The organism is Enterococcus sp. DIV0240d, from assembly GCF_051711245.1.
GTDB classification, from domain to species: domain Bacteria; phylum Bacillota; class Bacilli; order Lactobacillales; family Enterococcaceae; genus Enterococcus_D; species Enterococcus_D casseliflavus.
This window is the reverse complement of sequence record NZ_JBIOMG010000001.1, coordinates 1,971,531-2,029,201: the sequence shown is the minus strand read 5'-3', so window position 1 is coordinate 2,029,201 and position 57,671 is coordinate 1,971,531. Positions and strand designations below refer to the sequence as shown.

At 43.2% G+C, this 57,671-nt stretch carries 56 protein-coding genes, 1 other RNA gene and 1 pseudogene (1 of these 58 only partly in view); 51 read left to right on the top strand and 7 right to left on the bottom strand.

The annotated features are described in order from the left end of the window. The first annotated feature begins 124 nt into the window (after positions 1–124). The 7 genes from obgE to IGJ25_RS09510 all read left to right on the top strand — a co-directional run bounded on the left by obgE (position 125) and on the right by IGJ25_RS09510 (position 7,416). Entirely contained in the window at positions 125–1,438 is a 1,314-nt protein-coding gene (gene obgE, locus IGJ25_RS09540) for a GTPase ObgE (RefSeq protein ID WP_438779264.1), read from the top strand. Positions 1,439–1,618: 180 nt separating this feature from the next. Further along, the gene (locus IGJ25_RS09535; protein WP_438779263.1) at positions 1,619–2,173 is read left to right on the top strand and encodes a DUF1269 domain-containing protein; all 555 of its coding nucleotides are present in this window, start codon (positions 1,619–1,621) and stop codon (positions 2,171–2,173) included. A gap of 93 nt (positions 2,174–2,266) precedes the next feature. Next, positions 2,267–3,223 (top strand): ribonuclease Z, encoded by a 957-nt coding sequence (gene rnz, locus IGJ25_RS09530; protein ID WP_438779262.1) that lies wholly within the window; start codon positions 2,267–2,269, stop codon positions 3,221–3,223. Then, positions 3,207–3,995, top strand: a complete 789-nt coding sequence (locus IGJ25_RS09525; RefSeq protein WP_010748407.1) for an SDR family NAD(P)-dependent oxidoreductase — start codon at positions 3,207–3,209, stop codon at positions 3,993–3,995. Before rnz ends, IGJ25_RS09525 begins: the two co-directional genes overlap by 17 nt. Positions 3,996–4,007: 12 nt before the next feature. After that, the gene (locus tag IGJ25_RS09520; protein ID WP_005226169.1) at positions 4,008–4,445 is read left to right on the top strand and encodes a lipopolysaccharide assembly protein LapA domain-containing protein; all 438 of its coding nucleotides are present in this window, start codon (positions 4,008–4,010) and stop codon (positions 4,443–4,445) included. Positions 4,446–4,591: 146 nt separating this feature from the next. Beyond that, complete coding sequence (recJ, locus tag IGJ25_RS09515) at positions 4,592–6,892, top strand: single-stranded-DNA-specific exonuclease RecJ (RefSeq protein WP_167827405.1); 2,301 nt, start codon at positions 4,592–4,594, stop codon at positions 6,890–6,892. A gap of 11 nt (positions 6,893–6,903) precedes the next feature. Continuing rightward, positions 6,904–7,416 (top strand): adenine phosphoribosyltransferase, encoded by a 513-nt coding sequence (locus tag IGJ25_RS09510; RefSeq protein WP_005226167.1) that lies wholly within the window; start codon positions 6,904–6,906, stop codon positions 7,414–7,416. A gap of 76 nt (positions 7,417–7,492) precedes the next feature. On the opposite strand, the gene IGJ25_RS09505 is transcribed toward IGJ25_RS09510, so the two are convergent. Continuing rightward, a complete protein-coding gene (locus IGJ25_RS09505; protein ID WP_005236082.1) occupies positions 7,493–7,705 on the bottom strand; it encodes a hypothetical protein in 213 nt (70 codons plus the stop codon). A 129-nt stretch (positions 7,706–7,834) separates the two neighbouring features. Then, positions 7,835–8,455, bottom strand: a complete 621-nt coding sequence (gene lexA / locus IGJ25_RS09500; protein WP_005226165.1) for a transcriptional repressor LexA — start codon at positions 8,453–8,455, stop codon at positions 7,835–7,837. A 136-nt stretch (positions 8,456–8,591) separates the two neighbouring features. Here lexA and IGJ25_RS09495 point away from each other — a divergent pair, with 136 nt between their 5' ends. The 16 genes and pseudogenes from IGJ25_RS09495 (at position 8,592) to IGJ25_RS09420 (ending at position 22,687) form a co-directional block, all read left to right on the top strand. Next, positions 8,592–8,831, top strand: coding sequence for a DUF896 family protein (locus IGJ25_RS09495; protein ID WP_005226164.1), 240 nt, complete (start codon positions 8,592–8,594; stop codon positions 8,829–8,831). Between the two features lie 100 nt (positions 8,832–8,931). Then, complete coding sequence (gene tkt, locus IGJ25_RS09490) at positions 8,932–10,929, top strand: transketolase (RefSeq protein ID WP_016609281.1); 1,998 nt, start codon at positions 8,932–8,934, stop codon at positions 10,927–10,929. A gap of 374 nt (positions 10,930–11,303) precedes the next feature. Beyond that, positions 11,304–12,182: a glucosaminidase domain-containing protein gene (locus IGJ25_RS09485; protein ID WP_016609285.1), complete on the top strand. Its 879-nt coding sequence runs from the start codon at positions 11,304–11,306 to the stop codon at positions 12,180–12,182. Positions 12,183–12,380: 198 nt separating this feature from the next. Beyond that, entirely contained in the window at positions 12,381–13,310 is a 930-nt protein-coding gene (cysK, locus tag IGJ25_RS09480) for a cysteine synthase A (RefSeq protein WP_438779261.1), read from the top strand. 169 nt (positions 13,311–13,479) lie between these two features. Beyond that, complete coding sequence (locus tag IGJ25_RS09475) at positions 13,480–13,920, top strand: Fur family transcriptional regulator (protein WP_005226158.1); 441 nt, start codon at positions 13,480–13,482, stop codon at positions 13,918–13,920. After that, positions 13,917–14,303: a RidA family protein gene (locus tag IGJ25_RS09470; RefSeq protein WP_015509753.1), complete on the top strand. Its 387-nt coding sequence runs from the start codon at positions 13,917–13,919 to the stop codon at positions 14,301–14,303. Before IGJ25_RS09475 ends, IGJ25_RS09470 begins: the two co-directional genes overlap by 4 nt. A 111-nt stretch (positions 14,304–14,414) precedes the next feature. Continuing rightward, entirely contained in the window at positions 14,415–15,116 is a 702-nt protein-coding gene (locus tag IGJ25_RS09465; protein WP_010748401.1) for a DnaD domain protein, read from the top strand. Positions 15,117–15,140: 24 nt separating this feature from the next. After that, positions 15,141–15,797, top strand: coding sequence for an endonuclease III (gene nth / locus IGJ25_RS09460; RefSeq protein ID WP_005226155.1), 657 nt, complete (start codon positions 15,141–15,143; stop codon positions 15,795–15,797). A gap of 597 nt (positions 15,798–16,394) precedes the next feature. Further along, positions 16,395–16,769, top strand: a complete 375-nt coding sequence (locus IGJ25_RS09455) for an LPXTG cell wall anchor domain-containing protein (RefSeq protein WP_010748400.1) — start codon at positions 16,395–16,397, stop codon at positions 16,767–16,769. A gap of 14 nt (positions 16,770–16,783) precedes the next feature. Beyond that, a complete protein-coding gene (locus tag IGJ25_RS09450; protein ID WP_010748399.1) occupies positions 16,784–17,587 on the top strand; it encodes a WxL domain-containing protein in 804 nt (267 codons plus the stop codon). A 40-nt stretch (positions 17,588–17,627) separates the two neighbouring features. Then, positions 17,628–18,440 carry a WxL domain-containing protein gene (locus IGJ25_RS09445; RefSeq protein ID WP_010748398.1) on the top strand — a complete coding sequence of 271 codons (813 nt, stop codon included), beginning with the start codon at positions 17,628–17,630 and terminating at the stop codon, positions 18,438–18,440. 13 nt (positions 18,441–18,453) lie between these two features. After that, positions 18,454–19,581, top strand: coding sequence for a DUF916 and DUF3324 domain-containing protein (locus IGJ25_RS09440; protein WP_438779260.1), 1,128 nt, complete (start codon positions 18,454–18,456; stop codon positions 19,579–19,581). Further along, entirely contained in the window at positions 19,556–21,148 is a 1,593-nt protein-coding gene (locus IGJ25_RS09435) for a pectate lyase-like adhesive domain-containing protein (protein WP_438779259.1), read from the top strand. Before IGJ25_RS09440 ends, IGJ25_RS09435 begins: the two co-directional genes overlap by 26 nt. After that, positions 21,142–21,690, top strand: a pseudogene (locus IGJ25_RS09430) (CHAP domain-containing protein); the annotation flags it as partial. The gene IGJ25_RS09435 and the pseudogene IGJ25_RS09430, both read left to right, overlap by 7 nt. A gap of 18 nt (positions 21,691–21,708) precedes the next feature. Then, positions 21,709–22,146 (top strand): signal peptidase I, encoded by a 438-nt coding sequence (lepB, locus tag IGJ25_RS09425; protein WP_010748394.1) that lies wholly within the window; start codon positions 21,709–21,711, stop codon positions 22,144–22,146. Then, positions 22,082–22,687 (top strand): hypothetical protein, encoded by a 606-nt coding sequence (locus IGJ25_RS09420; RefSeq protein WP_225000867.1) that lies wholly within the window; start codon positions 22,082–22,084, stop codon positions 22,685–22,687. The genes lepB and IGJ25_RS09420 overlap by 65 nt, the downstream gene beginning before the upstream one ends. A gap of 78 nt (positions 22,688–22,765) precedes the next feature. On the opposite strand, the gene IGJ25_RS09415 is transcribed toward IGJ25_RS09420, so the two are convergent. Then, positions 22,766–25,087, bottom strand: a complete 2,322-nt coding sequence (locus IGJ25_RS09415; protein WP_438779258.1) for a PBP1A family penicillin-binding protein — start codon at positions 25,085–25,087, stop codon at positions 22,766–22,768. Position 25,088: 1 nt separating this feature from the next. Continuing rightward, positions 25,089–25,715 carry a Holliday junction resolvase RecU gene (gene recU / locus IGJ25_RS09410; protein WP_010748391.1) on the bottom strand — a complete coding sequence of 209 codons (627 nt, stop codon included), beginning with the start codon at positions 25,713–25,715 and terminating at the stop codon, positions 25,089–25,091. A 70-nt stretch (positions 25,716–25,785) separates the two neighbouring features. Between recU and IGJ25_RS09405 the strand changes: the two genes are divergently transcribed. The 8 genes from IGJ25_RS09405 (at position 25,786) to IGJ25_RS09370 (ending at position 31,444) form a co-directional block, all read left to right on the top strand. Next, entirely contained in the window at positions 25,786–26,331 is a 546-nt protein-coding gene (locus IGJ25_RS09405) for a DUF1273 domain-containing protein (RefSeq protein WP_010748390.1), read from the top strand. Between the two features lie 71 nt (positions 26,332–26,402). After that, positions 26,403–26,813 carry a cell division regulator GpsB gene (gpsB, locus tag IGJ25_RS09400; RefSeq protein WP_005226142.1) on the top strand — a complete coding sequence of 137 codons (411 nt, stop codon included), beginning with the start codon at positions 26,403–26,405 and terminating at the stop codon, positions 26,811–26,813. A 24-nt stretch (positions 26,814–26,837) separates the two neighbouring features. Continuing rightward, positions 26,838–27,203, top strand: an RNA gene (rnpB, locus tag IGJ25_RS09395) — RNase P RNA component class B. A gap of 66 nt (positions 27,204–27,269) precedes the next feature. After that, positions 27,270–28,433: a THUMP domain-containing class I SAM-dependent RNA methyltransferase gene (locus IGJ25_RS09390; RefSeq protein WP_010748389.1), complete on the top strand. Its 1,164-nt coding sequence runs from the start codon at positions 27,270–27,272 to the stop codon at positions 28,431–28,433. After that, positions 28,430–29,944, top strand: coding sequence for a carboxypeptidase M32 (locus IGJ25_RS09385; RefSeq protein ID WP_438779257.1), 1,515 nt, complete (start codon positions 28,430–28,432; stop codon positions 29,942–29,944). The genes IGJ25_RS09390 and IGJ25_RS09385 overlap by 4 nt, the downstream gene beginning before the upstream one ends. Before the next feature lie 146 nt (positions 29,945–30,090). After that, positions 30,091–30,750 carry an HD domain-containing protein gene (locus tag IGJ25_RS09380; protein WP_010748387.1) on the top strand — a complete coding sequence of 220 codons (660 nt, stop codon included), beginning with the start codon at positions 30,091–30,093 and terminating at the stop codon, positions 30,748–30,750. An 83-nt stretch (positions 30,751–30,833) separates the two neighbouring features. Then, positions 30,834–31,214 (top strand): hypothetical protein, encoded by a 381-nt coding sequence (locus IGJ25_RS09375; RefSeq protein ID WP_005226138.1) that lies wholly within the window; start codon positions 30,834–30,836, stop codon positions 31,212–31,214. Then, a complete protein-coding gene (locus IGJ25_RS09370) occupies positions 31,211–31,444 on the top strand; it encodes a hypothetical protein (protein ID WP_010748385.1) in 234 nt (77 codons plus the stop codon). The genes IGJ25_RS09375 and IGJ25_RS09370 overlap by 4 nt, the downstream gene beginning before the upstream one ends. Positions 31,445–31,600: 156 nt before the next feature. Here the strand turns inward: IGJ25_RS09370 and IGJ25_RS09365 are convergent, their stop codons facing one another. Beyond that, a complete protein-coding gene (locus tag IGJ25_RS09365) occupies positions 31,601–31,927 on the bottom strand; it encodes a hypothetical protein (RefSeq protein WP_010748384.1) in 327 nt (108 codons plus the stop codon). Between the two features lie 93 nt (positions 31,928–32,020). Between IGJ25_RS09365 and IGJ25_RS09360 the strand changes: the two genes are divergently transcribed. Together IGJ25_RS09360 and IGJ25_RS09355 are read left to right on the top strand one after the other, a co-directional pair. Continuing rightward, entirely contained in the window at positions 32,021–33,184 is a 1,164-nt protein-coding gene (locus IGJ25_RS09360) for a VanZ family protein (RefSeq protein ID WP_225000864.1), read from the top strand. Positions 33,185–33,242: 58 nt separating this feature from the next. Next, positions 33,243–34,589 (top strand): DEAD/DEAH box helicase, encoded by a 1,347-nt coding sequence (locus IGJ25_RS09355; RefSeq protein WP_005226134.1) that lies wholly within the window; start codon positions 33,243–33,245, stop codon positions 34,587–34,589. A 31-nt stretch (positions 34,590–34,620) separates the two neighbouring features. On the opposite strand, the gene IGJ25_RS09350 is transcribed toward IGJ25_RS09355, so the two are convergent. After that, complete coding sequence (locus IGJ25_RS09350) at positions 34,621–35,064, bottom strand: GNAT family N-acetyltransferase (protein ID WP_010748382.1); 444 nt, start codon at positions 35,062–35,064, stop codon at positions 34,621–34,623. A 70-nt stretch (positions 35,065–35,134) separates the two neighbouring features. On the opposite strand from IGJ25_RS09350, the gene IGJ25_RS09345 reads away from it, so the two are divergent. The 4 genes from IGJ25_RS09345 (at position 35,135) to cls (ending at position 42,091) form a co-directional block, all read left to right on the top strand. Then, positions 35,135–36,187, top strand: coding sequence for a DUF7278 family profilin-like fold-containing protein (locus tag IGJ25_RS09345; RefSeq protein WP_005226132.1), 1,053 nt, complete (start codon positions 35,135–35,137; stop codon positions 36,185–36,187). 351 nt (positions 36,188–36,538) lie between these two features. Next, a complete protein-coding gene (gene alaS, locus IGJ25_RS09340; protein WP_010748381.1) occupies positions 36,539–39,181 on the top strand; it encodes an alanine--tRNA ligase in 2,643 nt (880 codons plus the stop codon). Between the two features lie 276 nt (positions 39,182–39,457). Next, complete coding sequence (locus tag IGJ25_RS09335) at positions 39,458–40,600, top strand: cation diffusion facilitator family transporter (RefSeq protein ID WP_081116312.1); 1,143 nt, start codon at positions 39,458–39,460, stop codon at positions 40,598–40,600. A gap of 24 nt (positions 40,601–40,624) precedes the next feature. Further along, positions 40,625–42,091, top strand: coding sequence for a cardiolipin synthase (gene cls, locus IGJ25_RS09330; protein ID WP_015509734.1), 1,467 nt, complete (start codon positions 40,625–40,627; stop codon positions 42,089–42,091). Here cls and IGJ25_RS09325 read toward each other — a convergent pair. Then, entirely contained in the window at positions 42,071–42,487 is a 417-nt protein-coding gene (locus IGJ25_RS09325; RefSeq protein WP_438779256.1) for a ribonuclease HI family protein, read from the bottom strand. The genes cls and IGJ25_RS09325 overlap by 21 nt on opposite strands. Before the next feature lie 65 nt (positions 42,488–42,552). Here IGJ25_RS09325 and IGJ25_RS09320 point away from each other — a divergent pair, with 65 nt between their 5' ends. From IGJ25_RS09320 to IGJ25_RS09255, 14 genes are all read left to right on the top strand, one after another. Beyond that, positions 42,553–42,963 (top strand): EbsA family protein, encoded by a 411-nt coding sequence (locus IGJ25_RS09320; RefSeq protein WP_010748378.1) that lies wholly within the window; start codon positions 42,553–42,555, stop codon positions 42,961–42,963. 209 nt (positions 42,964–43,172) lie between these two features. Further along, complete coding sequence (locus tag IGJ25_RS09315; protein WP_010748377.1) at positions 43,173–44,843, top strand: formate--tetrahydrofolate ligase; 1,671 nt, start codon at positions 43,173–43,175, stop codon at positions 44,841–44,843. 228 nt (positions 44,844–45,071) lie between these two features. Beyond that, positions 45,072–45,479, top strand: a complete 408-nt coding sequence (locus tag IGJ25_RS09310) for a hypothetical protein (protein WP_010748376.1) — start codon at positions 45,072–45,074, stop codon at positions 45,477–45,479. After that, the gene (locus tag IGJ25_RS09305; RefSeq protein ID WP_010748375.1) at positions 45,472–46,179 is read left to right on the top strand and encodes a CBS domain-containing protein; all 708 of its coding nucleotides are present in this window, start codon (positions 45,472–45,474) and stop codon (positions 46,177–46,179) included. Before IGJ25_RS09310 ends, IGJ25_RS09305 begins: the two co-directional genes overlap by 8 nt. Then, on the top strand, positions 46,176–46,661 hold the full coding sequence (lspA, locus tag IGJ25_RS09300) for a signal peptidase II (protein ID WP_005226122.1): 486 nt from the start codon (positions 46,176–46,178) through the stop codon (positions 46,659–46,661). The genes IGJ25_RS09305 and lspA overlap by 4 nt, the downstream gene beginning before the upstream one ends. After that, positions 46,645–47,553 (top strand): RluA family pseudouridine synthase, encoded by a 909-nt coding sequence (locus IGJ25_RS09295; RefSeq protein ID WP_005226121.1) that lies wholly within the window; start codon positions 46,645–46,647, stop codon positions 47,551–47,553. Before lspA ends, IGJ25_RS09295 begins: the two co-directional genes overlap by 17 nt. 243 nt (positions 47,554–47,796) lie before the next feature. After that, entirely contained in the window at positions 47,797–48,333 is a 537-nt protein-coding gene (gene pyrR, locus IGJ25_RS09290; RefSeq protein WP_005231374.1) for a bifunctional pyr operon transcriptional regulator/uracil phosphoribosyltransferase PyrR, read from the top strand. A 19-nt stretch (positions 48,334–48,352) separates the two neighbouring features. After that, on the top strand, positions 48,353–49,633 hold the full coding sequence (locus IGJ25_RS09285) for a solute carrier family 23 protein (protein ID WP_225000862.1): 1,281 nt from the start codon (positions 48,353–48,355) through the stop codon (positions 49,631–49,633). Between the two features lie 47 nt (positions 49,634–49,680). Continuing rightward, the gene (locus IGJ25_RS09280; RefSeq protein ID WP_005226118.1) at positions 49,681–50,607 is read left to right on the top strand and encodes an aspartate carbamoyltransferase catalytic subunit; all 927 of its coding nucleotides are present in this window, start codon (positions 49,681–49,683) and stop codon (positions 50,605–50,607) included. Positions 50,608–50,643: 36 nt separating this feature from the next. Beyond that, on the top strand, positions 50,644–51,927 hold the full coding sequence (locus IGJ25_RS09275; RefSeq protein WP_010748373.1) for a dihydroorotase: 1,284 nt from the start codon (positions 50,644–50,646) through the stop codon (positions 51,925–51,927). 1 nt (position 51,928) lies between these two features. Further along, positions 51,929–53,008: a carbamoyl phosphate synthase small subunit gene (locus IGJ25_RS09270; protein ID WP_010748372.1), complete on the top strand. Its 1,080-nt coding sequence runs from the start codon at positions 51,929–51,931 to the stop codon at positions 53,006–53,008. A gap of 1 nt (position 53,009) precedes the next feature. After that, positions 53,010–56,195: a carbamoyl-phosphate synthase large subunit gene (carB, locus tag IGJ25_RS09265; protein WP_225000861.1), complete on the top strand. Its 3,186-nt coding sequence runs from the start codon at positions 53,010–53,012 to the stop codon at positions 56,193–56,195. Between the two features lie 21 nt (positions 56,196–56,216). Continuing rightward, positions 56,217–56,993, top strand: a complete 777-nt coding sequence (locus IGJ25_RS09260) for a dihydroorotate dehydrogenase electron transfer subunit (RefSeq protein WP_225000860.1) — start codon at positions 56,217–56,219, stop codon at positions 56,991–56,993. Beyond that, positions 56,993–57,671 carry the 5' portion of a dihydroorotate dehydrogenase gene (locus IGJ25_RS09255; RefSeq protein WP_005226113.1) on the top strand. The gene runs 245 nt beyond the window's last position, so 679 of the gene's 924 nt are visible here — the first part of the coding sequence; it begins with the start codon at positions 56,993–56,995; its stop codon lies beyond the right edge, outside the window. Before IGJ25_RS09260 ends, IGJ25_RS09255 begins: the two co-directional genes overlap by 1 nt.

The following is a 57,671-nucleotide window of genomic DNA, read 5'->3' as shown; positions in this document are numbered from 1 at the left end:
AAAAGACGTTTCGGTCGTTACAATAAAATAGACTTTCTTATTAGAGAAATAGTAACCACTTAAGGTGAGATAACTGATAATCAAAAAGTATAGAAGGTAGTAAAAAAAGAATGGAGGACAAATAATGTCCATGTTTTTAGATCAAGTGACAATCGATGTCAAAGCAGGAAAAGGCGGCGACGGAATGGTTGCTTTTCGCCGAGAGAAATATGTCCCAGACGGCGGACCCGCAGGTGGTGACGGTGGACGTGGTGGTGATGTCATTTTAGTCGTAGACGAGGGTCTGCGTACATTAATGGATTTCCGTTTTAATCGTCATTTTAAAGCGCAACCCGGGGAAAACGGCATGAGTAAAGGAATGCACGGTCGTGGCTCAGATGATACCTACATCAAAGTACCACAGGGAACGACCGTTCGTGACGCTGAAACAGGTGCCTTATTAGGTGATTTGATTGAGCAAGGCCAAACATTAGTGATTGCTAAAGGTGGCCGTGGCGGCCGTGGCAACATTCGGTTTGCCTCTCCGAAAAACCCAGCCCCAGAATTAGCTGAGAATGGAGAACCTGGTCAAGAAAGAAAAATCGAGCTCGAATTAAAAGTTTTAGCAGATGTTGGTCTAGTTGGTTTCCCTTCAGTTGGGAAGTCTACATTACTCTCTGTGATTTCCTCTGCTCGACCAAAAATTGGTGCATATCATTTTACCACGCTGGTACCAAATTTAGGTATGGTAACAACTACTGATGGCCGTAGTTTTGCGGTCGCTGATCTGCCTGGTCTGATCGAAGGAGCCTCACAAGGGGTTGGTTTAGGGACTCAGTTTTTACGCCATATCGAACGGACCCGCGTCATTTTACATGTGATCGATATGAGTGGCATGGAAGGACGCGATCCATACGAGGACTATTTGTCCATCAACAATGAATTGTCGACCCATAACTTGCGCTTACTAGAGCGACCACAAATCATCGTTGCCAATAAGATGGATATGCCGGATGCTGAAGAAAACCTAGCCTTTTTCAAAGAGCAGCTGGCAAAAGAAAAAACGGATGAGTTCGCGGATGAACCATTGATTTTCCCAATCTCTGGTGTCACTCGTAAGGGAATCGATGCCTTGTTGAATGCGACAGCGGATCTATTGGAAGTCACCCCTGAGTTTCTTTTATACGATGAAGAAATGGAAGAAGATGTAGTTTATTATGGCTTCCAATCGGATGAACCAGAGTTCTCAATTGATCGCGATCCTGATGCAACTTGGATCTTGAGCGGTGAAAAAATCGAGAAACTATTCCAGATGACGAATTTTGATCATGATGAGACCGTGATGCGTTTTGCTCGTCAGCTGCGTGGTTTAGGTGTCGATGAAGCGTTACGGACGCGCGGTGCCAAAGACGGCGATATCGTTCGGATCGGCAACTTCGAGTTCGAGTTTGTCGAATAATCGTTTAAAAGAACATCATTTGCCTAAAAAATACCTTTTTAGCTGCAGTGTATTTGACTACTGATCATTGATTTTCACTAAGAAATCAATGATTGGTAGTCTTTTTGGTTTCTTTTTTCATTTAAATGATTTACTGTTAAAATAAAGAAGAGAACAAATAAACCAAAGGGAGCGATTTTTATGTCAAAACGTGTCATTGTAATGAATTTTGATGCCAGTGCCAAAGCGTACCAAGCCTTTTCGGAAGTGAAACGGATGCATATGGAACGGAAGATCAAAGGGGAACAAATGGCAGTTCTTACCCACACCAATGAAGGCGTGCATCAATTTAAAGTCGAGGACTTTCTCGATTTTACTGGGAACAATAAGACATCAACTGGTGGATTGATTGGGATGCTCGTTGGTGTGCTAGGCGGACCTTTAGGAATCATGCTGGGCTGGTTTGGTGGCAGTATGATCGGTGCTACTCGTGATGCAAAAGAGATCCAAAATGCGCAAATGCTTTTTGAACATGTCGGAAACCAAATTGGTGTTGGTGATACGGGGTTATTATTGATCGCAGATGAAGAAGACAATCGTCCTTTGAATCAATTGATCATGAATGAATTAGGCGGTGACATCACGCGCTTTGACTACGATGAAGTGGAAGCAGAGATTGAAACGGCTAAGAAAGTCGAAGAATCCACCAAAGCACGCGTTCAAGAAGACTGGAAAAACTCTCATAACGACGCATAAGATCGCCAATCTGAGAAATAAAATCCACAAGCTTCAATTGCAACTTGATTTCTTTTCCGCTAAAATTGGAAAGAGATGAAAGGAAAGAAGCTTATGGAATTAGAATTTTTAGGAACAGGCGCGGGTGTGCCTGCGAAACATCGAAACGTGACCAGCATTGCGTTACGACTTTTAGATGAACGGAATGCCGTTTGGCTTTTTGATTGTGGCGAAGGGACGCAAATGCAGATTTTGCATTCTACGATTCGTCCACGAAAGATTGAAAAAATCTTTATCACTCATCTTCATGGTGACCATATCTATGGGTTGCCAGGATTGATCAGCAGCCGCTCCTTTCAAGGAGGCGACACGCCTCTAGAGATTTATGGACCCAAGGGGATCAAAGCATACGTTCAAACCGTTTTGCGGATTTCTCAGACCAAAGTCAGCTACCCCTTACATTTTTTCGAGATTGAAGAAGAAGGGATTCTTTTTAAAGATCAGCAATTTGAAGTATCGTGTCTGCGTCTTGATCATGGCATTGACAGTTTTGGTTATCGGATTGTTGAAGCAAGCCATCAAGGGGAATTGCAAGTGCAGGCTTTACTGGAACTTGGGTTGAAACCTGGGCCGCTCTTCGGTCGTTTGAAAAAAGGTGAAGTAGTTACCCTTGACGATGGACGTCAAATCAATGGGGCTGATTTCTTGGGCCAAGCGAAAAAAGGTCGGATCGTGGCGATATTAGGTGATACGCGTAAATGTCAAAACGCCGTACTGCTAGCAGAAGATGCGGATATATTGGTGCATGAAAGTACCTTTAACAAAGAAGAAGCCAAGTTGGCTCGCGCTTATTTTCACTCGACGACGCGGCAAGCTGCCGAAGTGGCACAAGAAGCTCAAGCTAAGCGTTTGCTGTTGACCCATATCAGTGCGCGTTACGTTGGCAAAGATATTACAAATTTAGTAAATGAAGCAAAAGAAGTATTTCCGAATACGTTGATCGTCAAAGATTTTGATATTGTCGAGATCCCTTTTGCCGGAGAGGAAGAAACAGATGAATTTAGAGAATAAAGTTGTCGTTGTAACAGGTGGCTCTGCTGGACTTGGCGAACAAATCTGTTATGAAGCCGCAAAACGTGGTGCGATCGTCGTGACTTGTGCCCGAAGAACGAATCTGATTGGAAAAGTCAAAGAACAATGTATGGAATTAAGCGGCAAAGAAGCGTATGCGTTTCAATTGGATGTAGCAAATCCTGAAAGTGTGGAGCGCTTACTAGAAAAAATCAATGAAAAAGTTGGTAAGATCGATGTCTTCGTCAATAATGCTGGCTACGGGATCTTTCAAGAATTTACAGAGATGGACCCGGCGGTCATCCGCAATATGTTCGAAGTCAATGTGCTTGGCATGATGGTTTTGACCCAGCAAGTAGCGATCCAAATGGCTGAACAAAAGCATGGTCATATCATAAATGTTGCTTCGATCGCAGGTAAGATCGCTACGCCAAAAACGGCCGTCTACTCTGCAACAAAATTTGCTGTGCTCGGTTTTTCTAACGCATTACGTTTAGAACTAAAACCATTAGGGATCAACGTAACAACGGTCAATCTTGGACCGATCGAAACGGCATTCTTTGACCAAGCAGACCCAAGCGGTAGTTACTTATCGTCGGTGGGCAGCCTAGTGCTCGAACCGAACAAATTAGCGCAAACGATCGTCAAAGCGATGATCCATCCAAAACGAGAAATCAATCGCCCACATATTTTAGGCGCTGCTGCGAAACTATATACCCTGTTTCCTTCAATCGGCGATTATATGGCGGGAACGATGTTCAACAAAAAATAGGAGTTGAAGCCCATGAAAAATCAATGGCGTGTTATCGTTGGTATTTTACTGATTTTAGTGATCGTTTTATTTGCCGTTGCAAACAATATGACTGTCCCGATCAACTTTGGCTTCACAACGATTCAATCGCCACTGATCTTAGTCATTATTGGTTCTGCTTTGTTAGGCGCATTGATTTTGCTGCTGGTTTCCACAAGCGCAATGTTCCGCCAAAAAAAAGAACTAAAGCAATTGAGAAAAGAGCTCTCAGATTATCGTTCGAATAACGAGAAGGTTCTCCAAGAACAACGAGAAGCTTTGGAACGGGAATACACGAACAAGCAGGCGGAGTTAGCGGCAAGACAGCAGCAGCTCGATGATCAAGAAGCCCAGCTTTCCTCACGTGCTGCGGGCGCATCCACGCCGCCAACGATCGATGAGGAAATGAAGTCTTTTGAATCGCAAGCCTAAAAGAGCGACATTTCACAAAAAAAGAGTTTGCTAGTGCAAGATTTGCTGCAAGCTCTTTTTTTGTGTTGTAAAACGAGTGCTGTTTCTCTCGTTGTTTTTCTTTTTTGCATAAACTTTGCTATAATATCCTAGTTAGGAGTGATTTGGTGAAACGTGCAAATTTTCATTGGGTGCGTCCGCAAGAAAGCGAAACGACCCCAGTATTTAAAGAGCTGATCCAAGAAAGAAAGATCCCTGAGCGGATCGGCGCTTTGCTATGGCAGCGAAATATTCGAACAGCAGAGGCGCTCGATGCTTTTTTATCAACGGACCTGCAATATCTTCATGATCCGTTTTTATTTCATGATATGGCTAAAGCCGTGGAACGAATCCATGAAGCGATTTTAAATGGCGAACGAATCTTGATTTATGGTGATTACGATGCGGATGGGATTACGAGCACTACCGTGTTAAAGGAAACGTTGGAATTGCTAGGGGCGGAAGCTGAGTATTATTTGCCTAATCGTTTTACAGATGGATATGGGCCCAATCTAACTGTCTATCAAGATAAAATTGCAGCAGGGACGCAATTGATCATCACCGTCGACAATGGGGTGTCTGGTCATGAGGCGATTGCTTATGCTCAAGGACAAGGAGTTGACGTGATCGTCACAGATCACCATGAACTACCTGCAGAACTACCGGAGGCGTTTGCTATTGTCCATCCCCGTCACCCTCAAGGAAACTATCCTTTTGGTGATTTGGCTGGAGTCGGCGTCGCATTTAAAGTGGCTTGCGCTTTGTTAGAAGAAGTGCCAGTGGAATTGCTTGATCTTGTTGCGATTGGGACGATCGCTGATATGGTTTCTTTAACCGATGAGAATCGGCTATTAGTCAGCAACGGGTTGAAAATGATTCAGCAATCGGATCGCATCGGACTGAATGAGTTGCTGTCAGTCAGCGGTTTAAAAAAACAAACAGTCAACGAAACAGACATTGGCTTCGCCGTTGGACCACGGTTAAATGCGATCGGTCGTTTGGAGGACCCCAATCCGGCTGTTCGCTTGTTGACTACCTTCGATGAAGAAGAGGCAGTCAGCTTAGCCAAAACCTTAGATACAATCAATCAGCAGCGAAAAACCTTTGTTGAAGAAATCATGAAAGAAGCACAAGAAAAAATCGATCCTGCGAACCATGTTCATTTGGTGGTGGGAGATCATTGGCACGAAGGCGTTTTAGGGATCGTGGCAGGGCGAATCATGCAAAGTACAGGACAACCAGTGATCGTTTTGACCAAAAAAGAAAATGGCTTAGCCAAAGGGTCGGGAAGAAGCATTGCTGCGTTGAATCTGTTTGAAATGCTGTCGACGATGAAAGACATGTTTACTAGCTTTGGCGGCCATCATGCAGCAGTTGGATTAAGTATCCCCATCGATCATTTAGATATGCTGCAAGCCCAAATGAATCGTTACGTTGAAGAAAATGCCATTGACCTCAGTCAGGGCATCCCATTAGCGATCGATGAGGAGCTACCGTTAACAGAAGTTTCGATCAGTTTTATTGAATCATTAAAAGTCTTAGCGCCTTTTGGAACGGACAACCCCTTACCGAAATTTTTATTTTCTAATCTGATGACTCAAAATGCTCGCCAGATTGGTTCAGAAAATCAGCATTTGAAGTTAGTGATGAGCGATGAGTCTAACACGCAGCTGGATGTCATTGGGTTTGGTTTTGGAAAAGATTTAGTAGCGTTTGAAAACGACCGCTTATCGATCGTTGGTCAGCTTTCCATCAATGAATGGAATGGCAACAAAAAACCGCAGCTCATGTTGGATGATTTTGCAGTGGAAGGGATTCAGCTATTTGATTATCGTTCGAAAAGAAGCCGTCAAGGTGTCTCTCTGGGCAGTCAAACACTAGGCGTTCTTTTCAAGCAGAAACTTCCTCGGGAATTGCAAGGCTTTTGTGGGCAAACCACCATATTTGACTCAGTTACAGCCTTGGAAGATACTTTTCGTGCTGGTCAGTTCCAAGAGATTGCATTTTTAGATTGTCCTGCTGACCCTGCATTGATCAAAGAGATCGTTCAAGCGCTCCAGGCGTCAAGAGTTGCTTTTGTTTTCTACTCGACAGAAGATGCTTATTTAGATGGGGTAGGGACAAGAGAGCAATACAGTCGTCTCTTTCAACTGATCAAACAGCAGCCTCGTTTGGACATTCGTTACAAACTAAAGATGGTCGCTGACTATCTAAAAATTCCACAAAAATTACTTATTTTCATGATTCAGGTGTTTTCTGAGCTGGAATTTGTTACAATACAAGATGGTGTTTTGAATAAAACTGCTGATCCTGTTTCCCGTCCATTGACGGAGAGTCATTTGTATCAGCAACGACAAAAACTGATCAAAACAGAAGAATTTTTATTAATGAGTGATTTATCAACCCTTCGTCAGTGGTTGACAGTCTAGGAGGAAAGAAAATGGATTTAAAAGAGTATATTGCTAGTATTCCTGATTATCCCCAAGAGGGAATTATTTTTCGGGACATCTCGCCATTGATGGCAGATGGAGAAGCGTATCGGTATGCGACACAACAAATCGTTGAGTATGCACAAGAAAAAGGCATCGATATGGTGGTAGGACCTGAAGCCCGCGGCTTTATCGTTGGTTGTCCAGTTGCCTATCAATTAGGTGTCGGCTTTGCCCCAGTGCGTAAAAAAGGCAAATTGCCACGGGAAACGATTGAAGCAGAATATGAAAAAGAGTACGGTGTGGATGTCTTGACGCTGCACGCCGATGCCATCAAACCAGGTCAACGTGTCTTGATCTGTGATGATCTACTAGCAACTGGCGGAACGATCAAAGCAACGATCGAACTCGTAGAAAAACTAGGTGGCATCGTTGTTGGCTGTGCCTTCTTGATCGAACTGATGGATCTACATGGAAGAGACAAGATCCAAGGTGTCGAAATCAAGACGTTAATGGAATACTAAAAAAGCAGAAACAAAAAAGGACTCGCTGGAGTCCTTTTTTGTTTCTGCTGCCTTATGGGCGTATGTAGGGGAAGGATCATGGTTCATAACGATAAAAATCATGATCGTGATAATAATGGCGGTTACGTTTGCGCTCTGCTTGGCGGAATTTCTTTTCATCCCAAAGCATGAACCAAAGCATCATTAGAGGGCAAAAAATCAGAACAGCACTTAAAACGCCAAAATAGCCAATAACAATTCCCATCAATAATACCCACAACATAAAACCAAATCGACGAACTGCTTTCATCTCATTCACTCCTTAAATAATACGAACTTATGTTTGTATACTTATTATACGAATGCTTGTTCGCTTTGTAAAGAGGAAAGAAAAAAAATCTTCGTAAAAACGAAGATTTCCTAGTCAGCTCGTTGAGCATCAAAGCAGATGGCGATACAATCCAACAACCAATCCTAAAATCGTTACGTCAGGCAAAATGATTGGTTCTAAATAATCATTTTCTGGTTGTAAACGAATGTAATTCTTTTCTTTATAGAATCGTTTGCACGTAGCTTCGTCTTCATCTGTCATAGCAATCACGATATCGCCATTTTGAGCACTTTGTTGTTTACGAACGATTACTTGATCACCGTCGAGAATGCCAGCATTGATCATACTTTCTCCTCGGATCGTCAACATGAATAAACTTCCTGTGCTATTCGCTAAATCTGGCGGAATCGGAAAGAAATCGGATGCATCTTCCACGGCTAAAATCGGTTCTCCAGCAGTTACGACACCAAGCATCGGAATGGATGCTGGTTGAACATCGATTTTTTCAAGACCGGAAGCAGTTAATTCAATGGCTCTGGGTTTTGTAGGATCTCGTAAGATCAGCCCTTTTTTTTCAAGTCGGGACAAATGGCCATGAACAGTTGAGGTAGAAGATAACTGAACGGCTTCGCCAATTTCGCGAACAGTCGGCGGATAGCCTTTTTCAGTGACACGTGTATGAATGAACTTAAGAATTTCGATTTGTCGATTTTCTGTTCGTTTTGCCAAAACTGACACCTTCTTTCATTTGATAACCTTAGTGTACCATAGCTATATCGATTATTCAAACAAATGTTCGCTTTTTGTGCTATTGTTTTTGCTCGCTAGTTTGTAGTAAAATCAAGAGGGAAAAGGAGGAACAACTATGCTATCTCAAGAAAAATTAGCTCGAATCAATGAACTTGCCAACAAGAAAAAAACAGAAGGATTGACTGAGGCTGAGACCCACGAACAAAAAGTTCTGCGTGAAGAGTATTTAACCGCCTTTCGTGGAGGGATGCGACACCATATCGAAGGAATGAAAATCGTTGACCCTGAAGGTGCTGATGTAACACCAGAGAAGTTAAAAGAGATTCAAAAGAAAAAAGGTCTCCACGGCAGATAATTGTGAATTCCTTTTCATTGCTATTGAAATAAGCTTCTGAATCACGTATAATGAAAGATGTAATAAAGGTAAAAAAAACCTAAATTAGGAGGAACTACCATTGTTTGATAAAATCGATCAATTAGGAGTGAACACCCTTCGTACATTAAGTATCGAAGCCGTACAAAAAGCCAATTCAGGACATCCAGGATTACCGATGGGGGCAGCACCCATGGCCTATGCCTTGTGGACGAAACACTTGAAAGTCAATCCAACGACTTCTCGCAACTGGGTGGATCGTGACCGCTTTGTTTTGTCTGCTGGGCACGGTTCGGCGTTATTGTACAGCTTGTTGCACGTGTCTGGTTACGATGTGACCATTGAGGATCTAAAAAACTTCCGTCAATGGGATAGCCGCACGCCAGGACATCCAGAAGTCGATCACACAGACGGCGTGGAAGCAACCACTGGACCTTTAGGACAAGGGATCGCCATGGCAGTCGGTATGGCGATGGCCGAAGCCCACTTGGCTGCAACCTACAATCGCGACAAGTATCAAGTAATTGATCACTATACCTACGCTTTATGTGGCGATGGCGACTTGATGGAAGGTGTTTCGCAAGAAGCTGCATCCATGGCTGGTCACATGAAATTAGACAAACTGATCGTCTTGTACGATTCAAATGACATCTCCCTAGATGGCCCAACTTCAAAAGCCTTTACAGAAAATGTCGGTGCGCGTTTTGAAGCGTATGGCTGGCAACACATTCTCGTTGAAGACGGCAATGATTTAGAAGCGATCTCGAAAGCGATCGACGAAGCAAAAGCTGAAAGCGACAAACCAACTTTGATCGAAATCAAGACTGTGATCGGATACGGTGCGCCAAATCAAGGCACCTCTGCCGTTCATGGTGCGCCGATCGGTGCCGAAGGCATTTCTGCAGCCAAAGCGATTTATGGTTGGGAATACCCAGAATTTACAGTACCTGAAGAAGTTGCCGCGCGCTTCAAAGAAACCATGATCGATGAAGGGCAAAAAGCTGAAGCAGCTTGGAACGAAACCTTCCGTGCCTATGAAGCAGCCTACCCAGAACTTGCTGCGCAATTCAAACAAGCCTTTGCGGGTGAATTGCCAGCAGATTGGGATGCAGCATTACCAAGCTACGAAGTTGGCAGCTCACAAGCTAGTCGAGTATCCAGCAAAGAGATGATCCAAGCCTTATCCCAAGCCGTCCCTAGTCTCTGGGGTGGATCGGCTGACCTTTCTGGATCCAACAATACGATGGTGGCAGCAGAAAAAGACTTTGAACCTGGCCAATACGAAGGCCGCAACATTTGGTTTGGCGTCCGAGAATTTGCGATGGCGGCAGCGATGAACGGAATCCAATTGCATGGCGGTACGCGAATCTATGGCGGAACCTTCTTCGTCTTCGTTGATTACTTGCGTCCAGCGGTGCGTTTGTCTGCAATCCAGCATGCACCTGTAATCTATGTCTTGACGCATGACTCCGTGGCGGTGGGAGAAGATGGACCGACGCATGAGCCAATCGAGCAATTAGCTAGCGTCCGTTGCATGCCAAATGTCCAAGTGATTCGTCCAGCAGACGGCAATGAAACCCGTGCTGCCTGGAAATTGGCTATGACAACAACGGATAAACCAACGGTCTTAGTCTTAAGCCGACAAAATCTACCAGTGATCGAAGGCACGCAAACCGGTGCGGATGAAAATGTCGCAAAAGGTGGCTACGTGATTTCAAAACAAGCTGGTGAAACACCAGCGGGGATTTTGATCGCCACAGGTTCTGAAGTGAATCTTGCGGTTCAAGCACAAGCTAAATTGGCAGAAGAAGGCATCGATGTATCGGTGGTCTCCTTACCAAGCTTTGATTTGTTTGAAGCACAAAGCTCAGAATACAAAGAAAGCGTCTTGCCAAAAGCAGTGAAGAAACGGGTAGCGATCGAAGCGGCTTCCCCATTTGGTTGGGAACGTTACACCGGTTGCCATGGAAAAGTGATCGCGATCGATCATTTCGGTGCATCGGCACCTGGTGACAAAGTCTTAGCGGAATTCGGCTTTAGTGTTGAGAATGTCGTGAATACTTTCAAATCAATCGATTAATTGATCGACAATCAATCAAAAATAGCACGTTCGAGAATCTTTTCGATTTTCGAGCGTGTTTTTTGTCTGGATTCTTGCCACTTTAAACGTGTTAGAGTGACTTATTTAAAGTAATAGTGGCTAAGATTTCCCAAAAATGGTTGTACCGCAAGGCACAAGCACTTGTGAATAGTAAGAGGGAATCGATAAAATAGCAATCTAACAGTTTTTAAAAAAACTTATCAGTAGTTAGCAAACCAAGCGGGATACCCATACAGTTTTTTAAAAGTCTTTTGTTGTTTGCGAAGTGATCATTGTTTGCACTGTTAGATGTTTTTCCGTATAATAGCTGTATTGATTTATTTGAAAAAACGTACAGTTACTGGAGGAAAAAAATGGGAAGTTATCAAACAAGAAGTGAAAGACATCATCAACCAAAGAAGACGATAAAAAGACCTACTAAAAAGGCGGTGGTCTCTTTGATGGGGGCAGGAATGATGTTAGCGCCAATGACGGTCACTTTCGTTCCTCAACAGGTACAAGCTGCTGAGAATCAATATGCGACGCAGGACATTTCAGGTTTTATCGAGCAAATTGGCTGGTCAGCACAAGATGTTGCTGCCAACAATGATCTCTATGCTTCTGTGATGATTGCTCAAGCGATTTTGGAAAGCGGCTATGGTTCTTCCGCGTTATCCAATGCACCCTATTACAATTTGTTTGGGGTCAAAGGCAGTTACAACGGACAAAGTGTCTATATGCCTACACAAGAGTATTTGAATGGTCAGTGGGTAGAGATGAATGAACCGTTTCGTCAATATAACTCTTACTGGGAATCGTTTCAGGATCATGCGAATGTCTTGCGCAGCACGAGTTTCGCGACAGGAACTGCTCATTACAGTGGTGTTTGGAAAAGCCAAACAACCTCATTTTATGATGCAACGAATTACTTGACGGGGCGCTATGCTACCGATCCAGGGTATGCACAAAAACTGAACTGGTTAATTGAAACGTATCAGCTCACACGCTTTGATACTGGGACAACGCAAAGTACCGCATGGACAAGTACAACGAGCACGACTAGCACGAGTACTACGCAAACTACAACGACGACTCAGGTAAACAGCGGATCTACAGCGCAGAGCTATCACGTTGCTTCAGGCGATACACTTTGGGATATCGCCAATAAATTTGGCACAACGGTCGACGCTCTAATGGCAACAAATGGCTTATCTAGTGAGGTCATTGTTGTTGGCCAAGAATTAATCGTTTAATTATCTGATACCGCCTTAAGAATGATTGCTCTAAATGGCATCATTCTTAAGGTTTTTTTGTAATGGAAAAACAAAATCAAGAAAGTGAATACAAACAAATATAAAAAAATAAGAAAAAAATTGAAATTGCTTACTTTTTATTCGCAACTCGGGGTTATTTTAGGTAGAATGGAAGAATAAGAACGGGAGGGATTTTCAATGACAAAAATCTATCAATCGGTCAATGAGTTAGTTGGGCATACGCCAATCGTCAAATTAAATCACATCGTAGAAGAAGGTTCTGCGGATGTGTATCTGAAATTAGAGTTCTTCAATCCTGGGGGAAGTGTCAAGGACAGAATTGCTTTAGCCATGATTGAAAAAGCAGAAAAAAATGGCTTGTTAAAAGCTGGTGATACCATCATCGAACCAACTTCTGGGAATACTGGGATCGGCTTAGCCATGATCGGTACGGCAAAAGGCTATCGTGTCGTGCTGGTTATGCCAGAAACCATGAGTATTGAAAGACGTAAAATTGTTCAAGCTTATGGCGCAGAGTTGATTTTGACCCCTGGGTCTGAAGGAATCACTGGTTCTATCAATAAAGCAAAAGAATTAGCAGAACAAGACGGCTATTATATGCCATTACAATTTGAAAACCCAGCCAATCCAGAAGTCCATGAAAAAACGACAGGGAAAGAAATTGAGGATGCGTTTGAATCTAAAGGGTTAGACGCTTTTGTTGTTGGGATCGGCACAGGTGGCACGATCACTGGTGCGGGGAAGGAGTTGAAACGCGTCTATCCTAATTTGAAGATCGTGGGCGTTGAGCCTGCAGAATCAGCTATTTTAGGAGGTGGCAAACCTGGTCCCCATAAGATCCAAGGGATCGGCACGGGATTTGTTCCTAAAGTACTAGACACTGAGATTTATGATCAGGTGATTGCCATCGCTAGTGAAGATGCCATGGAAACTGCGCGTCAAGTTGGGATGAAAGAAGGAATCTTAGTAGGGATTTCTTCTGGTGCAGCGATCAAAGCGGCATTAGAGGTTGCTAAGGACTTAGGAAAAGGCAAAAAAGTCTTAGCGATCGTACCAGATAATGGTGAACGCTATTTGTCTACGGCACTGTATCAGTTTGAAGACTAGCAAAGAGGGAGAAAGCAGGCATTCGTTTGTCTGCTTTTCTTTCTCGAAAAACTGAGGGAAGACGGGCTGGGAAAATGCGCTATTCCTTTGAAAAAAACAAGGAAAGCTGTTTGAATTTTTAGGTTTTACATAGTATGATAGGTAAGATAAGAGAAATGGAGGAACTCCTGTGAGTACGATCTACGATGAAGCGATCAAACGATTAAAACATGAAAATATTCGTATTACACCGCAGCGAGTAGCGATATTAGAATTTTTAGCCAGTCATGATGCCCATCCGACCGCTGAAGAGATTTATCGGGCGATCGAAGTTCATTTTCCTGGTATAAGTGTCGCAACGGTATACAATAACTTACGTTTGTTCACAGAAATTGGCTTTGTAAAAGAAATGAATTATGGAGATGCCTCCAGTCGTTTTGATTTTACAACGGAGCCTCATTATCATGCTATCTGCCAAAAGTGTGGAAAGATCGCTGATTTTTACTATCCAGGATTGGAAGATGTCGAAATGGCGGCTTCGAAATTAACTGGGTATCAAATAAATAACCATCGACTAGAAGTTTATGGTCTATGTCCTGAATGCCAAGTGAAAGAGGAGGAAACAAAATGAAGATAATTTCTACAGATCAAGCACCACAAGCAATCGGTCCTTATGTTCAAGCAAAAATCGCAAACGGCTTTTTGTTTGCTTCTGGTCAAGTGCCATTAGATCCTGTTTCGGGGGAAGTTGTCGGTACGACGATTGAAGTACAGACTCAGCAAGTATTGAAAAATATCAACGCGATTCTTGAAGCGGCGGAACTTACGCCAGATGACATCGTTAAGACGACATGTTTTTTAAAAAATATGAATGATTTCGTTCCTTTCAATAATACGTATAGCACATTGTTCAATGAAGCGTTACCTGCACGTTCTGCTGTCGAAGTTGCTCGCTTACCAAAAGATGTTTTGGTTGAAGTTGAGATCATCGCAGCAGTCAAAGAAAAAGCGTAACCAACAAAGAATCGTGGGACGTCCGCATTTGCGTCGTCCCCTTTTTATTGATTCGATCCTGATAGGAAGAATCTTAATGTTTCAAGTGAGCCAAGGAGAAGAGGATGTAGTATGGTTTCGTTAAAGGAATATTTGGCAAAAGGGCAAACGACGATTTCAAATTTGCTTTTAGAGAATTACCATCATCTTGGTTTGACGAATGATGAATTTTTGTTATGGCTGCAACTGTATCGCAGCCATGAGCAAGGCAATGATTTTCCAGATTTACGTGAGATCGCCTCGGTGATGGGCAGCGACCAAAAAGAGATCTATCATTGGTTGAATCAATTGCTGAAAAAAGATGTGCTGCGAATGGGTTCTAAAAAAGACGACGCAGGAAAAATGGTTGATTATTATGATTTCACTGGCATTTATGAACGGCTCGAGTTTCTTTTGCAGCAGCAATCCAAAAAAGAAGTCGCTGAAACAAATGAAGAGAAGATACGCGAGTTGTATCGCTTATTTGAAGGAGAATTTGGTCGCCCCTTATCGGCGATCGAATACCAACGGATCGGGCAGTGGTTGGATGAGGACCACTATGATCCCGAGCTGGTCCAGTTTGCTTTGCGAGAAGCGGTCTTGAATCAAGCGTATAGTTTAAACTATATCGATCGTATTTTGCTTTCGTGGGAACGCAAGAATATTACCTCAAAAGCGCAAGTAGAAGAAGAGCAAAAAAGAAGAAAAAAACAGTTTCTTCAAAATGAAACCACGCCACAAGAAGATGGCCCAATGCCCAAAATCCCTATGCATAATTGGTTAGAAGGAGAGTAAGATACAAGGAGTTTAATTCGTCCAATGATCAGTAAAGAAAAAACAATGACTGCGATAGAAATAATGTATGAGATGTTTCCTGAAGCACATGGAGAACTAGTGTCAAAAAATGCCTTTGAATTGCTGATTGCTGTCATTCTAAGCGCACAGGCAACAGACGTGTCAGTTAATAAAGTGACACCGGCACTTTTTGAAGCATATCCAACGCCGCAGGCTCTCAGCGAGGCGCCGTTAGAAGACATTATTGAAAAAATCAAATCGATTGGCCTCTATCGAAACAAAGCGAAAAATATCAAAGCTTGTGCCTCTGAATTGTTGCTGCGTTTTGGAGGCGAAGTGCCTCAAACCAGAGAAGACTTAATTTCTTTGCCAGGTGTCGGCAGAAAAACAGCGAACGTCGTTCTTGGAGATGCATTTGGCATTCCAGCAATCGCTGTCGATACGCATGTCGAACGGGTATCAAAAAGGCTGCGCATCTGTAAACTAGACGCCAACGTATTAGAAGTCGAACAAACATTGATGAAAAAGATTCCAGATACGTTGTGGGTCAAAACGCATCACACGTTAATTTTCTTTGGTCGTTATCATTGCACAGCACGGGCACCTAAGTGTGAGGTTTGTCCATTGTTGACAATGTGCCAAGAAGGAAAACTTCGGATGAAGGGGAAGAAAACCATTTAATGGTGAACATAAACCAAAAGTAACTAGGATCAAGACGCTAAGCGAAATCGCTTAGCGTTTTTTTTTGCACAAATTGATAAAAAAAACAGGTAATTAACTTAATACCCTTTATTAAAGCCCTTTCAAGCAACTGGAAAAACAGAAGCTTACCGAATTTTTTTGATTACACCACTCAAAATCAGGTGTTTTTTCACAAAGAGATCGTGTGAGGGGTGATGCTCGATGCGAAATGAACCTTCCGATACGCCTTTTTTTTGAAACTATTTGTAAGCTTAGTATGATGGGTTTTTTTCGCACAATTTTCATCCTTTCTTTTTATAAAACTGCTTATATTTAGTCAATAAAACGTAAAATTTATAAGAAAATTCACCTATTGGTGAAAAATAGTATTTCAAATCTGTGAAAATCATCAGTATAGTGAACTTTGTCAAAGGTTATAAGTCTTTCTCTGCTATTTTACGAATGACAGAAAAAGCGTTGCACAGTTCAAATGATTCTGTAACGATCTCAAAATCATTTTTTGTTAACGGGTCTTAGACAAACGCAGTTTTGAAAAGATCACTTATAAGATGTGGCAAGTATAGAGGAGGAGGGAGAATGAAAGGAGAAAAGGTATGGAAATTAGTTCGTATGGTTCTGTTTTGCACTCTTTTTTATGGGATAACTATTTCTACGGCAGCGGTGAATGCTCAGGAAGTGCAGTCGGTTGAAACAGAAAGCTCTGTGCTTTTTACCGGTGTTTATGAGCCTATTGGGCAACCCGAACCAGCACCGCCAGCAGGCCCTACAGAGAATATCTCGCCACCAAACGAGGTAGCAAAACCAGGTGGTATTTTACCAAAGACCAACGAGACAAGAACTTACGGCGTAATCTTACTTGGATTACTGCTCGTACTGGTTGTATTGTATGTGCAATATACCAAACATCGATCAAAATTTATGATGGTTAAAAAGAAAAGACAAATAATTTGAAAGCAGGGATGAATTTGAAATTCGTAAAATTTGCATCGGCAGCTGTTTTAGCTGCAACTTTATTTACTATTAGCGCGCAAGCCTTGGCTACTGAAAGTGTAACAAACCATGATACAGAAGGGAAAGTTCTCTTTGTACCAAACGATAGCGAAGCGACAGTGGTTCAACCACCAAATCCTGGTCCTAATGGTCCAGATGTAGAGATCGATCCAGTCGGCCCGGAAGGACAAACGGGACCATTGACGATTGCTTACGCACCTACGCTTAATTTCGGTGAGCAAGTGATTTCTAATACCGATCAAGAATATAAGCTAGTGGCTGAATTACACAAGCTAAAAGATGCGGAAGATAGTGAAGAAAGAGTTCCTTATGTTTCTTTTGCCCAAGTCCAAGATACGCGTGGGACAAATGCTGGGTGGGATTTAAAAGTTTCCTTAAGTGCTTTTGAATCAGGAACACAAAATAATGAACTGACTGGAGCAAGAATTCGTTTTAATTCGCCAAAATTGGAATATAACGGAAGCAACCAAGAAAATGAACCACAAATTCATGCGGATGGATTGATTTTAGATGCTACAAATAGTGAGCGTTCGGTTCTGACCGCTGCTCAAACAAAAGGTGCTGGTGTATCGTCAGTCGTTTGGGGCGATCAGGAAGAAATCAATCGACAAGTGGAAGCAGGCGCAGAGGTTGTTGAAAATGCTGGAATCGAGTTACTTGTTCCTGGATCAACAGCGAAAGACGCTGCTCTTTATGAAGCAACCCTTACTTGGACATTGGCTGCAACAGCTGGACCGGACGGAGAAACGGTTCAATAACTTGGTTTTGTACTGAATAAAAAGAAAGAAGGAACTAGAAATGAAAAAGATTCGTTTAGCTACGGTCGCTGTATTATCCACCACTTTACTAGCAGGAGGCGTTCAAGCCTTTGCCCAATCTTCATTAGAAACGACTACCGATAACGTTGTAGGGTTTACCTCAGACGGAAGCGATCTAACAGTGGTACAACCGCCAGTCGTGCACCCAGAAGTAGAAACGATCGAACCAACACCGCCAGGACAAACGGGTCCATTTACCATTGCTTATGCACCACAAACATTCGATTTTGGTCAGAATGCTATTTCTACCAGTGATCGTTGGTATTCAATCGTTGCTGATGAGCGTAATTTGGCTGATCAATCAGGTACGACACCGTATGTATCGTTTGCCCAAGTGCAAGATACCCGAGGAACGCATGCTGGTTGGACATTAAATGTTAGTCTAACTGATTTTACTTCTGAATCAGGGGATGTCTTGACTGGGGCAAAAATCAAGTTGGCAAACCCTGAGATCGTGTTCAACAAAGGCGAGGGTGATCCAGACTTACAGCCAAGTGCCGTTATCAATAATGAAGAACAAAATGCGTTGATCCTAGATGTCAACGATCAAGACATTCCTGTCATGCGTGCTTCGGTCGGTCAAGGCGCGGGCGCTTCATCGATTTACTGGGGAGATCAAGAAAAATTGACGGAACAAAATCTTAATAAACAAGAAGGCGAAATTATCAGAAATGATGATATTCAACTATTTGTACCAGGTTCTACCACGCAGCTAGCAACTAACTATACTGCGGAAATGACATGGACGCTAACTGCTTCTGTTGATAGTGGCGGCGAAACAGTAAATCCGTAAGAAGGATCATAGCTTGCAACAAGAAACAACTGGCGGGAATAGTAAATTATTCCTGCCTTTTTTGGAAGGAGAACCACTTTTGACTGAACAACGTATGAGAATGAAATGGATAAAAACGGTTACCTGTGCGGTCATCCTATTATCATTCTTTTTTTCACCAAGATTGAGCTATGCTCAGACAGAATCAGAATTAAACTTCTATGTGACGCCTATCTTACCGGAAAGTCAGCTGGAAGGAGGGGCATTGGGGTATTTCGATTTAAATCTTGGGGCAGGAGAACGTGATGAATTGGCTTTAGAGATCGGAAATGGTTCTGATCAAGCGATCGAAATAGAAATTTCTGCCCATACGGCATTTACGAATGTGAATGGTGTTGTGGAATATGGTAGGGATGCAGAATCCCCTGATCCGACTTTACCTGCATCAATTGATGAACTGGTAGAGGTGCCTGAAACCGTATCGTTCGATCCATTAGAAAAACGAATCATTTCTTTACCGATTACGATGCCAGAAGAGGAATTTAAAGGGGTTTTGGCAGGTGACATTCGAATCAAAGAGGTTATTTCGGAAGAGGAGCAAACACAATCTGCTGAACAAGGATTAGGTATTCGGAATGCATTTTCCTATGTCATTGGTGTGGTAGTAAGCAACAATCGGTCCGCAACGGATCCGGGATTGGAACTGCTTGATGTTTTTGCCGATCAAGTAAACTACCGAAACGTATTTAGTGCTGTTATCCAAAATTATACTTCAACATTTGTCAATCAATTGGAAGTAACAGCTGAAATTCGATCTGTTGGCAGTGAGACAATTTTATATGAAACAAGTCAATCAGCGATGCAAATGGCTCCTAATTCACATATGCATTTCCCAATTCCCTTGAATGGCGATCGTTTTCGTAATGGGGAGTATGTATTGAATCTTACTGCGCGGTCAGGAGAGGAAGAGTGGTCTTGGGAACAGACATTTAACGTAGAGGCAGAAGATGCTCGCCGCTTAAATGAACTCGATGTCACTGTAGATACGTCACTCAATTGGTGGATGATCGCCACGGCTGGTCTAATCAGCTTGTTTCTATTGCTTGCGATCATCCTAATTGTTCGTCAGAAAAAAAATGCAAAGGAAGGTGGGAAAAGTTGAAATGAAGAATACCCCACACAAGGTAATAATTGCGATCATTATTGGATTGCTAAGTGTGCAAACTTTTTTTCCAAGTCTGAGCAGTTTACTATTGCCAGAAATCCACGCCATCGATCACACGATTGAACCATTGGACGAAACGCATAACATGTCCTTGCTTGATAAAGCAACACAACCGATCCAAACAAAAGAATTTGACATCCATACCCCTTTTTTTCAGTTTCCAGTTAGTATGATTGAAGGTGTCGTGGATCAACCGATCGATGTTTTCGTCGTATCAAGCCAACCGTTAGATGAGATTACGCTGGTTGTAGCGAAAGAAGCAGCGATCGCGGAAGAAGAATTTGCTGCAGAAGTGAAGAGTAAAAAGCTGTCTGAAGAAGAACAGGAATGGACGCTTACCTTTGATGAAGAGCTAATGGAGTTCGAGATTCCTATCGTCTTTAATAAAATAGGCGATTATCAACTGGTTATAGGTGAAGCGGAACTAACGATCGAAGTACAGGCAGAAGATGACGAGGAAGAGGACTCGGATGATGATGCAGATAATGAAACGATCGAGACAGAAGTCTCACCATCAGAGACGCCGCAGGAAGGGGAACGAACCACGCAACCTTCCAATGACGCGAACCTAAACGAGAATCAGCAAGACACAGAAGCTGATCAAGCAGAAGCGATTGCCCAATTGACAGAACCGGTCACACCGTTAAACGAAATCAGTCACCGGGATGTTTCCAACTGGCAAGAATTTATGGCGGCAATCGTGAACAAAGATGTAAATTATATCAATATCGTAAATGACTTTGAATCTTCGGATAATCCTACTCAAGGAGTTTCTGGAGTGGCTGCGGGAAGTGCAACTTCCAACCCTACAAATGGATTAGCCTATATTTGGACCAATGCTTCTGGAATTTCAAGAACGCTTGTGATCGAAGGCAATGGGTATCAAATCGACTTTAGAGCTGTTGCTGTCGGATTTTATGATAGTACCGTCAATAGTGCAACGCCGTGGGACATCACGTACCAAAATATCGATATCGTTCATGGCAACTATTATGGCTTCATGAATTTTACGAATATGAGCATTCCACAACAGAATCTATCCAGAATGCGCTACCATAATTTGACCAATGCGGGAAATCAATTGATTCACTCGCACGCAACACCTGTCGTTATGTCTGGCGAGGTAACATCGCATCAATCACCGACGTATACGTCCCGATCAGGACGAGTACAAACGATCAACGCAACGAATCAGGTAAATATGGAAATAACCCAATTAGAAGTTCTCGATAACGCAGTAGTTGACATGTCAACGATTAATGCGGGAAATATTTATTTGTACTATGCAACGGGTCGAATGATTATTGGCGATGATGTGAAAATGACCTTGCGAACAGCTGGCACAGGAGGAGAAGCCTATGGGGCAAATATTTACATTCAAAATGGTCGGATCGATATCGGTAATCGATCAGAGCTTCATTTGAATGCTCGAGCCAACTCCCCCGCAATCAGTATGTACGCTAGCGGCGCCCACTTTGAAATGTCTGAGGATAGCATGCTTTGACGGGCACTTATGCGACCGATGTTAATTATAGTAAAAAAATCAATTCACTGATTGCGGTCTATGGATTGACGCAATATGACCAAGTGATCGCAACAGAAACAGGCTTGTTTATCCAAGGAAAAGAACAAATTCCAGAAGAGTATCGCTCCCTCATGACATTTCCAGAATACAACGGTCGTGACTACAATCTTTCTGGTTCGTATCCTGTTGGACAATGTACTTGGTATGTGTTCAATCGCGTGAGTCAATTAGGCGGTCAAGTAGATGACTACATGGGAAATGGTGGTCAATGGGGCAATACTGGACGACGTTTAGGTTACAACGTCAGTCAAACGCCTAAAGCAGGTAGTATGATCTCTTTTGCACCTGGAACAGCTGGATCTGATCCTCGTTATGGTCATGTCGCTTTTGTTGAAGCCGTTGGTCCAAATGGTATTTTGGTTTCAGAAGGAAATGTCTATGGTGGAACCACAATCTCTTATCGCGTGATCAGCAATGAATTGGCGCACTCATCAAGTGTTTCATATATTATGCCAAAATAAGGATGGAGGGCTGGCAATATGAGTAAAAGGCATAGACAAATAGGTCTTCCTATCAGCGGTATCTTTTTGATGGTCCTTTTGCTTATTGCGTTTCTTCAGCCGTATCGACTGGCGTTAGTCAGAGGAACGTCCATGCTGCCGACGATCGAGGATCGACAAGTTGTGCTGATTCATAAAAAGCACCAGCCAAATCGCTATCAGCTGATCGCTTTCGAACAGGAAGGAAAATTTTTGATCAAGAGAGTGATTGGTGTGCCGGGGGATTCCTTCGTTCGTACACAGGAGCGGTTGTTGATTGGGGCGGAGGATACTGACTTTGATTTTTCATTTATGATCACTGTGAAGGATGAAGCCGTTGAGGCGTTGCCGATTCGGGGGTACCTCAAAGAAGATGAGTACTTTGTCGTTGGCGATGCACTGCTCACTTCAAGTGAAAGTAGATACAGAAAAACTTGAAGTAAAAATCCAGCAATTAGAATCCAAGTTAGCTGTTCAGCAAGAAAAAGAGCAACAAGAGAAACAAACTTACGAAAAGGAACGCGCTGAATGGACCTTGAAGCGGCAAGAAATCCAGCAGCTGCAAGAGGTAATTGCTGATTTGAAACAGCAATTGGCAGAAAAAGAAGAGCTTGCTGCAAATGTATCAGCTAGCGAATCAAATGAAGAAGTCGCAGAGCTTCAGGCGACAATCGAAGCATTAAGGGAAGAAAATGCAGCCCTACAAATCGAAAACGAGCAGTTCCAAACAGAAATCAGTGAGGTCTTAGTCTTTGCTAGAAGAAAAGCGAATCGCACAATTCAGGAAGCGAAAATCGAATCTGAACGAATGATCCGTACAACAGAAATGCGGATCGATGGGATTCATGATCGTGCCAAAGAGATTCTTTTTGAAGTGAACGAGACGAAAGAAAATGTGATTCACTTGTTTGACGATCTGCATAATCAAGTTCATCAGCTTTCCGATAAAAAATTGCTGTTTGAAGAGCTTGAAAAGTAAGCTTCTACATTTATATGGCAGGAATCGCAAAAAAACAGTAGATCAGATTTTGATCTACTGTTTTTTTGCGATTCTCCATTATTCGACACTACCATCGTTTGGTTCCGGCGGGTCCGGTGGTGAGGAAGGATTATCCTCACTGCTGGAAGGTGTTGTTGAACCGGGATCCTGACTAGAAGTAGGAGGCGTAACGACCGATGATGAATCATCCTCATCAGGTGTTGTCACTGGTGGTGTTACTTCGCTTGATGATTCTGTTGTACTTGATGGTGTTGATTCGCTACTTTCTGTAGAAGGTGTCGTTGGTTCAACGTAGGAACTGCTGCTGGACGAACTTGGTGCTGAATAGCTTGGTTGGGTGTACGTCCCTTCAAGATAAAGCTCTCTTCCGATCCGTGTCAATCCGTCAGGCATTGTCCAGTCCGTGTTTTCTACAGAAGCAGAAACATAGCGCATCAATTCACGATAGACATCTGAAGCCACATGGGTACTACTATCAGTGATCGGTGTCATTTTGTCGTTGTAGCCTGTCCAAACCGCCAATGAGTAGGAGGGAGTATAGCCGGCAAAGGTAATATCAGGGTAGGCGCCATTCGATGTATCCAGTTGTGCTAACTGGTCATCGGTGTAGTTGGACGTTCCCGTTTTCCCTGCTTGGTACAAACCATCGATTTGCGCGTTGGTTCCAGTTCCGACAGAAATAACATCTTTCAAGATATCGGTCACCATGTAAGCTGTCGTATCATCCATTGCTTCTTGACCAGAAACTTTAAAGGATTCTTCGTCTTCTGTGCCATCTTGCATGACGATTTTATTGACGTACTGTGGTTCATAATAGGTGCCACCATTTGAAAACGCAGCGTAAGCAGCGGCCATTTTCAGACTGGAGATCCCATACTTTGTGCCATCCAATTTATCCGTATTGCTGGAAATCGCATTGGATTGGGTGATCGTATCATATTCGATTCCTAAACCACTGAGAAAGTCTGCGATATTGTCCGCGCCGACTTCATCAAACAGCTTCACTGCCGGCACATTTCTAGACTCTGCTAGAGCGGTCCGCAAGGTGATATTGCCCATATATTGGCGATCCCAGTTGTAAACAGGAATATTCGTCCCTTTATATGTGTAAGGTTCATCTAAAATCATTCTACCCGTGGAATCTTGTAGAAATTGAAAGGCAGGGCCGTAGTCTGTGATTGGTTTGACGGTCGAACCAAAGTCTCGTGCGACATTGACAGCCAGGTTATTTGCTAGAACATCATCAACATTACGGGCACCGATCTGAGCGGTCACCTTGCCTGTGTTAACATCAACTAAGGTAGCGGCAACTTGCATCTTGTCATCTGGGTAATCAACGTAGTCGTCACTGTTGACGATGTCATATAATCGTTTTTGTGCATCGATATCGACATTAGTATAAATATCTAAGCCGTCAGTATACACATCTTTCCCAGTTTTTTCTTTGACTTCAGCGATCACTTCGTTAAAGTAGTTGTCAAAGTATTTCCACTCTTGGTTTTCACGGGGATTGTCTTGCAAGCCTTCTTGAATATCCTCGGCAACGGCCGCATCATATTCCGCTTGCGTGATTTTTTCATTTTCCAGCATCGCACCTAAAACAACATCTCGCCGACTTTTCGCATTATCAGGATGCGCAAATGGGTCAAAAGCTGAAGGGGCATTTGGTAAACCGGCAATCAAAGCGGTTTGCGCAAGGTCTAGTTCAGCTAACGGCTTGCCGTAAAACTTCATTGCGGCCGTTTGCATCCCATATACACCATTGGACATATATACTTTATTGATGTAGTAAGTGAGGATCTCTTGTTTTGATTTCATTTGTTCAAGACGAACCGCCATCCATGCTTCTTGTGCTTTTCGACGTAGTGTTTGGTCTTCAGCGCTGGTAGAAAAGAAGGACAGCTTGATCAATTGCTGTGTCAACGTACTTCCGCCTTGCATACCGCCGGTTGTGGCATTGGATAATGCGGAACCGACGATCCGAATCGGATCGACTCCGATATGCTGGTAGAAGCGGCGATCTTCGACAGAGACGATCGCGTCTTCCAGCAGTTGAGGAATCTCACTTGCTGTAATTTTTTCTCTGGTTTCACTACCGAATTCAGTGATCAATTCGCCATTTGACGCATAGAAACGAGAAGAAACCGTTGAATCCAAACGTGTTTCATCAAGTGCAGGCGCATCTTTGGCATACCACCAGAATAGCCCCATCCCGGATAGAATCCCGATACAGCCCAAGAAAAACAGCCCCATAAATACTTTTAAAAGAATACTCCCAATGCTTCGTTTGCCTTTTGCCTTAGGAGGCTTTGGTGCTTTTTTAGCTGTACCTTTTTTAGAATAATGCCGAGAGGTCCTCGATTGTGATCCATTTGCCATACTAATCATTCTCCTTCATCGTTAAAAATTGATCAACTGCTTTTAAATAGGGAATACGCGGCGCAATTGAAGGGATGATTTCAATCCCATTCGTTTCAATATAGGCCAGTGTCATTGATTTTTTCCCCGTTTCTTTTTGCAGGTGCCATTGAGAAATTAAGCACTTGCTATCGAGAAAAAAGCAGCGTTGTAGACTAGAAAACCATAAAAGAACGAAACATAAACCCGCTTGTTCCAAACAGTCTTCCATATGCTTGATTTGGTGTGGATGAAAATTTTTAAAGGGAAATGACGTTTTGTTTTGAGTCTCTTTCGCTTCAAAGTCGATATATTGCCCTTGATAAACCCCATTGTAATCAGTGGTGGATGCCTCACGGAAATAGGCTTCTTTGATTACGGCGGCGCTTCTTCTTGGATAATCTACTTTCACGATTTGAATTGGTGTCGGTTTCTTATGAATGACAGCAAGTTTCCGATTCAAATAATAAAGGTTGCTTTCATTGATCGCTTCTTCAAAACGCATCCCACGATTGGCATACGTTTTTGGCTTTATTAGTTTCTCTTGCATTTTTTGTTTTTTGCCGTCATCATAGGTAGTAGATTGTCCATTCGGGTAACGAATAACCATGTTGTTCACACTCCTAGGCAACATTATACCAAAAAGTCGTTTGGAAAGAAAAGAGATGACCAGAGAAACAATGAAAACCTTATACTTTACTGGCTATCGTAATTATGAATTAGGTGTATTTCAAGCAAAAGATCCCAAGATTGCAGTTATTAAGAAAGTAATAATGTCGACTTTGACCAATTATGTCGAAGAAGGGTTAGAATGGCTCTTGATCAGCGGGAATCTTGGCGCGGAGCTGTGGTGTGCCGAAGCCGTTGAACAATTAAAACAAACATACCCAGAACTGAAACTAGGAATTATTTTTCCTTTTGAAGGGTTTGGTGAAAATTGGAACGAAACAAATCAGCAGGCACTGCAAACAGCGAAGTCATTTGCCGATTATGTCAATTCCACCAGCCATAAGCCTTACCAAGACCCCAGTCAATTAAGAAATCACACGGCATTTTTACTGGAGCATACCGAAGGCGCACTTGTGTTATATGATGACGAATTTCCAGGAAAACCTAATTATTTCTTAAGAGATGCCAAAGCTTATAGTGAGCAAAATCCCTACTTTATTCATCAAATAACAATGGATGACCTACAAAACGCAATATTTGATAGTAATTTACTTTGATTTTCGTATATTTTTTGATAGAATGGTCTAGAAAGTGAAAACCATTTGGAATAAACAATGAGGTGTAAATAATGGCAAATTTAATTTATAGTCCAAAAGATATTCTGCAACAAGAATTCAAAACAAAAATGCGCGGGTATGATCCAGTTGAAGTGGACGAGTTTTTAGATAATATCATTAAAGACTACGAAAGCTACAATAAAGAGATCTTAGCCCTGCAAGAAGAAAATGACCGTCTGACAGCGAAAATCGATCAATTGTCGAAAAACCAAGCGATCGCATCTCGTGTTCAACAAGAAGCGCCGAAAAGCCAAACCGTTACAAACTTTGATATTTTGAAACGTTTGTCTAATCTTGAAAAAGAAGTGTTTGGCAAAAAGCTTGATCGTGAATCAGAACCTGTCACTCGTTCTTCTTCCTACAACAGCAACTATACAAATGCTGATTTTGAAGATGACAACGAAAAAACCCGTCAATTCTAATCTAATGTAGAAAAGATAGTTGTGGTTTTCGGGTAATTGCGGCATAACTCGATTATGCTGAGGAAAGTCCATGCTCGCACAAGCTGAGATGCTTGTAGTGTTCGTGCCTAGCGAAACCATAAGCTAGGGTACTTGAGAAAGTAACGGCAGGAAAAATGGCTAAGGTGTAAGCTATGCCAAAGTATCCTTGAAAGTGCCACAGTGACGAAGCAAGGCGGGAAACCGTCTTGGTGGAACGCGGTAAACCCCTCGAGCGAGCAACCCAAACAATGGTAGGGGCACTTTTTGCACGGAAATGAACGGAGCAAGAAGGCAAGTAATTGCAGATAGATAATTACCCAGTGTTTTCTTCTCCCTGAGGAAAATACGGACAAAACATGGCTTATAGAAAATCACAACCTATCAGGGAATCCTTCCAGCAACGGAAGGTTTTTTTATACCAAGAAGGAGAGCGTTATGACTGAAAAAACATTTAATTGTATTGCCACCGCTGCGAGCGGTTTAGAAGCACTAGTGGGCAAAGAATTACGGGATTTAGGGATCGAGTGTGAGGTTGAAAACGGCCGAGCGCGTTTTAAAGGGACGATGGAGACCATTGCTACCGCGAACTTGTGGCTCCGTACAGCGGACCGTATCAAAATCGTCGTCGGGGAATTTGACGTATTGACTTTCGATCAGCTGTTTGAAGAAGTTAAAGCGTTACCGTGGGAAGACTTTTTACCTTTAGACGCTGAATTTCCAGTAGCTGGAAAATCAATCAAATCAAAATTGTATAGTGTACCTGATTGTCAAGCAATTACCAAAAAAGCAATCGTCAATCGTTTAAGAGAAGTATACCATCGTCCAGCAAGTGTGCCGCTGACTGAAACGGGCGCTTTTTTCCAATTAGAAGTCGCTTTATTGAAAGACCATGCGATGATCACATTGGATACGACTGGCCCAAGTTTGTTTAAACGTGGCTATCGTTTAGAAAAAGGAGGCGCGCCGCTGAAAGAAAACATGGCTGCGGCTTTAGTGATGCTGACAAATTGGTACAAAGACAAGCCGTTTGTCGATCCTGTTTGTGGATCAGGCACGTTGTGTATTGAAGCAGCGTTGATCGGTCACAATATCGCCCCTGGCTTTAATCGGGAATTTGTTTGCGAAACGTGGGATTGGTTCCCAGCAGAAGTATTTGAAAAAGTACGGAAAGAAGCAGATGAAGCAGCAGATTATGATGTCGAATTAGATATTACCGGTTCGGATATCAATGGTCGAATGATTGAGATCGCCCGCAGAAATGCGGAAGAAATCGGTCTAGGAGACTCGATCACCTTCAAACAACAAGCCGTTAAAGACTTTAAAACAGAAAAAGAGTATGGTGTCGTTGTGGCTAACCCTCCTTATGGCGAACGCTTAGGAGAAGAAGCGTCCGTTCAGCGACTGTATCAGGAAATGGGCCAAGTGTTTCGGCCGCTTAAAACCTGGAGCAAGTACTTTTTGACCAGTGACTTGACTTTTGAGACCCATTACGGCGAAAAAGCGACAAAAAAACGCAAATTATACAACGGTGCGATTCGTACCGATCTCTTCCAATACTGGGGACAACGTCCGCCACGCAAAAAGGAGTCTGCTGAATGAAAGAACAAGAATTTCTGAAAGAATTAAAAGAAATCGATCTATTACAACAAGCAATGGGGATCTTAGGCTGGGATAATCAAACAGGGATGCCAGAAAAAGCCAGTGATTACCGTGCGGAAGTTGACAGCTATTTATATGGTCTATACTTTGATAAAAAAGTGGGGGAACCAATCCAAGAAGCGATCAGCTATTTCAGGAAACACCCAGATGAATTATCAGAAGTAGGGAAAGCTGCGTATCAATTAGTCAAAGAAGAATATGAATTGCAAAAAGATGTACCCAATGAGTTGGCGATGGCGGCTTCCGCAGCTACGTCAAAAGCACATACTGCTTGGCTCAAAGCCCGTAAAGAAAAAGATTTTTCTTTATTTAAAGACGCTCTTTCTGAAAACATTCGCTTGACGAAAGAATTGATTCCTTATTGGAAGAAAAATGAGCTGACGAACTATGACGTCTTGTTAAACCAATACGAGCCGAATATGACGGTTGAGATCTTGGATAACGTATTCTCACAAGTGAGAGACGGTATCATGGATATTCGTCGTCAATTGGCTGAAAAAGGAACAGCGCCAGATACTTCGATCCTTTCACGTAAGATGACCGAAGCGCAACAACGTAAATTTATCTCAAAAGTGATCGCCGACTTAGGCTATGACTTTTCTCGCGGCCGTTTGGATAATACGGTCCACCCATTTGCTACGGGGATCAACCACAATGATGTACGGTTGACCACACGCTGGAGCGAAACTGACTTTTCGATGGGACTGTTCGGTGTGATTCATGAAGCTGGTCACGGGATGTACGAGCAAAACATCGATGAGAAATACGAAGGCACGCCTGTTCATGAAGGGGCGTCCATGGGAATCCACGAATCCCAATCGCTGTTTAATGAAATCATTATCGGCAGCAACCGCAATTTCTGGGCAAAGCAATACCCATTTTTCCAAGAATGTGCGGAAGGCACGTTCGATGATGTGTCTTTTGACACTTTCTATGACTCCTTGAAGCATTCAAAAGCTAGCTTGATCCGTATTGAAGCCGATAGTCTGACATATGTCATCCATATCATTATTCGTTACGAGATCGAAAAAATGATCTTTAACGAAACCGTATCGATCGATGAACTGCCAAAAATCTGGAATGACAAATACGAGGAATATTTAGGGATTCGTCCAGAAAATGACCTGGAAGGGATCTTACAAGACGTTCATTGGTCTGGTTCAAGCTTCGGGTATTTCCCATCCTATGCTCTAGGATATATGTATGCAGCGCAATTACTCCACGCTATGGAAAAAGAAATCAATGTCGATGAAGTGTTGGCTTCGGATGATTATTCACCGATTCGTAAATGGCTGACTGAAAATATTCATCAATATGGCGCATCCAAGAAACCAAATGAATTGATTTTAGATGCAACGGATGAATTATTGAATCCTCAATATCTATTAGACTATTTACGCAAGATCTATTTTAGTGTCTATAAAATCATCGAGACGCAAGATTTCGCTTAAAAGTAACGAGTGGAAAGAAGCTTCGCAAGACGTTACCGCCCCAATTATTTCATGGGGTGCTCGTCTTGTTGAACTTCTTTTCCTTTTGTATCAATCACCATCGAAAAAAGAAGGCTAGCTGCTTTCATATCGAAAGAAGGAAAAAAATGAAGGAAGAAAACAATGTTGCCGATCTTAGCAAAGTAATTGCTTATGCCGAAAGTATTCTGGGGAATGATTACACAGGACATGGGTTTGATCATGTCAAACGAGTGGCTGGGTTAAGTCAAGCCATCATTGATGCCGACGAATTGGCAGTTGATTGCTTTGTCGTACAGGCGGCAGCCTATCTCCATGATACGGTGGATGACAAAGTTGTGGCGGATGTCACAGCGGCGTCTAATGAAGTGCGAGCTTGTTTGACCACAGCGGGAGCCAGTGAAGCACAAACGAAAGAAATTTTTTCTATTATCGAGAATCTGTCTTTTTCAAAAGAACTTTTGCAAGGCGCGCAAGTTGTCTCAGTAGAAGGCCGCGTCGTTCGTGATGCAGATCGTCTCGATGCTTTAGGTGCGATCGGTATTTTACGGACGAGTTATTTTGGTGGCAGTCATCAACACCCGATCCATGTCAGTGACTTAGCCCCAAAGACGTTTCAAAATCATGAAGATTACCGAAAAGGGACGACGGTGATCAATCATTTTTATGAGAAACTATTTTTACTTCCTGAAAAGATGACCACGGCGTATGGCAAAAAAGAAGCCCAACGACGTGTGGCTTTCATGAAGGATTTTTTAGAAGAATTCTATGCAGAATGGGATGTTTAACTTTGTTTAGAGTTTTTTAAACTGAAATTCGATTATTTCCTTTTTCCTCCATTGTTCTTTATAATAATAAGTACAAAGGAGGGATGGAAATGTACTACCAACAGGCATTACAACCGAATGAACTATTGCCAGCGATTTCCAATTCAGGGGAATGCTTTTTTGTCATTCGGGCTGAGCTACCCATCCGGCAATATCAAATCGCAGTCTATCTTTACGACGATCAATTCTTTTTGTTGCAAGATGATCGCTTGTTTGATCAAATCGACCAAATCTCTAGTGAAACATTAGGGGATGAAGAAGAGATTTTACCATTTATCGAAGAAGCGCTGGAAGAAAACCATTATTTATTAGTGGAAAAAGCGTTTATTCGTTTAGATCTATCTACTTTACAAAAGATGACCGATCTTACTAGTTTCGATATCTTGTTTTATGAATTTTTTGACTCATGGGGGGAAGAAGGATGAAACGGACTGAATACGTAACGCTACAAGACCAAACATTGATCGACCTATTCCAGCAGTTAGGAGAGGATGTTTCAAATCTCGAGCTGATCGATGAAGAAAAGAATATCGATGTGGTGGTTGTGTCGAATAGTGACTGGCAATATTTATTGGAGCAAGTCAATGATGATGTGAAAGAGTCTTTTGCTGATACCTCAGAGACAGACCTGGATGAAGAACTAGCCGACGAATAAACCTTTTTTTAGTTGATAAACTGTTTTACTACGAAAGTGGCGGATGGATCTTTAGAACGGGTCTAGCAATCAAGGCAGCTTACCAAAAAAATACGAAGCGATCTCATTTCCCGTCAAGAGGAGCAGGATCAATTCGTATTTCTAGGTAAGTTGTTTTTATTTTGTCCGCAGACGAACGTTTTTGACTTTTAAATAGCCGCGAATCAAGTTGACAATCAGTAAAAGAATGCCCACAATCAATGGAATCGCTAATAAATAAGGCGAGTAAAGGTGGGTTTCTTGCACGTGTTCAAGAGATGTTTTCTCCACTTCATTGATGGCTTGTTGAATGACTTGTAAACTAAATCCTGTCAGAAAACCAGCAATGATGAAAAGGACGAAGCCTAGATAGGGAATATCGGAAGACCGGCGAAAAAGAGCAAAAGCTGCATATAAAACCAAAAGGAATGCCGGTACGCCAAAGGCAAAATAGGGATTTAACATGGTTTTTTAACCTCCTTTTCTTTTATGATACTCCAAAATTTACGTTTTGGGAAATAGCGTGTAAGATAAAAAGAAAACGTGAAGGAGTTCTTTATGTCCGCTTATATTACCCCAATAAAGGTTGCCTTGCTGGTTTTTCCTTTCCTAGCATTGGCGATATCAATGATTTTTTTTGTTATCCAATATCGAAAATACGGTCGTTTTATCTTGTCACGCGCACTGGTTCTGTATTCATTTGTCTTCTATTTATTGTGCGCCTATTTCTTAGTTATCCTACCATTGCCCTCGATCGAAGAGGTAGCACAGATGACTGGTCCTAAGATGGAATTGCAGTTAGGTTCATCGTGGCAACATTTTGTCCAACAGACCGTCTTAAACATTCACGATCCGCAAACCTATCTTCCCGCTATGAAGCAGGGGGTCTTTCTTGAGCCACTCTTTAATTTATTGTTGACCTTACCATTTGGGGTCTATTTGCGTTATTACTTCAAATGTTCCTTTTTAAAAACACTCGTTATTACGTTTTGCCTGACGTTGTTTTTTGAATTAACGCAGTTGACGGGCCTATATTTTATTTATCCTCGTCCGTATCGCTTATTCGATGTCAATGATCTCTTTGTCAATACAGTTGGAGGGCTTGTGGGCTGGACGATCGCCCCACTTTTTACGTTCTTATTGCCATCAAGGGAAGAGATGGATGCCGATTCTTACGCCAAAGGCACTCGGGTGACTGTGACACGAAGGGTGTTTGCTTGGTTGATCGACTGGGGAATACTGAATGTGATCAGTTTCCTTGTGGTGATCGCTGTTCGTTTGCTCACTCAACAGACGGTACGGGACTTTAGTGGGGACTATTGGTACTTTGCTCTTGAAGTGTTGCTGTACTTTGTGTTGTTGGCTTACCTTGCCAAAGGACAAACGATTGGAAAAAAACTCGTACGAATCAAAATCATGCAAGAAGGCCGTGAGCGTGTCAGCTTGGGGGCGTTATTGAAACGCTATGGCTTGTTTTATCTGATTTATGCCAGCATCAGTCGGGTCAATATCTTCTTCGCTCCGTTTCTTGAGTCGGATAATATGCTGCTTTTAGTCGTTAGTTTGTTGATGGTAGTTATTTTTGGGTTGATCCAGTTTGGTTTTTACTTGAATCTCTTGTGCGCAGCAATAAAAAAAGAAAGTCGCTTTTTCTATGAGCGCCGCAGTGCAACGTATACTATCAGTACGATCGATCCTCAATCGATTACAAAAGAAAGTTAGGAAAACAAGGCAACATATGCTATAATCCAAAGGATGCTAAAAGAAAGAAGGTGTTTGAATGTCTTTTGAGTCATTTAAATTTCAACCATTTATTTATGAAGCACTTGCTGATAAAAAGTTCTCTAAACCAACAGAAGTGCAAGAAAAACTGATACCTGTTATCCAAAAAGGACGCAGTGTTGTAGGGCAATCACAGACCGGAAGTGGTAAGACCCACACATTTTTACTGCCGTTGATGGATAAAATCGATGCCGAAAAAGATGAAGTGCAAGTAGTGATCACTGCACCGAGTCGTGAATTAGCCACGCAAATCTATCACGCCGCAAAACAAATCGGCGGATTTCATGATCCTGAAATTCGAGTGTCAAATTTCGTCGGAGGAACGGATAAGCAACGTCAATTAAGCCGTCTGCAAAACCAACAGCCCCATGTCGTGATTGGGACACCTGGTCGTATCTTGGATATGATCAACGAACAAGCGTTAGGGGTTCACACTGCCAATGTATTTGTCGTGGATGAAGCAGACATGACCTTGGATATGGGCTTTTTAGAAGAAGTCGATCAAATTGCGGGGCGTTTGCCTGAGAAACTACAAATGCTGGTTTTCTCCGCAACGATTCCAGAGAAATTGCGCCCATTCTTGAAAAAATACATGGCCAATCCATTGATCGAAGAAATCAAATCGAAAGCAGTCATCTCTGATACGATCGAGAATTGGTTGATTTCTACCAAAGGAAAAAATACCAATAAATTGATCTACCAATTATTGACTACAGGCCATCCCTATCTTGCCATCGTTTTTGCCAACACGAAGAGCCGTGTGGATGAAATTACGGATTACTTAAAGGAACAAGGCTTAAAAGTAGCGAAGATCCACGGTGACATCAGTCCTCGTGAAAGAAAACGGATCATGCGCCAAGTGCAAAATTTGGACTACCAATATGTTGTCGCAACAGATTTAGCTGCGCGAGGAATTGATATTGAAGGGGTTTCTCATGTCATCAATGCTGAGATTCCAGCTGATTTAGACTTCTTTATCCACCGTGTTGGTCGGACCGGTCGAAACCAAATGGATGGGACCGCGATCACTTTATATGATCCAAGCGATGAAGGGGCAATCCAAGCCATCGAAGATCTAGGGGTTGTTTTCCAACCGAAGGAAATCAAAAATGGCGAGATCGTTGCGACTTACGATCGGAATCGTCGGCAAAAGCGGGAAAAATCTCGTGACGAATTAGACCCAACCTTGATTGGCTTAGTCAAGAAAAAGAAGAAAAAAATCAAGCCTGGCTACAAGAAAAAAATTCAATGGGCCGTTGATAAGAAGAACAAAGAAAAACGGAAGATCGAACGTCGTCAAACGACTCGAACCGCCCGCAAAAACAAGAAAAATTCGAATAGCTAATGCTTACCAAAACAGCAGTCAAGGAAGAGAACTACTCTTCCTTGACTGCTGTTTTTAATTGTTTGGTCATTTCTACACACAATACGCCATCTTCAGCATAGGGTTCAGATGTTTTTTGATACCCACAGGATTCATAAAACGCACAAGCGTCGATCTCTGCGGATAACACTGATTGGAGGGCACCCTCTTGGATACCACGCATTTCGAGATAATGCAATAATTTGGTGCCGTATCCTTGGTGCCGATAGGCCTTGGCTACGCAAAAGCGATCAGGTTGCAGGGTGTTTGGCGTAGAGAATTGATATCTGCTGGTAGCGATCGGTGCGTTTCCATCTAGCCAAAGATAGTATGGGCAAGTTTGGTCTTTTTCATCAAATTCCCAATCTATAGGAATGTGCTGTTCTTCCACAAAAACGGCTTGCCGCAGGGCGAAAACCGCTTGTAGCATCCACGGACTGCGTCCAAAATAAAGCATCAGTCGTTTTCCTCCTTTTTCGTGGTATACTCGTTATATAGTAATTGTAGCAGATGAGAGGAGAAATGACGTGGATTTTTTTGAGGCGTTACAATGGTCAAATTGGAAGACACTGTCCTTTGAAATCAAAGAACAGCTGATCCAGCAAATTTTAATGTATTTTGTCAGTCCTTTAAAGGAGATCACCGATGTCCATTTTAGTCAGTTGACGTATGCAGGGTTGAAATGTGCTACCTTTGAATTAACGATCGATGGCGAAGACTTTGTCTTTATACCAGGGAACTCTGAGGCGATCTTAGGTTGGGATCTCGGTGTGCAAGGATTACCAGCTACTTGCTGGAGTAAAAATTGGCAGTCACCACCCAACGAGATCATTCGCCAGCTGGAAACAATCTATGAGTTAGAAACCAGCCAGGATTGGGGGATTTTTGTCAATGAGTCTACGAGCCCTTTGCGCAAAGCTGTGATTGATCCTATGCTAGTCCAAAAAAGTTCTCTGCCTGCTGGCGCAAGGTATATCGGGCAGTTAAATACGATCACTGGGGAGTTTCACGGGTTAGTCGATCAATTCAGTGTTTTCGAAAAAGAGCTAAAGGCACAATTCACAGCACCAGCGTCCTTTGAGGAAAGCTTGCGTTGGGAATTACCCGCTTTTTATCACGAAGAGAATCGCTATTTTGCTGCACTCGAGCCGTTATCGGAAACCTATCAGTTATTTACCCACGAATCCGTCAGTCAAACAGAATTGAAACAGCAGTTAGACAAACAAGGCTTTCAGCTGCTATCAGAGGATCAATGGGAATACGTTTGCGGTGCTGCGACTCGGCGACTTTTTCGCTGGGGCAATGAAAAGTCCTGCGACGATGGTGTCTCTTTGTCAACCGCTGAATTGCTTGAACCGAATTTATTTGGCTGCACCTATGGGCTTGCGGATGCGTGGGAGCTGACAGATGGCTTGTCTTTAAAAATGGAGAACTGGCAGATTTGTGGGCATCCTTTATTCGATGCCTTGCCATATGCCAGTTATTACCGTTCACGGAAAATGCTGCAGCCAGATCAAAAGCTTTCTCCCCAGAGCTATCGTTACCGCAAAGCGATTCTGATCAACAAAGAACGGATTTGAGGATTGACTTTTTCGAAACATTTCCTTATACTTTGAATGACGAAGGATATGGTCGGTTTGATGATTCATTACAGAAAGTTTTTCACTGCTGAGAGAAAAACATGAATTCGGACGGATTGCTCCCTTTGGTGCTCAACTGCAGCAGAAATGTTGCCGTCCACTCCGCGTTAACGAGTCTAAGAGGTAATGAGTCACATCATTGCAAGCAAGGTGGTACCGCGTATCGACGTCCTTGCTCTGCAATGGTGTTTTTTTATCGTCAAAATGACTTTACAGGCATAAGAGCGCCTTACCAGCAATTTTGTCAGCCCCTGTATCTTAAGCGAACACAGAAGAAAGTAGGAGAATAACGTGAAACAATTATCCAGTGCAGAAGTACGCCAAATGTTTTTGGACTTCTTTCAATCAAAAGGTCATTCCATCGAGCCGAGTGCGTCCCTTGTTCCAGTCAACGATCCAACCCTATTATGGATCAATTCAGGGGTAGCAACGCTAAAAAAATATTTTGATGGCAGTGTTGTTCCTGAAAACCCAAGAATTACCAATGCGCAAAAATCGATTCGGACTAACGACATTGAAAACGTTGGGAAAACAGCAAGACATCATACGATGTTTGAAATGCTAGGCAACTTTTCAATCGGCGATTACTTCAAAAATGAGGCGATCCATTGGGCATGGGAGTTTTTGACCTCACCAGAATGGATGGCTTTTGATCCAGACAAATTATATGTCACGGTTTATCCAAAAGACACAGAAGCAAAACGGATTTGGGCAGAAGAAGTCGGCTTACCACCAGAGCATATCGTTGAGATTGAAGACAACTTTTGGGACATCGGTGCAGGACCTTGTGGACCGGATTCAGAGATTTTCTATGACCGTGGTCCTGAGTTTAATGACGTAGCGGAAGATGATCCCGAAAACTATCCTGGTGGCGAAAATGAACGCTATTTGGAAATCTGGAATCTGGTCTTTTCAGAATTCAATCATCAACCAGATGGCTCCTATGAACCATTACCACATAAAAACATTGATACGGGGATGGGGCTGGAACGAATGGTTTCCATCGTTCAAAATGCACCTACCAATTTTGAAACAGACTTGTTTCTGCCGATCATCAATGCAGTGGCAGATTTAAGCGGTCGTGTGAACTACGGCGACAGCAAAACGACAGATATCTCCTTTAAAGTGATTGCAGACCATATCCGCGCGCTTTCTTTTGCGATCGGCGATGGGGCACTTCCTTCAAATGAAGGCCGTGGCTATGTTTTACGTCGTTTATTACGTCGTGCAGTCATGCATGGGAAAAAATTAGGGATCGATACTGCCTTCTTATACAAATTAGTACCGATCGTTGGCGAGATCATGGAAAGCTACTATCCTGAAGTACTAGAGCAGCAAGAATTTATTGAGAAAGTGATCCGCAACGAGGAAGAACGTTTCCATGAAACGATCAATGAAGGGTTAGATATTTTAAATCAAGTGATCGCCCAAGTAAAAGCAGACGGTCAAGATACGTTAGCTGGTCAAGATATTTTCAAATTGTATGACACTTACGGCTTCCCAGTTGAATTGACAGAAGAAGTGGCGGAAGACGAAGGGTTGAAAGTGGACCACCAAGGGTTTGAACAAGAAATGGATGCACAACGTGCCCGCGCTCGTGCGGCTCGACAAACAGAGCTTTCGATGGGCGTACAATCCGCTTTATTGACAGATATCAAAGTAGACAGCCGTTTCGTTGGCTATGATTCACTTGAAGCAAACAGCGAATTATTAGTGATCATCCAAGACGAAGCGTTACATGATTCTGTTTCGACAGGTGAAGCAAAACTGATTTTTGCCGAAACACCATTCTACGCAGAAATGGGTGGACAAGTCGCGGACACAGGCACGATCGTAGCAGAAGATGGTACGATCGTAGCGGAAGTGACGGATGTCAAAAAAGCACCGAACGGTCAGTTCTTGCATACTGCTACAATCAAAGCGCCACTAAAAGAAGGCGTGAACTATTTCTTACAAGTGGATCAGCATCGTCGCAATAAGATCATTAAAAATCATACGGCGACTCACTTATTGCATAAAGCCTTAAAAGAAGTATTAGGCAGCCATGCGAACCAAGCAGGTTCATTAGTTGCTCCAGGACATTTGCGCTTTGACTTTAGTCATTTTGGGCAAGTGACCAGCGAAGAGCTGAGCCAAATGGAACAAATCGTCAACCAGAAAATTTGGGAAGCTCTTCCTGTTGTGACGATCGAAACGGATATCGATACCGCAAAAGGCATGGGAGCGATGGCACTCTTTGGTGAAAAATATGGGCATGACGTTCGCGTCGTCAATGTTGCCGATTGGTCGATCGAATTATGTGGGGGAACCCATGTAGCAAATACGGAGGATATCGGTATTTTCAAAATCGTTTCTGAATCAGGGATCGGTGCTGGTGTTCGTCGGATCGAAGCAGTGACTAGTCAAGAAGCTTATACGTTATTGCATGAAGAAGAAGCGCAATTAAAAGCAATTGCAGGGATCGTTAAATCCGCCCAATTAAAAGAAGTCGTTGCCAAAACAGAACAACTGCAAGCGCAGCTGCGTGAATTGCAAAAAGAAAACGAAGCTCTTGCCAGCAAGTTAGCAAACCAGCAAGCAGGGGATGTTTTCAAAGATGTCAAAGAAGTAAATGGTCTGCGTCTGATCACAGCAAAAGTGACTGTAAAGGACATGAACCAATTACGTCAACTAGCTGACCAATGGAAACAAAAAGACCATTCTGATATTTTAGTGTTAGCTACCGCGAATGATGGCAAAGTGAATCTTTTAGCTGCCATGAACAAAGCATCCAACGAAAAAGGATTGAAAGCGGGCGATTTGATCAAAGAGATCGCACCTAAAGTTGGCGGCGGCGGTGGCGGCCGTCCTGATATGGCACAAGCCGGCGGGAAGAATCCAGAAGGAATCGCAGCAGCACTTGAGACAGCAGCAGCGTGGTTAGCTGCCAAGTAAGCACACTATGGTTGAATCTGTACCCGCGAGTTCCTTTCCTTTAAGAAGATAGGTGAAAGAGGAGCGTAGGTCTTTAACACATTCCTTTTTTGAACGAAGATGACGGAGGGGGAGACCCTTCCGTTATCTTTTTCCTTTTTTCCTACGTGTTATCTGAAAATGCGTTTGATAATTGAAGGGAATTCGCTTTTTTTTCGAAAAAACGATACGAATAGTTGTTTAATTGAATTCCTTCGGGGTAAAATAAGAAAGATGGTTTTTTGAGAGGGTGATGATTTGCTAAACTTTTTTTTAGATCGTAGCAAAAAAAATGGTGTCTACGAACGTACAGCCATCGGGAAATTAGCAGGTAGCCTCGGGTTGCTTTCCAACCTACTATTATTTGCTGGGAAATTTATCATTGGCTTATCTGCCCAGTCTGTTTCGATTATGGCAGATGCCATCAACAGTCTTTCAGATACCGCTTCGTCTATTTTAACATTGATCGGTTTTCGGATCTCTGCGAAACCAGCCGACAGTGAACATCCATATGGTCATGAGCGATTTGAAGCCATCAGTGGGTTTGTAGTATCTTTGATCATCACGTTTGTTGGCGGCCAATTTCTCATTAGCTCTGTGCAACGCATCATGGAACCGACGAGTATCCGTCTTTCCCCACTATTGTTTATCGTTTTGGTCTTATCGATTTTGATCAAAATCTGGCAGGGAGCGATGTACCGCAAACTGGCGAACCTGATCGGCTCTCAAACACTTAAAGCCAGCGGACAAGACAGTCTCAACGATGTGTATACAACGGGGGCAGTTTTGTTTTCAGCGACGATCGAGTGGCTGACTGGCCTACGTATCGATGGCTTTGTCGGCTGTCTGATTGCCTTGTATATTTTGATTAGCGGAATCAAAATGATTCGTTCCTTTATCAACGAATTATTAGGGGCACGCCCAACGCAAGAAGAAGTAGCTGCCATGGAGCAACGCTTGGATCACTATCCGACGATTCTCGGTTACCATGATTTATTGGTTCATAATTATGGACCGAAAAATCGCTTTGCCAGTGTGCATATCGAAGTGGATGAAACGTGGTCTTTACGAGAAGCGCATGAGGTGATTGATGCGATTGAACAAGATTTTCGCCAATCTTTAAAGGTCGACCTGGTCTGTCATCTTGATCCCGTACCAATTCAAGATCAGCAGTATCGGCATCTAAAAAAAGAAGTGTCAAAGATCATTCGCTTCGTTGACGCACAGTTACGGATGCATGATTTTCAGGTCAAAGGAGATCTGTTGGCTTTTGATTTAGTGATTCCCGCAAAACCGGCGTATAGTGATCAAGAAATCGAAGAAATGCTGAAACAAAAAATCAAAGAAACACTAGGGGACTATGAATTGAAGCTTGCTTTCGATCACAGTTACCTATTATAGGGTTACAGGATATAGGAGGAAACTATGATAAAAATGGATATGAGCATGATTTCCACGGTATTATTGGCACTTTTGTTTATTAATACGATCGCTGCCTTTATTACTGTTTTTCGGAAACCACGCTCGATTGCAAGTGTCTTTGCTTGGATGATGACGTTGGTATTCATCCCCGGCATCGGGTTCTTGTTGTACTTGTTTTGTGGTCGGGGGATCGACGGAGAAATTATTTATAAATTTAGTGAGCACCACCAAAGTAGGATCAATGAGTTGAATCAAATCATCAAAGTGCACAATTATTCTTTTCCTGAACATCCTTACTCAGATGACAATCATCTATTAGAGCGCTATTTTAAGAACCTTGATGAATCGCCCTTGACGAAAGGAAACAAAGTAGAATTTTATACAGATGGAAAAGAAAAATTTGCCGCATTGTTTGAGGACATGAAGCAAGCAGAAGATAATCTGCATGTGGAGTATTATTCGTTTTTTAATGATGAGATCGGTGGCCAATTCTTGTCAATCTTGATCGATAAAGCCCGTGAAGGTGTTGAAGTGCGTTTGGTCTATGATCCATGGGGGTCACCGAAGGCCAATCGGAAATTCTTTCAACCGTTGATTGATGCCGGTGGAAAAGTCGTGCCTTTTATCACTTCGAAGAACCTGATCCGCAACACACGATTGAACTACCATCTACATCGAAAAATCGTTGTGATCGACGGTCAAATCGGTTGGACTGGCGGCTTTAATGTCGGCGATCAATATTTAGGAAAAAAGGCCAAATTTGGCTATTGGCGAGACACCCATGCGAGAATCGTAGGTACTGCCAGTTTTACACTACAAGAGATTTTTATTCGTGACTGGAACGCATCTGTAAAAAGAGAAGAGGATCAGCTGGAATACGAGGATCGCTACTTTATACTACCGCCGAAAGAGCGCTCTGGAAATGTTGATTTGCAGATCGTCGCTGATGGGCCTGAAAGTGAGACCCAAATTCTCAAAGGCGGTTTTGTAAAAATGATCTTAGCTGCCAAAGAATCGATTTGGATCCAAACGCCTTATTTGATTCCTGATGACAGTATGATGAACGCATTGGAAATTGCCATCCACTCAGGTGTAGACGTCCGAATCATGATTCCATGTATGCCTGACCACCCATTCATTTATCGGGCAACACAGCATTATGCCAATTACTTGCATCGCCGTGGTGCAAAAATCTACATCTATAACAATGGTTTCCTCCATGCGAAGACGGTCATGATGGATGATACCATTAGTTCCTTTGGGACGACGAATCAAGACATTCGGAGTTATGCCTTGAATTTTGAAGTCAATGCCTTCGCCTACGATCACGATGTCACGCAAACGTTGAAAGGCTTCTTTGAAGAGGATATGGCACAATCAACATTACTGACGGATGAAATTTTGGCGAAGCAATCTTACTGGTTGCGCTTCAAACAAAACTTCTCTCGGTTATTGTCTCCGATCCTTTAATTTCATCGCTTTTGCTAATCCTTGGCGTGCCAAATGGTCGGCACCTTTGTTTTGACTCTCAGGGACCCATTGGATGATTGCTAAAGCGAACTGTTTCAACAAGTATTGAATTTCTGTTAAATAATCAGAAAAAGCAGGGTTTTTGGTATAATTCTTGTCGATGGTCTGCGCAACGACTTCGCTGTCGGTATAGAGCATAATTGTCTGTTCCTGTAAACCTTTGTCAATCAGCAGCTGCAACGCGTTGACCATCACAGCGAACTCTGCTTGGTGGTTGGTTGAATCAGGTAGCGGAAACGCAATTTGTTCATGCAGATCAGTACCGACAATGACGATTCCACCGCCACTAGGGCCGGGGTTGCCTTTCGTGGAAGCATCAAGATAAACTTTTAACATTGTCTCACCCTTTTTTGATATGATAAAGATAGTATACTAGAAATTTTATGTTGTGAGGAACTTTTATGAAGCGTAAATTGTATTGGCAACCGGAAGCTGCTACAGCGATCATTTATTGGTCGTTTACTATGATGATATTATTTATCAGTTTGATTCTTTCGTTAGAAAATACCAGACCTTATTGGAAAAGCAACCTCGTTTTAGCCGTCTTTTTCTTTTTTGTATGGTTAGGGATTCACCGAAGCATGCTCATCAGGAATGATTTGGTCCTGATTCGCTATGCGCGCTTATGGAAGAAAAGCCTTATTTCTTTACCTGAGATAGAAAAATGGCAAATTATAAACCGTTTAATAAGCATTACCGATCATCAAAAAACGTATACCTTCACGTTGCGTAAAAAAGATGTGGCATGGTTAGAAACTTTTTTTCAAGAAAAAATCCCTGAAAAAAGGGTGCAGGTCAAAACCAACGAGTAATTCATTGGAATCTAGAAAGCAGCGATCACTCCTTTTGGCGTTACAGCCTTAGGAGGGACGTTGTTTTTTGTTTACATAAAGGATTCGTGAAACTTCTTGTAAAAGTGTGAAAAATCTCTCTTTCTTTCTGAATAAAATCAAGTATAATAAGAGCATAGCAAACAAAATACATTTTAAAGTGCTAAATAGTTCGTGAATTGAGGGTAAAAATGAAATCAGATATCGAAATTGCACAAGAATCAATGCCTAAACCGATTATTGAAATTGCTGAACCACTTGGTTTAACAGGCGATGACCTGGAACTTTATGGCAAGTATAAAGCAAAAATCGAATGGTCGGCAATCACCGAAAAAGCAAACAATCCGCTGGGTAAACTCATTTTAGTCACAGCGATCAGTCCGACACCCGCTGGAGAAGGCAAGTCAACCGTGACCATTGGACTTGCAGATGCGTTAAATCAAATCGGCAAGCAAACCGTCATCGCTTTACGTGAGCCATCTTTAGGACCAGTAATGGGCATCAAAGGCGGCGCCACCGGCGGCGGCAAAGCACAAGTGTTGCCGATGGAGGACATCAACTTACACTTCACTGGCGATATGCATGCGATCACAGCAACAAACAATGCCTTGTCTGCATTGATCGACAATCATATCCAGCAAGGCAATGAGTTGGGGATCGACGGACGTCGGGTCACATGGAAACGGGTTGTCGATTTGAATGATCGAGCGTTACGACAAGTGATTGTCGGTCTAGGGGGACCGTTACAAGGCGTTCCCCGAGAAGACGGTTTTGACATCACCGTTGCTAGTGAAATCATGGCGATTTTGTGCTTGGCAACAAGCATTGATAATTTAAAAGAGCGATTAGGAAAGATTTTAATTGGTTATTCTTTTGAGAAACAACCGATTTACGTAAAAGATCTGGCGGTCCAAGGTGCTTTAGCCTTACTTTTAAAAGATGCCCTCAAACCGAATCTTGTTCAAACGATTGAAGGAACCCCTGCGCTGATCCATGGCGGACCTTTTGCAAATATCGCCCATGGGTGTAATAGTGTCATCGCAACCGAGACGGCTTTGCACTTAGGCGAATACACGGTGACCGAAGCTGGGTTTGGTGCTGACTTAGGGGCAGAGAAATTTCTTGATATCAAAACACCGAACTTATCAAAGGCACCAGATGCGATCGTAGTAGTAGCGACGATCAGAGCACTGAAGATGCATGGTGGGGTCGCTGTGGCTGATTTAGGGACAGAAAACTTAAAAGCATTAGAGTTAGGCTTCAGTAATTTAAAGCGACATGTTGAAAACATGCGTAAATACGGGATTCCAGTTGTCGTTGCGCTTAATGAGTTCTCACAAGACACCGAAGCGGAGCGAACACTAGTCGAAACCATGTGCCAGCAAATCGACGTCACCATCGCACGGACAGCCGTTTGGGCAGACGGTGGTGCAGGTGGAACGGATCTAGCAAAAGCAGTGGTTCAAGTAATCGAGGAAAAACCTGCCAACTATCAACGCTTGTATACCGACGATTTGCCTTTAGCGGATAAAGCTTCTTTGATCGTGCGTGAGATCTATGGCGGGGCAGAGGTTGAGTTTGCGCCGAAAGCCAAGGCACAGTTGCAAAGCTTCAAAGAACAAGGCTGGGATCAGCTGCCGATCTGTATGGCAAAAACCCAGTATTCCTTCAGTGATGATCCAAAGCGATTGGGCGCACCAGATGACTTTACAGTAACGATTCGCGAATTCGTGCCAAAATTAGGGGCTGGCTTTATCGTAGCCTTGACAGGTGCCGTGATGACGATGCCAGGATTACCGAAGAAACCTGCCGCCATCAATATGGACGTGACTTCTGATGGCCAAGCGATCGGTCTTTTCTAAAAGAGCACTCACAAACAAAGAAGGCATTCGCGGCATTTGAAACGGAAAAACGGAAAGAGATGATTTGAAAGGACGGGTGCAAGCGGCATTCGTCTTTTTCTCGTTCATTAGACGTGATGGAAGATAAAAGTAGGGATTCTTGTTATAATAATCAAGGAAGCAAGCAAAAGTCTATTTTCTTTCTTTTGATAATCAAGTATACTTAACCAATTGAGGTGATCTTTGTCAATGGAGCTACAACTAACTAGGAGGACTGGTTTTTATGGAATGGGCAGTCCCTTGGAGGTCATGCAAGGAAAAAAAAGAATCGCTGCCATCAATCATCAGCAAACGATTTTTTTGGCGCTGGCTGAGCAGACGCCGATTCGTGTGCGCATGTTTTTTTTAGAAAGTCAGCCTTTTCAGTTACCAAAAGGCCAATCAGCGCTCAAGCTGGAGGTCGTGATGAATCCTGCGCTTAAAAGAATATATATCGGCTTTTATTTAAGCCTTTTTCTCATGATGGGGGTATTGGGCTTATTATCCATCTCCCTTTACTCGTTGCTTTTTGTCGGTGTGTATTTAGTGGCATATTTTGTCTTTGTTTTGATTTATTTAAAAAAAGCGTATCTTATCAAGGAGGTTCCTCATGGCTAGTGGTGCAGATCAATTTTTGAGCAGTTTTAATCGAATCGAAAAGCGGCTTCGTGACGAATTGGATAATCCGCGGAATATGGGTTTTTCTGAAATGGTTCGTCGCTTGTCAAAAAGCAAAAATATCAATGTCAGAAGAGCAGAAGATGATCTATTACAAATGGCTCAGCTGCGCAATGCCATCGTACATGAAAAAATCGGAGAAAACTTTGTCATTGCAGAACCGAATGAATGGGTCGTCAATCGCATCCAAGAAATTGAACACTCCTTACTGGCACCTGAAAAAGTCATGCCGCGTTTTGCGAAACGAGTGACTGGTTTTGAAAAGTACCTGCCATTACCAGAGTTATTGAAAATCGTTGCCCAAAAGCGCTATTCACAATTTCCGATCTATGATAATGGTCGATTTTTGGGCTTGATCACCTTGCGTATGCTGGGTTACTGGTTAGCGAAAGAAAGCCTCCATGGTGAAATCAAGTTGGCAGGCAGAACGGCAGATGAATTATTAGCAGGAGATGGGAAACGATCAAATTATTGTTTCGTGTCGGCTGAAACGACCATCGTAGAAGTGGAAGAATTGTTTCAAAAAAATGCCCTGCTTGAGGCGGTTTTGATCACCAAGGATAAAAATCCGAATGGAAATCTCTTGGGCATCATCCGTCCACGAGATATTTTTAAAGAAGAAAGAGTGGAAAATTTATGATCGCGTTGTTTTTTTTGTTAAGTGCTGTTGTCATTGGCTTGGATCAATGGCTGAAAATTTGGATCGTTGCCAATTATCAACTGGGTGAAACACATTCTCTGATCGACAATGTGTTGTCCCTGACCTATCTTCAGAATACGGGCGCAGCTTGGAGTATTCTAGAAGGAAAAATCACCTTTTTTGCGATCATCACCGTTATCGCGGTTGCTGTTGTTGTTTACCTATTGTTTCGCTACCAAAAAAGCAGTCTATGGTTTCGTTTCGGACTGGCGTTTGTTCTAGGTGGGGCGATCGGTAATTTTATCGATCGATTGCAGCATGGCTTTGTGGTCGATATGTTCCAGCTTGATTTTATCAATTTCCCAATTTTCAATATCGCTGATATGTCATTAGTGTTCGGGGTGATCTTGATTTTTATTTATGCACTGGTAGATGACGAAGCAAAAGGGAAACAAGGAGAATCAAATGGAAAAGCAAATTGAAGTAATCATTAAAGAAGAAAAAGGGCGGGTCGACAAAGTGTTGGCTGAACGCTTGCCAAATCATAGTCGGTCACAAATCCAGCAGTGGCTAAAAGAAGATGCGGTCACATTGAAGGGCGAAACGGTTCGGGCAAATTATAAGGTAAAAGCAGGTGATCACTTGATCATCCAAGTACCAGAACCTGAAGTTGTAGACTTACAACCAGAAAATATTCCTTTGACGATCGTCTATCAAGATGCTGATGTGGCAGTCATCAACAAACCGCAAGGGATGGTGGTTCATCCATCCGCTGGGCATCCAAATGGCACCTTGGTTAATGCGTTATTGTACCATATGGATGATTTATCCACGATCAATGATGTTGTTCGGCCAGGAATCGTTCATCGAATCGACAAAGATACGTCGGGTCTGTTAATGATCGCCAAAAATGATCAGGCACATGAGTCGTTAGCGAAACAATTGAAAGACAAAACATCGTTACGCAAGTACGTAGCATTGGTTCATGGTACGATCAGCCACGAAAAAGGCACCATCAATGCACCAATCGGTCGCTCAAAAGTCAATCGCAAAATGCAAGCCGTGATCGAAAATGGCAAACCCGCTGTCACTCACTTCACCGTGTTGGAGCGCTTCGAGCAGTTCACCTTAGTAGAACTACAGCTGGAAACAGGAAGAACCCATCAAATAAGAGTCCACATGCAGTACATCGGTTTTCCACTAGCTGGCGATCCACTATATGGACCTAAACGCACGCTAAAAGGCAATGGGCAGTTTTTACATGCCAAGCTTCTAGGCTTCACCCACCCAACAACAGGCGAGTCGCTGGTCTTTGAAGCGCCATTACCAGAGCTGTTCGCGGACACGTTAAAAAAATTGCGAAAAAATGATTGATTTTTTTGTGTGAGAACTGTATAGTAATTGTAACAACTAAATAGCTCCTTTAAATGTAGTCCCGTGAGGCTAAGAAGGAATGAGTAAGCAGACGACTCCCGCGTTGGAGATTCGAACCCTTACTAGATGATAACGTGTACCCAAAATCCACAGAATGGGATTTTAGGCAACGATCGGAAAACATGACTCCTACCTCAAGCAGGTAGGAGTTTTTTTATGTTCAAAATTAGGAGGGAATAACATATGGCAGCGAAAGAAGTAGTAGATGCAGTAACAATGAAACGAGCGTTAACGCGGATCACCTATGAAATTATAGAAAGAAATCGCGGCATTGATAACTTGGTGCTGGTAGGGATCAAAACCCGCGGCATCTATATCGCGCAACGAATAGCAGAACGTTTAAAACAACTAGAAGGCGTAGAAGTACCTGTCGGTGAATTGGACATCACCTTGTACCGAGATGACAAAAAGACAGAAGATGATCCAGAGATCCATTCATCAGACATCCCGACTGCCATTGATGGCAAAGAAGTCATCTTGATCGATGATGTCTTGTTTACAGGACGGACGATTCGGGCAGCTTTGGATGCAATCATGGATATTGGTCGACCAAAAAGAATCTCACTCGCCGTTTTAGTTGACCGCGGTCATCGTGAACTGCCGATTCGGGCAGATTTTGTTGGAAAAAATATTCCAACTGCTTTAAGTGAAGAAATTATCGTGGAGATGGAAGAATCAGATGGTTCTGACCGGATCATGATCAATAAAGAAAACGACTAGGAAGAAGAGTGACAGCAACATGCAGAAGCAAGAATTTCGTAATCCAGACGCAGTTTTAGACATCAAAGATCGGCCCAAAGCACTGCCTTGGTTAGGCCTAAGCTTACAACATCTTTTCACGATGTTTGGGGCAACCGTTTTAGTTCCGATCCTCGTTGGGATCAACCCCAGCATCGCTTTAGTTAGTTCAGGTATTGGAACATTGGTTTACTTGGTTACGACGAAAGGGAAGATTCCAGCGTATCTAGGCAGCAGTTTTGCGTTTATCGCAGCGATGCAGATGCTGATGAAATCTGACGGCTACCCAGCTATCGCACAAGGCGCCATCACGACTGGGTTGGTCTACGTGATCGTTTCGATGATCATTAAACGTGCAGGTGCTGCTTGGTTGGATAAGATCTTACCACCGATCATTGTCGGTCCTGTGATTATGGTGATTGGATTAGGGTTAGCCGCTAACGCAGCTCAGAATGCGATGTACAATGACTCAGTCTACGATTTCAAGTACATTCTGGTAGCGTTGGCTACCTTAGGATTAACGATTTTCTTCAATATGTTTCTGCGAGGGTTCTTAGGACTGATTCCGATCCTTCTGGGCATCGTGGGCGGATACTTGATCGCCTTAGTAGCGGGAATCGTCGATGTACAGCCCATCATTGACGCCAACTGGTTTGGCATGCCGAGCTTCGAGATTCCCTTCATTAACTATGAACCAAAACTGTATCTGAATGCGATCACGACGATGGCGCCGATCGCTTTTGTTACCATGACCGAACACATCGGTCATCTGATGGTCTTGAACAAATTAACGAAGCGGAACTTTTTTGAAGAGCCAGGCTTGAACCGAACACTTTTGGGCGATGGTTTTGCTCAAATCGCAGCCGGTCTCGTTGGGGGACCCCCAGTGACAAGTTACGGAGAAAACATCGGAGTTTTAGCCATTACACGGGTCCACAGCGTGTTCGTCATCGGTGGTGCGGCAATTCTGGCCATCGTACTAGGCTTCGTTGGAAAACTAAGCGCATTGATCTTAAGTATTCCTGGTCCAGTCATCTCAGGGATCAGCTTCCTGCTCTTTGGCGTCATCGCTGCCAGCGGGTTGAAAATTTTGATCGACAATAAAATCGATTTTGATCGTAAAAAGAATTTGATCATTGCGTCAGTGATCCTTGTGGTAGGAATCGGCGGGCTTGTCTTCACGGTCGGTACCTTCACCTTATCCGCAATGGCGTTAGCAACTGTCCTAGGAATCTTCTTGAATCTTATTTTACCTGACAGCTCTCGCAGCGAAGAAAAATAACTTGTGCCAACTCATCGTTTAAACAGAATCAAAGGAGGAATTCATTCATGATTATTCAATCCGAAAGAATCAGCTTAAAGCATCTTTTGACGGTCGAAGCATTGACAGACCGTGAAGTGATGGGACTCATCCGCAGAGGACAAGAATTCAAAAGAGGGGCGAAATGGATGCCCCAAAAAGAACAATATTTCGCAACAAATCTCTTTTTTGAGAACAGTACCAGAACCCACAAAAGCTTCGATGTTGCTGAGAAAAAACTAGGGATCGAAGTCATCGAATTTGAAGCCTCCACCAGTTCTGTTCAAAAAGGCGAGACCTTGTATGACACGGTCTTGACGATGTCGGCTTTAGGTGTAGACGTTGCGGTCATTCGCCACGGCGATGAAAACTACTACGACTCTTTGATCCAAAGCAAAACGATCCAGTGCAGTATCATCAATGGCGGGGACGGCAGCGGCCAACACCCAACGCAATGTTTGCTAGATCTGATGACGATCTATGAAGAGTTCGGGCACTTTGATGACTTGAAAGTCGCAATCGTAGGCGATATCACCCACTCACGGGTCGCAAAATCAAACATGCAAATGTTGAAGCGTCTCGGCGCGAAAGTCTTCTTCTCAGGTCCAAAGGAATGGTATGACGAAGAATTTGAAGTATACGGTCACTGGATGCCACTCGACGAATTGGTCGCAGAAGTCGATGTCATGATGATGCTTCGTGTCCAGCACGAGCGCCATGATGGAACGGAAAGCTTTTCAAAAGAAGAATACTTAAAAAATCACGGGTTGACCGTCGAACGCGCCGCAAGAATGAAAGAGCATGCGATCATTATGCACCCAGCACCAGTCAATCGCGATGTGGAGTTAGCTGATGCCTTAGTTGAAAGCTTACGCTCGCGAATCATCACCCAGATGTCCAATGGCGTCTTTGTTCGAATGGCAATTCTTGAAGCGGTGTTGAACGGTAAGGCCTAACAGGAAAAAAGGAATGAATTAGAGGAGGAAGTTTACATGAAAACACTCATTAAAAACGGTAAAATCATCAAAAAAGACAATCACTGTGTTCCTGCAGCAATTTGGATCGAAGACGGAATCATTCGCGGGATCAGTACAGCATTTCCCGAAACAGATTTTGACGAAGTCATCGATGCCAAAGAGCAATTGATCACACCAGGTTTAGTGGATGTTCATGTACACTTCAGAGAACCGGGCTTTGAATACAAAGAAACAATCGAAACGGGCAGCATGGCAGCCGCTCGTGGCGGGTTTACGACAGTTTGCGCAATGCCAAACCTTGACCCAGTTCCTGATACACCAGAAAAATTAGCAGCTGTTTACGAAAAAATCAGCGCAGATGCATCAATCAATGTCTTACAATACGCTCCGATCACCGAAAACTTGCGCAGCGAAACGTTGACGGATGCAGCTGGAATGAAAGCCGCGGGGGCATTTGCCTTAACAAATGACGGTGTCGGGGTTCAGACTGCTGGCACAATGTATTTGGCAATGAAGCAAGCCGCCGAAAATGACTTGGCCTTGGTTGCCCATACAGAAGATGATTCCTTACTCTTTGGCGGCGTGATGCATGCTGGTAAAAAAGCGGAAGAACTTGGATTGCCTGGGATCTTGAGTGTAACAGAAGCTTCTCAAATCGCTCGGGATGTGCTTTTGGCGGAAGCAACAGGAGCCCATTACCATGTCTGCCATGTCTCTACGAAAGAAAGTGTTCGAGTGATTCGAGATGCCAAAAAAGCTGGGATCCATGTGACAGCCGAAGTTTCTCCCCACCATTTGCTTCTAATCGATGAAGATATTCCTGCCGATGAAGGCTTTTGGAAAATGAACCCACCGCTACGTGGGCAAGAAGACCGTGAAGCGTTGATCGAAGGTCTGTTGGATGGCACGATCGATTGTATCGCGACGGATCATGCCCCACATGGCTATGAAGAAAAAATGCAAAGCTTTTTAAAAGCACCCTTTGGCATCGTCGGATCAGAATATGCCTTCCAATTGTTGTACACTCATTTTGTGAAAACAGGACGCTTTACCTTGCAGCAGCTAGTGGATTGGATGACCGTGAAACCAGCGTCGCTCTTTGGTCTAAGTGCTGGAACGATGATGGTCGGAGACAAAGCCGACCTGGCAATTTTTGACTTAGAATCAGCTTATAACGTGGATCCTAAGCAATTCCTATCAAAAGGAGTCAATACGCCTTTCGGTGGATGGACGTTATATGGGGATACGAGTTATACATTTGTAAATGGTAAAACAGTATGGCAAAAAGGTGGGCAATAATATGAAGCGTTGGCTTATTTTAGAAGATGGAACATACTTTGAAGGCGAAGGGTTTGGTGCCAGTGTCAATGTTTTTGGTGAGATCGTTTTTACCACAAGCATGACAGGGTATCAAGAAGCCATTACGGATCAAAGCTTTAACGGACAAATCATTACGTTTACGTATCCGATGGTTGGCAATTACGGCGTCAACCGAGACGATTACGAATCAATTTCACCAACTTGTAAAGGGGTTGTTGTGAAAGAACACGCGCGTCTAGCGAGCAATTGGCGGAAACAGCTGACGTTAGACGAATTTTTAAAACGCAAAAATATTCCAGGGATCGCAGGAATCGATACACGAGCGCTGACGAGAAAGATTCGTCAACACGGAACCATGAAAGCGAGTATCGTTGATGCAGGCGATGTCTTTGATCATGCCTTTGATCAATTAAAAGCGGCGGTTTTACCAACCAATCAAGTGGCACAAGTTTCTACCTCAAAACCTTATCCAAGTCCTGGAACGGGTCGCAATATCGTGGTCATCGACTTCGGCTTGAAGCACAGTATTTTACGGGAGTTGTCACGCCGCAACTGCAATTTAACGATTTTGCCATACAATACGACAGCGCAAGAAATTTTAGACCTCGCACCAGATGGCGTAATGCTGACGAATGGACCAGGCGATCCCAAAAGCTTGCCAGAAGCAATTAAAATGATACAAGGGATTCAAGGCAAGGTACCAATTTTCGGGATTTGTTTAGGCCATCAGCTCTTCTCATTAGCGAATGGGGCAGATACCTATAAAATGAAATTCGGTCACCGCGGATTAAACCATCCGGTAAGAGAGATCGCCACTGGTCGGATCGATTTTACCTCACAAAACCATGGCTTTGCTGTGGATGAAGCATCCATCGATCCAGAAAAACTAATGGTGACCCACGTCGAAGTGAACGATGGCACGATCGAAGGGGTTCGTCATCGCCGTTACCCAGCATTCAGTGTCCAATACCACCCAGATGCGGCACCGGGCCCGCATGATGCAGTCCACTTATTTGACGAATTTTTAGAGATGATCGATGCATGGAAGGAGCAGAACTAATATGCCAAAACGTACAGATATCAAGAAAATCATGGTTATCGGTTCTGGACCGATTATTATAGGACAAGCGGCAGAGTTTGATTATGCCGGTACACAAGCTTGTTTAGCTTTACGAGAAGAAGGCTACGAAGTGGTGTTAGTCAATTCGAATCCCGCAACGATCATGACGGACAAAGAAATTGCTGACAAAGTCTACATTGAACCAATCACATTTGAGTTTGTCTCACGGATTTTACGTAAAGAACAGCCTGATGCAATTTTACCGACATTAGGCGGACAAACGGGCTTGAATATGGCGATGGAATTAGCCAACTCAGGTATTTTGGATGAATTAGGAATTGAGTTGCTAGGAACTAAATTAGCAGCAATCGACCAGGCAGAAGACAGAGATCTATTCAAACAATTAATGGAAGAATTGGATCAACCGATCCCAGAATCAGAAATCGTGTCAACGGTGGAAGCAGCAGTTGAATTTGCAAAAAAAATCGGCTTTCCAATCATTGTTCGTCCAGCATTTACGCTAGGAGGAACGGGCGGCGGCATGTGTAACAATGAAGAAGAACTTCGCCAAATCGCTGAAAACGGCTTGAAGCTCTCGCCAGTGACCCAATGCTTGATTGAACGGAGTATTGCTGGATATAAAGAGATTGAATATGAAGTGATGCGAGATTCTGCTGACAACGCGATCGTCGTTTGTAATATGGAAAACTTCGATCCAGTCGGTATCCACACCGGCGATTCCATCGTCTTTGCGCCGAGCCAAACTTTGTCAGACCATGAATACCAAATGTTACGGGATGCCTCATTAAAAATCATCCGCGCGTTAAAAATCGAAGGTGGCTGTAACGTTCAATTGGCGCTTGATCCTCATAGCTTCAACTACTATGTCATTGAAGTAAATCCACGGGTCTCACGTTCCTCTGCGTTAGCAAGTAAAGCTACAGGGTACCCGATTGCCAAACTGGCAGCGAAAATTGCCGTCGGTTTAACATTGGATGAAATGAAAAATCCAGTCACAGAAACGACGTATGCAGAATTTGAACCCGCCCTTGACTATGTCGTCGCAAAAATTCCTCGCTGGCCGTTTGACAAGTTTGAAACTGGGGAACGTCGATTAGGAACACAAATGAAAGCGACTGGTGAAGTGATGGCGATCGGTCGTAATATTGAAGAGTCATTATTAAAAGCCGTTCGTTCATTGGAGATCGGCACACACCATATCGAAATGAAAGAATTAGAAGCTCTTTCTGACAATGATCTGATGGAAAAAGTCATCAAGGCGCAAGATGATCGCCTATTCTACGTCATGGAAGCCATCCGAAGAGGGTACACCATCGAAGATTTGAACGAAATGACGAAAATCGACTTGTTCTTCTTGGATAAGATGCTTCACATCTTTGAGATCGAACAAGCATTAGCAAACGAACCACATTCCCTTGATGTGTTGAAAAAAGCCAAGCAAAACGGCTTTACGGATAAAAAGATTGCTGAGCTGTGGGAAACCACGGAAGCTGAGATCCGCACGCTGCGTCATGAGCAAAAGATTTTGCCCGTCTACAAAATGGTAGATACATGTGCCGCAGAATTTGAATCAGCAACACCTTATTTCTACAGCACCTATGAGTTTGAGAATGAAAGCAAGCGCAGTGAAAAAGAATCTGTTCTTGTCCTAGGTTCTGGACCGATCCGAATCGGACAAGGAGTGGAGTTCGACTATGCAACAGTGCACTCGGTGAAAGCGATCCAAGCTGCTGGCTATGAAGCGATCATCATGAATAGTAATCCTGAAACGGTTTCGACTGACTTTTCTATCTCCGACAAGCTGTATTTTGAACCATTGACCTTAGAGGATGTCTTACACGTCATCGATTTGGAACAACCAATTGGGGTCATCGTCCAATTTGGCGGGCAAACGGCGATCAACTTAGCAGAGCCTTTAGTAAAAGCTGGGGTCAAAATCTTAGGCACCAGCATTGAAGATCTTGATCGTGCCGAAAATCGTGATCTCTTTGAGCAAGCATTACAAGCGCTAGATATTCCGCAACCACCAGGGGATACAGCGACGAACGAACAAGAAGCGATCGCCATCGCTCAAGAAATCGGCTATCCTGTTTTAGTCCGCCCAAGTTATGTCTTAGGGGGACGTGCGATGGAAATCGTGGAAAACCAAGCCGATTTACAAGATTATATGCGTCATGCAGTGAAAGCATCACCAGAACATCCTGTCTTGGTCGATCGTTACTTGGTCGGTAAAGAATGTGAAGTCGATGCTATCTGTGACGGCAAAACTGTTTTGATTCCTGGAATCATGGAACATATTGAGCGTGCAGGGGTCCATTCAGGAGATTCAATGGCGGTCTATCCACCGCAAAATCTTTCGGATGAACTAATTGCTACGATCGAAGAATATACCAAACGCTTGGCATTAGGTTTAAATTGTATCGGTATGATGAATATCCAATTTGTCATCCATGAGAACAAAGTGTATGTCATTGAAGTAAATCCTCGTGCTAGCCGAACCGTACCATTTTTAAGCAAGGTAACAGAGATCCCAATGGCACAAATTGCCACGAAGGCGATTCTCGGGGAAGAGATCACAGCGTTAGGTTATCAAGACGGACTTGCGCCAACACCAAATGAAGTACACATCAAAGCACCTGTCTTCTCCTTTACAAAACTTTTAAAAGTCGATACTTACTTAGGCCCTGAAATGAAATCAACGGGTGAAGTAATGGGATCAGACAAAGATTTGGCAAAAGCACTTTATAAAGCTTTTGAGGCATCAGGCCTGCATATTCCTGAATTTGGAAAAGCACTTTTCACCGTTGCAGACGAAAGCAAAGAAGAGGCAGCAGCACTGGCAGCGCGTTTCGTAGAGGTCGGCTTCACCTTATTGGCTACCAATGGAACCGCCGATTACTTTGAAGAAAAAGGACTACAAGTGACTCGGGTTGCCAAGATTTCCGAACAGCAAGCAGAAGAAACGGTTGTTGATTTGATCCGTAAAGGAACGACCCAAGTAGTAGTCAATACCATGGACAAAGATCGCCAAAATGCAACGGAAGACGGATTTATCATCCGCCGAGAAGCGGTGGAACATGGTGTACCGACCTTTACTTCTCTTGATACAGCGGATGCGATTCTAAAAGTGATGGAATCCCGCAGTTTTTCAACAAAAGCAATTTAACGCAGATAAAGGAGTTTTTTGATGAAGCAAGAAATCATGACCATCAGCAAACAGCGTCAACTGGCACCGCGGATTTTTGAAATGACATTGACGGGTGAATTAGTCAATGAGATGAGGACCCCAGGGCAATTTCTACACCTGCGGGTTCCTCAAAATGCCTTTCTTCTTCGCCGACCGATCAGTATCAATCATATCGATGCTGAGAAAAAAGAATGCCGAATCATTTATCGGGTTGAAGGAGATGGCACAAGAATTTTTTCAGAAATGACTGTTGGTGATCCAATCGATGTGATGGGGCCGTTAGGAAATGGGTTTCGCTATCATCATTTAAACCAAGGGGACACTGCATTTATCGTAGGGGGCGGTATCGGTGTGCCGCCGCTCTATGAATTATCGAAACGCCTGACGCAACAAGGCGTCCACGTCATTCACTTTTTGGGCTTTGCCAGCAAAGACGTTATGTATTATGAAGAGGAATTTCGCACACTGGGAGATACGAGGATCGCTACCGATGATGGCAGCGCGGGTTTACAAGGAAATGTTGGCAACCTGTTATTAGCTGCAGAGCAAACACCTGCGGCGGTCTTTGCTTGCGGAAATAACGGTCTTTTAAAAACCACCGCCCAGCTTTTCGAAGACCTTCCAGATGTTCAATTATCCATGGAGGCGCGAATGGCTTGCGGGATGGGTGCCTGTTATGCCTGTGTTTGCCATACGAAAGATGATGAACAAGGCACAAAAAGTGTCAAAGTTTGTGACGAAGGGCCTGTATTTCAGGCGAGAAAGGTGGTCATTTAATGTCGATCAATGTCGAGCTACCCGGATTGAGTCTAAAAAATCCGATCATGCCTGCCAGCGGCTGTTTTGGGTTTGGTGCAGAATATGATAAATATTATGACATCAGTCAATTAGGTGCGGTGATGATCAAAGCGACCACACCTGAACCACGTTTTGGCAATCCGACCCCAAGGGTAGCAGAAACGCCTAGCGGTATGTTAAATGCCATCGGGTTGCAAAATCCTGGGTTAGAAGCGGTCATGAATCAAATTTTACCCGACTTAGCTCAAAAACACCCCGATTTGCCAATCATCGCGAATGTTGCCGGTTCGACCGTCGAAGATTATGTTCTTGTGTGTCAGGAAATCAGTCAGGCAGAAAATGTCAAAGCGATCGAATTGAATATCTCTTGCCCGAACGTCAAGCATGGCGGCATCACGTTCGGAACCGATCCTGCGGTTGCTGGTGCATTGACTGAAGCGGTCAAAAAAGTCTCGCAAGTGCCGATCTATGTCAAACTTTCGCCGAATGTGACGGATATCGTCCCAATTGCACAAGCGATCGAAGCAGGCGGCGCCGACGGGTTTACGATGATCAATACACTTTTAGGCATGCGGATCGATCTAAAAACACGGAAACCAATTTTAGCTAACCAAACAGGGGGCTTGTCTGGTCCGTCAATCAAACCAGTGGCGATTC

Excerpts from the sequence above, each read along its gene's own strand:
- obgE (WP_438779264.1), top strand. The coding sequence starts at position 125 with ATGTCCATGTTTTTAGATCAAGTGACAATCGATGTCAAAGCAGGAAAA.
- IGJ25_RS09535 (WP_438779263.1), top strand. The coding sequence starts at position 1,619 with ATGTCAAAACGTGTCATTGTAATGAATTTTGATGCCAGTGCCAAAGCG.
- rnz (WP_438779262.1), top strand. The coding sequence starts at position 2,267 with ATGGAATTAGAATTTTTAGGAACAGGCGCGGGTGTGCCTGCGAAACAT.
- IGJ25_RS09525 (WP_010748407.1), top strand. The coding sequence starts at position 3,207 with ATGAATTTAGAGAATAAAGTTGTCGTTGTAACAGGTGGCTCTGCTGGA.
- IGJ25_RS09520 (WP_005226169.1), top strand. The coding sequence starts at position 4,008 with ATGAAAAATCAATGGCGTGTTATCGTTGGTATTTTACTGATTTTAGTG.
- IGJ25_RS09510 (WP_005226167.1), top strand. The coding sequence starts at position 6,904 with ATGGATTTAAAAGAGTATATTGCTAGTATTCCTGATTATCCCCAAGAG.
- IGJ25_RS09505 (WP_005236082.1), bottom strand. The coding sequence starts at position 7,705 with ATGAAAGCAGTTCGTCGATTTGGTTTTATGTTGTGGGTATTATTGATG.
- IGJ25_RS09495 (WP_005226164.1), top strand. The coding sequence starts at position 8,592 with ATGCTATCTCAAGAAAAATTAGCTCGAATCAATGAACTTGCCAACAAG.
- IGJ25_RS09485 (WP_016609285.1), top strand. The coding sequence starts at position 11,304 with ATGGGAAGTTATCAAACAAGAAGTGAAAGACATCATCAACCAAAGAAG.
- cysK (WP_438779261.1), top strand. The coding sequence starts at position 12,381 with ATGACAAAAATCTATCAATCGGTCAATGAGTTAGTTGGGCATACGCCA.
- IGJ25_RS09470 (WP_015509753.1), top strand. The coding sequence starts at position 13,917 with ATGAAGATAATTTCTACAGATCAAGCACCACAAGCAATCGGTCCTTAT.
- IGJ25_RS09465 (WP_010748401.1), top strand. The coding sequence starts at position 14,415 with ATGGTTTCGTTAAAGGAATATTTGGCAAAAGGGCAAACGACGATTTCA.
- nth (WP_005226155.1), top strand. The coding sequence starts at position 15,141 with ATGATCAGTAAAGAAAAAACAATGACTGCGATAGAAATAATGTATGAG.
- IGJ25_RS09455 (WP_010748400.1), top strand. The coding sequence starts at position 16,395 with ATGAAAGGAGAAAAGGTATGGAAATTAGTTCGTATGGTTCTGTTTTGC.
- IGJ25_RS09445 (WP_010748398.1), top strand. The coding sequence starts at position 17,628 with ATGAAAAAGATTCGTTTAGCTACGGTCGCTGTATTATCCACCACTTTA.
- IGJ25_RS09435 (WP_438779259.1), top strand. The coding sequence starts at position 19,556 with ATGCAAAGGAAGGTGGGAAAAGTTGAAATGAAGAATACCCCACACAAG.
- lepB (WP_010748394.1), top strand. The coding sequence starts at position 21,709 with ATGAGTAAAAGGCATAGACAAATAGGTCTTCCTATCAGCGGTATCTTT.
- IGJ25_RS09420 (WP_225000867.1), top strand. The coding sequence starts at position 22,082 with ATGAGTACTTTGTCGTTGGCGATGCACTGCTCACTTCAAGTGAAAGTA.
- IGJ25_RS09415 (WP_438779258.1), bottom strand. The coding sequence starts at position 25,087 with ATGGCAAATGGATCACAATCGAGGACCTCTCGGCATTATTCTAAAAAA.
- recU (WP_010748391.1), bottom strand. The coding sequence starts at position 25,715 with ATGGTTATTCGTTACCCGAATGGACAATCTACTACCTATGATGACGGC.
- IGJ25_RS09405 (WP_010748390.1), top strand. The coding sequence starts at position 25,786 with ATGAAAACCTTATACTTTACTGGCTATCGTAATTATGAATTAGGTGTA.
- gpsB (WP_005226142.1), top strand. The coding sequence starts at position 26,403 with ATGGCAAATTTAATTTATAGTCCAAAAGATATTCTGCAACAAGAATTC.
- IGJ25_RS09390 (WP_010748389.1), top strand. The coding sequence starts at position 27,270 with ATGACTGAAAAAACATTTAATTGTATTGCCACCGCTGCGAGCGGTTTA.
- IGJ25_RS09385 (WP_438779257.1), top strand. The coding sequence starts at position 28,430 with ATGAAAGAACAAGAATTTCTGAAAGAATTAAAAGAAATCGATCTATTA.
- IGJ25_RS09380 (WP_010748387.1), top strand. The coding sequence starts at position 30,091 with ATGAAGGAAGAAAACAATGTTGCCGATCTTAGCAAAGTAATTGCTTAT.
- IGJ25_RS09375 (WP_005226138.1), top strand. The coding sequence starts at position 30,834 with ATGGAAATGTACTACCAACAGGCATTACAACCGAATGAACTATTGCCA.
- IGJ25_RS09370 (WP_010748385.1), top strand. The coding sequence starts at position 31,211 with ATGAAACGGACTGAATACGTAACGCTACAAGACCAAACATTGATCGAC.
- IGJ25_RS09365 (WP_010748384.1), bottom strand. The coding sequence starts at position 31,927 with ATGTTAAATCCCTATTTTGCCTTTGGCGTACCGGCATTCCTTTTGGTT.
- IGJ25_RS09360 (WP_225000864.1), top strand. The coding sequence starts at position 32,021 with ATGTCCGCTTATATTACCCCAATAAAGGTTGCCTTGCTGGTTTTTCCT.
- IGJ25_RS09355 (WP_005226134.1), top strand. The coding sequence starts at position 33,243 with ATGTCTTTTGAGTCATTTAAATTTCAACCATTTATTTATGAAGCACTT.
- IGJ25_RS09350 (WP_010748382.1), bottom strand. The coding sequence starts at position 35,064 with ATGCTTTATTTTGGACGCAGTCCGTGGATGCTACAAGCGGTTTTCGCC.
- cls (WP_015509734.1), top strand. The coding sequence starts at position 40,625 with ATGATAAAAATGGATATGAGCATGATTTCCACGGTATTATTGGCACTT.
- IGJ25_RS09325 (WP_438779256.1), bottom strand. The coding sequence starts at position 42,487 with ATGTTAAAAGTTTATCTTGATGCTTCCACGAAAGGCAACCCCGGCCCT.
- IGJ25_RS09320 (WP_010748378.1), top strand. The coding sequence starts at position 42,553 with ATGAAGCGTAAATTGTATTGGCAACCGGAAGCTGCTACAGCGATCATT.
- IGJ25_RS09315 (WP_010748377.1), top strand. The coding sequence starts at position 43,173 with ATGAAATCAGATATCGAAATTGCACAAGAATCAATGCCTAAACCGATT.
- IGJ25_RS09310 (WP_010748376.1), top strand. The coding sequence starts at position 45,072 with ATGGAGCTACAACTAACTAGGAGGACTGGTTTTTATGGAATGGGCAGT.
- IGJ25_RS09305 (WP_010748375.1), top strand. The coding sequence starts at position 45,472 with ATGGCTAGTGGTGCAGATCAATTTTTGAGCAGTTTTAATCGAATCGAA.
- lspA (WP_005226122.1), top strand. The coding sequence starts at position 46,176 with ATGATCGCGTTGTTTTTTTTGTTAAGTGCTGTTGTCATTGGCTTGGAT.
- IGJ25_RS09295 (WP_005226121.1), top strand. The coding sequence starts at position 46,645 with ATGGAAAAGCAAATTGAAGTAATCATTAAAGAAGAAAAAGGGCGGGTC.
- pyrR (WP_005231374.1), top strand. The coding sequence starts at position 47,797 with ATGGCAGCGAAAGAAGTAGTAGATGCAGTAACAATGAAACGAGCGTTA.
- IGJ25_RS09285 (WP_225000862.1), top strand. The coding sequence starts at position 48,353 with ATGCAGAAGCAAGAATTTCGTAATCCAGACGCAGTTTTAGACATCAAA.
- IGJ25_RS09280 (WP_005226118.1), top strand. The coding sequence starts at position 49,681 with ATGATTATTCAATCCGAAAGAATCAGCTTAAAGCATCTTTTGACGGTC.
- IGJ25_RS09275 (WP_010748373.1), top strand. The coding sequence starts at position 50,644 with ATGAAAACACTCATTAAAAACGGTAAAATCATCAAAAAAGACAATCAC.
- IGJ25_RS09270 (WP_010748372.1), top strand. The coding sequence starts at position 51,929 with ATGAAGCGTTGGCTTATTTTAGAAGATGGAACATACTTTGAAGGCGAA.
- carB (WP_225000861.1), top strand. The coding sequence starts at position 53,010 with ATGCCAAAACGTACAGATATCAAGAAAATCATGGTTATCGGTTCTGGA.
- IGJ25_RS09260 (WP_225000860.1), top strand. The coding sequence starts at position 56,217 with ATGAAGCAAGAAATCATGACCATCAGCAAACAGCGTCAACTGGCACCG.